Annotated in this window: 38 protein-coding genes (2 of these 38 running past the window's edge); 13 read left to right on the forward strand and 25 right to left on the reverse strand. The window is 74.1% G+C overall.

The annotated features are described in order from the left end of the window. Positions 1-70 carry the 5' end (the start) of a malto-oligosyltrehalose trehalohydrolase gene (gene treZ / locus KUM39_RS07755; protein ID WP_217784678.1) on the reverse strand. Its footprint begins 1676 nt before the window's first position, so 70 of the gene's 1746 nt are visible here — the first part of the coding sequence; it begins with the start codon at positions 68-70; its stop codon lies off the left edge, out of view. 187 nt (positions 71-257) lie between these two features. Here treZ and KUM39_RS07760 point away from each other — a divergent pair, with 187 nt between their 5' ends. Beyond that, positions 258-809, forward strand: coding sequence for an FHA domain-containing protein (locus tag KUM39_RS07760; protein WP_217784679.1), 552 nt, complete (start codon positions 258-260; stop codon positions 807-809). A gap of 134 nt (positions 810-943) precedes the next feature. Beyond that, positions 944-1399 (forward strand): SSI family serine proteinase inhibitor, encoded by a 456-nt coding sequence (locus KUM39_RS07765; protein ID WP_217784680.1) that lies wholly within the window; start codon positions 944-946, stop codon positions 1397-1399. Positions 1400-1447: 48 nt separating this feature from the next. Here the strand turns inward: KUM39_RS07765 and KUM39_RS07770 are convergent, their stop codons facing one another. From KUM39_RS07770 to glgX, 3 genes are all read right to left on the reverse strand, one after another. Continuing rightward, entirely contained in the window at positions 1448-2698 is a 1251-nt protein-coding gene (locus KUM39_RS07770) for a M14 family zinc carboxypeptidase (RefSeq protein WP_217784681.1), read from the reverse strand. A gap of 125 nt (positions 2699-2823) precedes the next feature. After that, positions 2824-5196, reverse strand: a complete 2373-nt coding sequence (gene treY / locus KUM39_RS07775; RefSeq protein WP_217784682.1) for a malto-oligosyltrehalose synthase — start codon at positions 5194-5196, stop codon at positions 2824-2826. Between the two features lie 125 nt (positions 5197-5321). Beyond that, positions 5322-7454 (reverse strand): glycogen debranching protein GlgX, encoded by a 2133-nt coding sequence (glgX, locus tag KUM39_RS07780; protein ID WP_217784683.1) that lies wholly within the window; start codon positions 7452-7454, stop codon positions 5322-5324. Between the two features lie 588 nt (positions 7455-8042). Here glgX and KUM39_RS07785 point away from each other — a divergent pair. After that, positions 8043-9284, forward strand: coding sequence for a DUF5919 domain-containing protein (locus tag KUM39_RS07785; protein ID WP_217784726.1), 1242 nt, complete (start codon positions 8043-8045; stop codon positions 9282-9284). Positions 9285-9433: 149 nt separating this feature from the next. Then, a complete protein-coding gene (locus KUM39_RS07790) occupies positions 9434-10156 on the forward strand; it encodes a 3'-5' exonuclease (protein WP_217784684.1) in 723 nt (240 codons plus the stop codon). An 86-nt stretch (positions 10157-10242) separates the two neighbouring features. On the opposite strand, the gene KUM39_RS07795 is transcribed toward KUM39_RS07790, so the two are convergent. Beyond that, positions 10243-11106 (reverse strand): phosphotransferase enzyme family protein, encoded by an 864-nt coding sequence (locus tag KUM39_RS07795; RefSeq protein ID WP_217784685.1) that lies wholly within the window; start codon positions 11104-11106, stop codon positions 10243-10245. A gap of 167 nt (positions 11107-11273) precedes the next feature. On the opposite strand from KUM39_RS07795, the gene KUM39_RS07800 reads away from it, so the two are divergent. From KUM39_RS07800 to KUM39_RS07810, 3 genes are all read left to right on the forward strand, one after another. Next, on the forward strand, positions 11274-11825 hold the full coding sequence (locus KUM39_RS07800) for a DUF1697 domain-containing protein (RefSeq protein ID WP_217784686.1): 552 nt from the start codon (positions 11274-11276) through the stop codon (positions 11823-11825). Positions 11826-11858: 33 nt separating this feature from the next. Continuing rightward, positions 11859-12887, forward strand: a complete 1029-nt coding sequence (locus KUM39_RS07805) for a ketopantoate reductase family protein (RefSeq protein ID WP_217784687.1) — start codon at positions 11859-11861, stop codon at positions 12885-12887. A 76-nt stretch (positions 12888-12963) separates the two neighbouring features. Further along, on the forward strand, positions 12964-13287 hold the full coding sequence (locus tag KUM39_RS07810; RefSeq protein WP_217784688.1) for a hypothetical protein: 324 nt from the start codon (positions 12964-12966) through the stop codon (positions 13285-13287). A gap of 37 nt (positions 13288-13324) precedes the next feature. Here KUM39_RS07810 and KUM39_RS07815 read toward each other — a convergent pair whose 3' ends face one another. From KUM39_RS07815 to KUM39_RS07880, 14 genes are all read right to left on the reverse strand, one after another. Then, positions 13325-14065: a sirohydrochlorin chelatase gene (locus KUM39_RS07815; RefSeq protein ID WP_217784689.1), complete on the reverse strand. Its 741-nt coding sequence runs from the start codon at positions 14063-14065 to the stop codon at positions 13325-13327. Between the two features lie 8 nt (positions 14066-14073). Next, positions 14074-14958 (reverse strand): ABC transporter permease, encoded by an 885-nt coding sequence (locus tag KUM39_RS07820; RefSeq protein WP_217784690.1) that lies wholly within the window; start codon positions 14956-14958, stop codon positions 14074-14076. Continuing rightward, the gene (locus KUM39_RS07825) at positions 14945-15724 is read right to left on the reverse strand and encodes an ABC transporter ATP-binding protein (protein ID WP_217784691.1); all 780 of its coding nucleotides are present in this window, start codon (positions 15722-15724) and stop codon (positions 14945-14947) included. The genes KUM39_RS07820 and KUM39_RS07825 overlap by 14 nt, the downstream gene beginning before the upstream one ends. Positions 15725-15757: 33 nt before the next feature. Beyond that, positions 15758-16903, reverse strand: coding sequence for an aliphatic sulfonate ABC transporter substrate-binding protein (locus tag KUM39_RS07830; protein WP_372455721.1), 1146 nt, complete (start codon positions 16901-16903; stop codon positions 15758-15760). 284 nt (positions 16904-17187) lie between these two features. Continuing rightward, positions 17188-18546, reverse strand: coding sequence for a sulfate adenylyltransferase subunit 1 (locus KUM39_RS07840; RefSeq protein WP_217784693.1), 1359 nt, complete (start codon positions 18544-18546; stop codon positions 17188-17190). A 2-nt stretch (positions 18547-18548) separates the two neighbouring features. Continuing rightward, on the reverse strand, positions 18549-19514 hold the full coding sequence (gene cysD / locus KUM39_RS07845) for a sulfate adenylyltransferase subunit CysD (RefSeq protein WP_246619771.1): 966 nt from the start codon (positions 19512-19514) through the stop codon (positions 18549-18551). Continuing rightward, positions 19511-20125 (reverse strand): adenylyl-sulfate kinase, encoded by a 615-nt coding sequence (gene cysC, locus KUM39_RS07850; protein WP_217784694.1) that lies wholly within the window; start codon positions 20123-20125, stop codon positions 19511-19513. Before cysC ends, cysD begins: the two co-directional genes overlap by 4 nt. Beyond that, on the reverse strand, positions 20122-20832 hold the full coding sequence (locus KUM39_RS07855) for a phosphoadenylyl-sulfate reductase (protein ID WP_217784695.1): 711 nt from the start codon (positions 20830-20832) through the stop codon (positions 20122-20124). The genes cysC and KUM39_RS07855 overlap by 4 nt, the downstream gene beginning before the upstream one ends. Next, entirely contained in the window at positions 20829-21047 is a 219-nt protein-coding gene (locus tag KUM39_RS07860) for a hypothetical protein (RefSeq protein ID WP_217784696.1), read from the reverse strand. Before KUM39_RS07860 ends, KUM39_RS07855 begins: the two co-directional genes overlap by 4 nt. Next, complete coding sequence (locus KUM39_RS07865; RefSeq protein ID WP_217784697.1) at positions 21044-22741, reverse strand: nitrite/sulfite reductase; 1698 nt, start codon at positions 22739-22741, stop codon at positions 21044-21046. The genes KUM39_RS07860 and KUM39_RS07865 overlap by 4 nt, the downstream gene beginning before the upstream one ends. A 136-nt stretch (positions 22742-22877) precedes the next feature. Beyond that, positions 22878-22961 carry a putative leader peptide gene (locus KUM39_RS28765; RefSeq protein WP_372455722.1) on the reverse strand — a complete coding sequence of 28 codons (84 nt, stop codon included), beginning with the start codon at positions 22959-22961 and terminating at the stop codon, positions 22878-22880. 127 nt (positions 22962-23088) lie between these two features. Next, positions 23089-23664 carry a GNAT family N-acetyltransferase gene (locus tag KUM39_RS07870; RefSeq protein ID WP_217784698.1) on the reverse strand — a complete coding sequence of 192 codons (576 nt, stop codon included), beginning with the start codon at positions 23662-23664 and terminating at the stop codon, positions 23089-23091. Between the two features lie 154 nt (positions 23665-23818). Beyond that, the gene (locus tag KUM39_RS07875) at positions 23819-25135 is read right to left on the reverse strand and encodes a hypothetical protein (RefSeq protein WP_217784699.1); all 1317 of its coding nucleotides are present in this window, start codon (positions 25133-25135) and stop codon (positions 23819-23821) included. 124 nt (positions 25136-25259) lie between these two features. Beyond that, positions 25260-26567, reverse strand: coding sequence for a GAF domain-containing protein (locus tag KUM39_RS07880; RefSeq protein WP_308288079.1), 1308 nt, complete (start codon positions 26565-26567; stop codon positions 25260-25262). Positions 26568-27261: 694 nt separating this feature from the next. Here KUM39_RS07880 and KUM39_RS07885 point away from each other — a divergent pair. The 4 genes from KUM39_RS07885 (at position 27262) to KUM39_RS07900 (ending at position 32175) form a co-directional block, all read left to right on the forward strand. After that, on the forward strand, positions 27262-28419 hold the full coding sequence (locus tag KUM39_RS07885; RefSeq protein ID WP_217784701.1) for a YihY/virulence factor BrkB family protein: 1158 nt from the start codon (positions 27262-27264) through the stop codon (positions 28417-28419). A 49-nt stretch (positions 28420-28468) separates the two neighbouring features. Beyond that, the gene (locus KUM39_RS07890) at positions 28469-29143 is read left to right on the forward strand and encodes a ThuA domain-containing protein (RefSeq protein ID WP_217784702.1); all 675 of its coding nucleotides are present in this window, start codon (positions 28469-28471) and stop codon (positions 29141-29143) included. Between the two features lie 164 nt (positions 29144-29307). Further along, on the forward strand, positions 29308-30171 hold the full coding sequence (locus tag KUM39_RS07895; RefSeq protein ID WP_217784703.1) for an isocitrate lyase/PEP mutase family protein: 864 nt from the start codon (positions 29308-29310) through the stop codon (positions 30169-30171). A 417-nt stretch (positions 30172-30588) separates the two neighbouring features. Continuing rightward, entirely contained in the window at positions 30589-32175 is a 1587-nt protein-coding gene (locus KUM39_RS07900) for a carboxylesterase/lipase family protein (protein ID WP_217784704.1), read from the forward strand. Positions 32176-32273: 98 nt separating this feature from the next. On the opposite strand, the gene mmuM is transcribed toward KUM39_RS07900, so the two are convergent. The 4 genes from mmuM to KUM39_RS07920 all read right to left on the reverse strand — a co-directional run bounded on the left by mmuM (position 32274) and on the right by KUM39_RS07920 (position 36657). Next, complete coding sequence (gene mmuM / locus KUM39_RS07905; RefSeq protein ID WP_217784705.1) at positions 32274-33188, reverse strand: homocysteine S-methyltransferase; 915 nt, start codon at positions 33186-33188, stop codon at positions 32274-32276. Positions 33189-33247: 59 nt separating this feature from the next. Further along, positions 33248-33841 carry a TetR/AcrR family transcriptional regulator gene (locus KUM39_RS07910; RefSeq protein WP_217784706.1) on the reverse strand — a complete coding sequence of 198 codons (594 nt, stop codon included), beginning with the start codon at positions 33839-33841 and terminating at the stop codon, positions 33248-33250. A gap of 41 nt (positions 33842-33882) precedes the next feature. Further along, positions 33883-35133, reverse strand: coding sequence for an ROK family transcriptional regulator (locus tag KUM39_RS07915; protein ID WP_217784707.1), 1251 nt, complete (start codon positions 35131-35133; stop codon positions 33883-33885). 273 nt (positions 35134-35406) lie between these two features. Beyond that, positions 35407-36657 (reverse strand): FAD-binding protein, encoded by a 1251-nt coding sequence (locus KUM39_RS07920; RefSeq protein WP_217784708.1) that lies wholly within the window; start codon positions 36655-36657, stop codon positions 35407-35409. Positions 36658-36981: 324 nt separating this feature from the next. Here KUM39_RS07920 and KUM39_RS07925 point away from each other — a divergent pair, with 324 nt between their 5' ends. Then, positions 36982-38382 carry a radical SAM protein gene (locus KUM39_RS07925; RefSeq protein WP_217784709.1) on the forward strand — a complete coding sequence of 467 codons (1401 nt, stop codon included), beginning with the start codon at positions 36982-36984 and terminating at the stop codon, positions 38380-38382. A gap of 208 nt (positions 38383-38590) precedes the next feature. Further along, complete coding sequence (locus KUM39_RS07930; protein WP_217784710.1) at positions 38591-40078, forward strand: cellulose-binding domain-containing protein; 1488 nt, start codon at positions 38591-38593, stop codon at positions 40076-40078. A gap of 151 nt (positions 40079-40229) precedes the next feature. On the opposite strand, the gene KUM39_RS07935 is transcribed toward KUM39_RS07930, so the two are convergent. Together KUM39_RS07935 and KUM39_RS07940 are read right to left on the reverse strand one after the other, a co-directional pair. Further along, positions 40230-47876, reverse strand: a complete 7647-nt coding sequence (locus KUM39_RS07935; protein WP_217784711.1) for a non-ribosomal peptide synthetase — start codon at positions 47874-47876, stop codon at positions 40230-40232. After that, a protein-coding gene (locus KUM39_RS07940; protein WP_217784712.1) for a non-ribosomal peptide synthetase crosses the window boundary here: on the reverse strand, positions 47873-57671 show its 3' portion. 5090 nt of this gene lie beyond the right edge of the window; only the last 9799 of its 14889 coding nucleotides appear in the window; its start codon lies off the right edge, out of view; the stop codon is at positions 47873-47875. Before KUM39_RS07940 ends, KUM39_RS07935 begins: the two co-directional genes overlap by 4 nt.

Here is a 57671-nt window from a genome sequence, read left to right on the forward strand (position 1 = left end):
ACGGCTGTTCGGCGCCGTCGCAATGGAGCGTCACACGGTCTGCCTGCGGTGCCCACACCTCGAACTGCACGGACGGTTCCCCTTCGTCTGCTCAGCGTGATCTCGCCCGTCCATCGTGCCGCGAAAGCGATCAATCCGCCGTCGAATCACGCCCTTTCGCGCCGGGTGTCGCGGAACCGACCGTACAACTCCCCCCGGATTCCCCGGCTTCCCCCGTTTCTGGACACTCCGGGGGTCGCTGTTCGACAATCACAGGTGTGACGTCGTCCTTCGAGTTCCCCGTGCATCCCGCGCGGCTGTCCGACGCGGAGCGGGACAAGGTGCTCCAGGTGCTGCGGGACGGTGTCGCGCTGGGCCGGCTCTCGCACGACACGTTCGTCCACCGCATGGAACTCGCGCTGGCCGCGCGCCGCTCCGACGAACTCGCCGCCCTCGTCGCCGATCTGCCCCGCGAGAACCGGTTCGCCCGCGCGGTGTTCGGCACCGTGGAGGCGGTCTCCGGTTTCACCGTACGGCTGCGCCGGGCCTGGCGGTCCGAGAAGCTGCCCAAGCTGCTGCTGCCGCACGGGGTGCACGGGCATCCGCTGCGCGTCGGCCGTGACCCGGCCAACGGACTCCGCCTCAACCACGAGTCGGTCTCCCGTGTGCACGCCGAACTCCGGCAGCAGGGCGGGATGTGGGTGCTGCGCGACCTCGGCTCGACCAACGGGACCACCGTCAACGGGCGGCGGGTACTGGGGTCCGTCGTGGTGCGGGACGGTGACCAAGTGGCCTTCGGCGAGGCGGCGTTCCGGCTCTCGGGAGGCTGACCGGCCGGACGAGGAGTTCAGGACGCGTCAACTCCGTTCACCAAGCGACCTGTTGCTGTCCCACCGATGACCTCGCGGACCCCGTTCGGGTGAGCCGGGTCGGGTACGTCTGCGCGTGTGCCGATGTACCGCACATGACCTACCTCACCCGAGCCGCCGCCCTCACCGGCGCCCTGCTGCTCTCGGTCGGGCCGCTCACCGCGAGCCCCGCACAGGCGGCACCCGGTGACGCGCCGCCCGGCGACTGGCTCGCCCTGACCGTGACCCGAGGAACCGGACAGCCCGGCGGCACCGGACAGCCCACCGGAGCCGCGCCGATCACCGGTACCCGCGGCGCCCTCCTACTGTGCGACCCACCCCAGGGGCACCCCCACGCCGGTGAGGCGTGTGCCGAACTCGGTTCGGCGGACGGCGACTTCGAGGCGATCCCGCCCCGGACCGGCACCTTCTGCCCGATGATCTTCGCCCCGGTGACCGTGCACGCCCACGGGCGGTGGAGCGGGCGTACCGTCGAGTTCCGCCGGACGTACACCAATCACTGCGTGATGACCCGGATGGCGGGTGCGGTGTTCGCGCTGGACGCGGACTGAGCCGCCGCCGCGACGGCCGGGGCCCGTGGGAGCGGGGGCGGGGGAGACTCAGCCCTCCTGCTCACGGGCGTGCCGGGCCGCCGCCAGCACGGTCCGCGACTGATGCCCGATCTGGTGCTCCACCGGCACCCAGCGTGCGTGGAACCGGTCCGCGAAGGCCGCGCACCAGTCGGCCACCAGCCGCTCCAGGCCCGGTACGGCCGGGTCGCCGCGCTCGCGCAGCACCCGCAGCAGCATGGAGGCGGCGCGCAGCGGGAGCCGCCGCCCGAAGGCGTCCACGCTGCCGACGTACGCCATCGTCGTCGCGGCCGGAGGGGTGTCGGTCCAGTCGCGGGCCAGGCCGGGGGCGAGGCCGACCGCCCAGCGCGCGGCGCGCAGCAGTGGGCCGTCGGCGTCCGCCAGCCGGGGCAGCGCGTCGGTGAGCACCCGCTCGACCGTCAGGGAGTCCCGCAGCAGCCGGGCCGCCAGCCGCCGGATCGCGGCGGCGGGCGCCGGGTGCGGGGCCGGGTCGCCCACCAGGTCGCTCGCCCACATCGGCACCTCCACCACGGCGGTCAGCCCGCCGTACCGGTGCGTGTGGTACCACGTGCTGTGCCGGGCGTCGTCCGGCATGCTCGGATAGGCGGCGGCGCTGTCCGGCCCCGGCATCACGTGCACCCCCGGCCCCGACACGGGCCAGCCCGCCGCGTCCGACGCGCCCATCTCCACCGGGATGTGCCACCGCGCGGCCGACTTGGCGAACGGCTCCGCGAGCCCCGGCACGTCCCGCGTCAACTGCACCCACGTACCGCCCAGTTCGGTCGCGTGCAGGGTCACCTGGAGGTACGGCCGCAGCTCGTCGATGAGCCGGGTGAGGGTCCGCGTCTCGGGTGGCAGCCGGTCCGGTGGCAGGACGGCGGGTGACCACTCGACCTGCTCGGCGCCGGTGGGCCGGTAGAAGCCGAGGTGGTAGTCGTAGAGGCTGCGCGGCGACGGGGTGTGGTGCAGGGCCGCGCCGTCCGGATCGGCGCACAGCAGGAAGTGCCAGGAGACTCCGTCCCGCAACTCCGGCTCCGCCAGCACCCGTTCGGCCAGCACCCGCAGCGTCGCACCGCCCGCCGGTTCGTTGGCGTGCGCCCCGGCCACCACCAGCACCGCCCGCCGGGCCCGCCCCACCGACAGCACCTCCACCGGACGCCCGGCCCGCGAGCGCCCCACCTGCCGGAACACGCAGAGACCCGGCTCCTGAACCGCCAACGCCCTTGCGTGCGCCACCAGTTCGGAAACACTGGGATACCGCAGCTCCGGCAGAGGACTCACCCCCCGAACCCTGTCCGCCCGCCTCCGATCCCCAAGTCCCGCACGCCACGAACCAACTGTCAAGCGCACCGGTCCGGACCGGCGGCCGGATTCCCCGGTTCCGTCCCGTGCCGGTGCGGCTGCGCTTACACGGACTCCGCCACCCGCTCCAGCAGCGCCACCGGCGCCGCCGAGAACAGCTCAGCCAGCGCCACCCGCCCGCTGAACTCCCTTTCCCCGCCCAGGACATCGGTCCAGCGGCCCGGTGGCAGCGGGAGGGTGGTGTCGTGCCAGCCACCGGATTCGGCGAGGCGGAGGGAGAGCCGGGTGACGGCGGTCAGGGTGCGGTCGGTGCGGGTGAAGGCCAGGCAGTGGCCGGCGGCGGGCCCTTCGGCGGTGAGGGGGGTGTAGGAGGCGGAGCGGCCGAAGGCGGACGGCCGACGGGCGCGCAGACGCAGCGCGGCGGACGACAGGGCGTCCTTCTCGCCGGGGTCGGCCGGGGGGAAGGAGACGGCGCGCCGGTTGTCGGGGTCCACCAGCGCGCGGTACTCGCCCTCGGTGCCCTGGTAGACGTCCGGGACGCCCGGCATCGTCAGATGGACCAGGGCGGTGCCGAGGACGTTGGCCCGGATGTGGGGTTCGAGCGCCTTGCGCAGGGCGGCGACGCGCTCACCGGCGGGACCGCACGGACCCTCGGCGACGAACCGCGCCACCGCCTCCTCGTACGGCGGTTCCTGCTCGGTCCAGCTCGTGTACATGCCCGCCTCGCGGACGTGCTTGAGCAGTGCCTGCTGGACGCGGTCCTCGTCGGCCGGGCCGAGCCCGAACACCGTCTGCCAGGCGGCCCAGGCGAGCTGCCCGTCCGGGACACCCCCCTCGGCCCGCGTCAGCTCGGCCAGCAGTTCCGAGTAGCGGTCCGGGCACTCGGTGAGCACCGCGAGCGCCGCCCGCACGTCCGCGCTGCGCTTGGTGTCGTGGGTGGTGACCACCGTGCCGGTGACCGGCCAGTCCCGCTGGACACGGGCGCACCAGGCGTGGAAGTCGTCCGGGGTCACCCCGGGGGAGCCCGGATCGCCGCCCACCTCGGTGGCGGACAGCAGCGGGACGTACCGGTAGAACGCGGTGTCCTCCAGCGACTTGGCGCGCAGCGCCGACGAGGTCTGCGCGAACCGGGTACGGAACTCGGCCCGGTCGGCGTGGTCCGGGGCCGCCGGGTCGCCGGGCGGCTCGACCAGCAGTCGGCGCACGATGTCCACCACCTCGGCCTCCTCCGGCACCACGAACGCCAGCCTGGCTTCCTCGGCGGCCCGTTCGGTGACGACGAGGGAGGCGTCCTGGGAGGCGTAGGGCCGGTACACCTCCATCCGGACGAGCAGTTCCTCCAGCGCGGTGCGCAGCGCCCAGTGCGCGCGGTCGCGCAGCGCGAGATCCGGCGAGGAAGCGCACAGCCGGGCCGCGACCCGCGTCAACCGGTCGGTCTCGGTGGCGAGTTCATGGGTGATCACCTTGTACGCGGCCCGCCGCGCGGTCGCCTCCCAGTTGCCGCCCCGGTCGGTCTGCGGCGCCGCGAACGCCCGGTAGCGGCCCAGGAGTTCGTACGCCCCGGTGCGGTCGGTGAACACGCCGTCCACCTGGCGCAGCGCGTCGTACCCGGTGGTGCCGGCGACCGGCCAGGACGCGGGCAGGTGTTCGCCGTCGGCGAGGATCTTCTCCACCACCGTCCAGCGTCCGCCGGTCGCCCCGTCCAGCCGGGCGAGATAGCCGTCCGGGTCGGCGAGCCCGTCCGGGTGGTCGATGCGCAGCCCGTCCAGCACCCCGTCGGCGAGCAGCTGGAGGATCTTGGCGTGGGTGGCGTCGAACACCTCCGGGTCCTCGACGCGCACCCCGATCAGCTCCGAAATGCTGAAGAAGCGGCGGTAGTTCAGCTCGGTGCGGGCCAGCCGCCACCACGCGGGCCGGTACCACTGGGCGTCCAGCAGCTCCGGCAGCGGCAGATGCGCGGTGCCCTCGCGGAGCGGGAGGACGTGGTCGTGGTGGCGCAGCACGTCGCCGTCCACCACCAGATGCTCCAGCTGGGAGCCGACCGGACCGCCCAGCACGGGCAGCAGCAGCCGCCCGTCCTGCGCCGCCCAGTCGATGTCGAACCAGCGCGCGTACGGCGACTCGGGCCCCTCCCGCAGCACCTCCCACAGCGCCTTGTTGTGCCGGGGCGCCATCGCCATGTGGTTGGGCACGATGTCCGCCACCAGGCCCAGGCCGTGCTCCCGCGCGGTGCGGGCCAGGGCGCGCAGTCCCTCCTCGCCGCCCAGCTCCTCGCGCACCCGGCCGGGGTCCGTGACGTCGTACCCGTGCGTGGAACCGGGCACCGCCTCCAGGACCGGGGACAGGTGCAGATGCGAGACGCCGAGCGACGCCAGATGGGGCACGGCCGCCTCGGCGGCGCCGAACGGGAACGCGGGCTGGAGTTGCAGCCGGTAGGTGGCCGTGGGCACGTCCGGGCCGGGGCGCTCAGAAGTCATGCTGACCTACGTACCCCGCCCGGCGCCGTTCGTGTCATCCCCGCGCGGTCGGACCGCCCGCGTCATCCGGTCGGCCCCCGTCACCGGCCACACTCCCCCCTCCCGCCCCTCCCGGCCCGCGCCGTCTACGCGGGCCGCTGGAGCACCGTCAGACTGCGGTCGGCCAGCGTGAGCCGCTCGCCCGCGCCCACCTTGGGCCCGCTGCCCGGCGGCACCCCGTCCGGCCGGGCGGTGTCCACGACCACCTGCCACTCCGCCCCGTGATCGACGGGCACCGTGAAGTCCAGCGGCTCGTGCGAGGCGTTGAACATCAGCAGGAACGAGTCGTCCCCGATCCGTTCCCCGCGCGGCCCCGGCTCGGAGATCGCGTTGCCGTTGAGGAAGACGGTCAGCGCCGACGCCCCCGCCGAGTCCCAGTCCGCCTGTTCCATCTCGCCGCCGTGCGGGGTGAACCAGGCCACGTCCGACAGCTCGTCGTGCGTGCCCTCCACCGGGCGTCCGTGCAGGAAGCGGCGGCGCCGGAACACCGGGTGGTCGCGGCGCAGCCACACCATCGCCCGCACGAACTCCAGCAGTTGACCGCCGTCCGGGCCGCCGCCCTCCTCCCCGTCCCCCGGCCACTCCACCCACGACAGCTCGTTGTCCTGGCAGTAGGCGTTGTTGTTGCCGTCCTGGGTGCGGCCGAACTCGTCGCCGTGGCTGATCATCGGCACGCCCTGGGACAGCATCAGCGTGGCGAGGAAGTTGCGGGTCTGCCGGGCCCGCAGCTCCCGGATGTCCGGGTCGTCGGTCTCGCCCTCCGCGCCGCAGTTCCAGGACCGGTTGTGGCTCTCGCCGTCCCGGTTCTCCTCGCCGTTGGCCTCGTTGTGCTTGTCGTTGTACGACACGAGGTCGCGCAGCGTGAAACCGTCGTGGCAGGTCACGAAGTTGATGGAGGCCAGCGGACGGCGCCCGTCGTCCTGGTACAGATCGGAGGAGCCGGTCAGCCGGGACGCGAACTCCGCCAGCGCGCGTGACTCGCCGCGCCACACATCGCGCACGGTGTCCCGGTACTTGCCGTTCCACTCCGTCCACAGCGGCGGGAAGTTGCCCACCTGGTAGCCGCCCTCGCCGACGTCCCACGGCTCCGCGATCAGCTTCACCTGCGAGACCACCGGGTCCTGCTGCACCAGGTCGAAGAAGGACGACAGCCGGTCCACCTCGTGGAACTGCCGGGCCAGCGTCGCCGCGAGGTCGAAGCGGAACCCGTCCACGTGCATCTCGGTCACCCAGTACCGCAGCGAGTCCATGATCAGCTGGAGCACGTGCGGGGACCGCATGAGCAGCGAGTTCCCGGTGCCCGTGGTGTCCATGTAGTAGCGCGGGTCGTCGGTCAGCCGGTAGTACGACGGATTGTCGATGCCCTTGAACGACAGCGTCGGGCCCAGGTGGTTGCCCTCGGCGGTGTGGTTGTAGACCACGTCGAGGATGACCTCGATGCCCGCCTCGTGCAGCGCCCGCACCGCCGACTTGAACTCCAGCACCTGCTGGCCCCGGTCGCCCCAGGAGGCGTACGCGTTGTGCGGGGCGAAGAAGCCGATCGTGTTGTAGCCCCAGTAGTTGTTCAGCCCCATGTCCACCAGGCGGTGGTCGTTCACGAACTGGTGGACCGGCATCAACTCCAGTGCGGTCACGCCCAGTTGCTTCAGGTGCTCCAGGATTGCCGGGTGCGCGAGCGCCGCGTACGTGCCGCGCAGCTCGTCGGGGAGGCCGGGGTGGCGCATGGTGAGGCCCTTGACGTGCGCCTCGTAGATCACCGTGCGGTGGAACTCGGTGCGCGGCGGCCGGTCGTCACCCCAGTCGAAGTACGGGTTGATCACCACCGAGGTCATGGTGTGCGGCGCGGAGTCCAGGTCGTTGCGCCGGTCCGGCTCCCCGAAGTGGTAGCCGTACACCTCCTCGCCCCACCGCACCGCCCCGCTGACCGCCTTCGCGTACGGGTCCAGCAGCAGCTTCGCCGAGTTGCAGCGCAGCCCGCGTGCCGGGTCGTGCGGGCCGTGCACCCGGAACCCGTACCGCTGGCCCGGCATCACGCCCGGCACGTACGCGTGCCGTACGAACGCGTCGCTCTCGCGGAGTTCCACCGCCGTCTCCGAGCCGTCGTCGTGCAGCAGACACAGCTCTACTCGGTCCGCGGCCTCGGTGAAGACCGCGAAGTTGGTCCCGGCGCCGTCGTACGTCGCGCCGAGCGGATATGCCTCTCCAGGCCAGACCTGCATGGGTAGGACTCTTCCAGGAGGAGTGCCCCGGCGGGGCCGCGTTGGGTTCGAGTCTGCCCCGAAACCGCGCCGACCCACCGTGTACGGGCCGTTCCCGTGCGCCCGGGCACCCACCGGCGGGCCCGCGCGCCCGGCGGCGCGGTCCGTGGCACCCGCGCCGGGTGGCACGTACGTCCGAGGAGTGGCCGGAACCGGACGTGACCGGTCGCGGCGCGCGCCGGGGGCCCGGCCGGGGGGTGCCCCGGCGCCGGACACGCGGAGTGGGGACGGCGCGCTCCGGGACGCGCGCCGCCCGCCCGGCGGACCGGGCCCCGGGAACCGTCCCTGGTCTGGAGGAACGTACGGCGCGCCGTACGCGGTGCCCCGCGCGGGCGCGCGGCCGTACCGGCGCCGTGCGCCCCCGGCGCTATGACCCCGCTCACTCCCCGTGAGCGCCGGAGCCGGAACGGCCAAGGCATACAGGGAAGTTGGAGGTCACATCCGGGAAACCGACCTGTCCATCGGGCTGCACCGCCCGCCGCTCCCGGAGTACCCTTCCTTGATCGTTGGGACGGGGAAGGCCCTGGGGTGGCGGAAGGCGGTGCGCGGGTGGGCTCGGGTGGGCTGGAGCTGCCCCCTGGTGGCGAGGGCCACGAGGGAGACTCCGCGGACGTCCCGCCCGGCGCGGTGTCCCTGGCCCGGCCGATGGACGCCACCGGCTCCATCGGGCCGGACCTCGAATGGGGCGCCGACGCCTGGCTGGAGGTGCGCACCCGCGCGCAGCGGGCGGGCCGCGCCTACATCTGGCTGAATCTGGTCGAACAGCGGCTGCGCGCCGTCGTCGCCGCCGTGCTCCGCCCGGTCTACGAGCCCGTGCACGGCGACGACTGGGTGGTGGCCGCCGCCGGACCGGCCGGGCAGGAATGGGTGCAGCGGGCCGTCGCCGTCCGCGAAGTCAGCCGCCGCAAGGGCTACTTGCTCGACCCGGCCGACGACAACGTGCTCAGCTTCCTCACCCTCCCGCAACTGCGCGAACTCGTCGTCCAGCACTGGCCCTGCTTCGAGCCGTACGTGGACGAGCGCCGCGATCTCGAACTCGCCCTGGACGAGCTGGAGGTGACGCGCAACGTCGTCTCCCGCAACCGCGCGCTCTCCGAGGCGGTGCTCGGCCAGGCCGAACGCGCCTCCGCGCGGCTGCTGGAGCTGCTCGGCGCGGCCGGTGACGTGCCCTCCGCGCGGCGGCTGCCGGTGGACGCCGTCGAGGACCTCGTCGGCGACCGGTACGCCGACGTGGTCGCCGTGCACCCCGACCGGGTGCGGCTGATGCGCCGGTTCCCCGCCGAGGACATCTTCGGCTCCGCCCGCCGCCTCGACGCCATCGGCATCGGGCTGAACCTGCTGGTGCAGAACTTCTCCGGCCGCCGACTGGTCCGGCTCGCGGAGTCCGGCTGCCGCGTCCGGCTCCTCTTCCTCAACCCCGCCTCCAGCGCGGTCAAGCGCCGTGAGCGCGAACTCGGGATGAAGCGCGGCGAGTTGAGCCGCTCGGTCGAGATGAACATCCTGCACATGCGCCGGGTCCGCTCCCGCCTGCGCGACCCGGGCGCCTTCGAGATCCAGGTGTACGACGAGACCCCCAGGTTCACCGCCTATCTGGTGGACGGCGACGGTGCCGACGGGGTCGCGGTGGTCCAGTCGTATCTGCGCGGGGCACGCGGCATGGAGTCGCCGGTCTTGGTGCTGCGCGGCGGCAGCCGACTCGTCACCTCCCAGGACGTGGTGGAGACCGGCCTCTTCCCGACCTACCGGGAGGAGTTCGAGCAGGCGTGGGCGGATTCGCGGCCCGTGTCCTGAAACGCCGGTGATCGTCGGGAGCCGCTGGAATTCATCCGCCCTGTCCGTCCCGTGCGCCGGTCGGGCGGAACGCGGTCCGCCGGTTGTCGGTGCCGCGTGCGATGGTGGAGGCCACTGGGGGAACGCACCACCGAGAAGGGGGGCCGCACATGAGCTGGCACCAAGAGCTGCTGATCGGCTTCGACCTGGAGACGACCGGGACCGATCCGCGCGAGGCGCGCATCGTCACCGGCGCGGTGATCGAGGTCAGGGCCGGGGAGACGCTGGGCCGCCGCGAATGGCTGGCCGATCCGGGGGTGGAGATACCCGCCGACGCGGTCGCCGTCCACGGCATCAGCAACGAACGCGCGGCGGCCGAGGGCCGTCCCGCCGACGAGGTCGCCGACACCCTGGCCGACGTCCTCACCGGCTACTGGAGCACGGGCGTGCCGGTCGTCGCGTACAACGCGGCCTTCGACCTCACGCTGCTCTCCGCCGAACTCGCCCGCCACGGACTGCCGTCCCTCGCGGACCGGCTCGGCGGGCGGCCACCGGCGCCGGTCATCGACCCCTACACCATCGACCGCCGGGTGGACCGCTACCGCAGGGGCAAGCGGAACCTGGAGGCGGTCTGCGCGGAGTACGGCATCGTCCTCGACGCCGCCCACGACGCCGCGGCCGACGCCCTCGCCGCCGCCCGCCTGGCCTCCGCGATAGCCGACCGCCACCCCAAGGTCGCCGAACTGGGCCCCGCCGCGCTGCACGAGCGGCAGATCGAGTGGTACGCCGACTGGGCGGCCGACTTCCAGGCGTTCCTGCGCCGCAAGGGCGAGACGGACGCGGTGGTGGACGGGGTGTGGCCGGTCCGGGAGCCGGCCGGGTCGCTCACCTGAGGTGCCGGGGCGCCGGGTCCGTTGACCGCCCGGTGCCCGGTGCCCGGTGCCGTGCCGCCGCCGCGTCACGGCCGCCGTCGCACCGGTCAGAACGGGTACCAGCGCACCGACGTGTCCCCGTCGCGCAGGGAGGCCACCCGGCGGCGGAACTCCGCCAGAGCCTTCGGGTTGCCCGGGGCGTGCTGGGCGACCCAGGCGCAGCTGGCCGTCTCACGGGCGCCCCGCAGCACCGCGCAGCCGTCCCACGCGCGCACGTCCCAGCCGTAGGCGTCGGTGAAGGCGTCGTAGGACTCGGCGGGCAGGCCGTAGCGGTCGCGGGACAGCGCCATCACCACGAGGTCGTGCTCGCGGAGGTCGGCGGCGAAGGTCTCCAGGTCCAGCAGGACCGGGCCGTGCGGGCCGATGTGCACATTGCGCGGCAGCGCGTCCCCGTGGATCGCCCCCGGCGCCAGACGCGGGGTCAGCGCGGCGGCGGCCGAGGCGAAACCGTCCCGGCGCTCACGCAGATACGCGGCGTCGGCGGGGTCGATCGCGTCGCCCGCGAGCCGCAGCCAGCGCTCCACCCCGCCCAGCAGATCGCGCGGCGGCAGGGCGAACGCCGGTGCGGGCAGCGCGTGCACCAGCCGCAGCAGCCCGGCCAGATCGCGGGGTCCGGCCGGGCGCACCGGGTCGGGCAGCCGGTGCCACACGGTCACCGGGTGCCCGTGCACCAGCAGCGGTTCCGGCACGGCCGCGCGCACCGCGGGCACCTCCGCCCCGGCCAGCCAGCGGGCGATGTCCAGCTCCCGCCGCGCGCGGGGCAGGAGTTCGGCGTCCCGGCCCACCTTGACGACCAGCTCCCCGGCCGCGAACACCGCGTTCTCGCCCAGCGCGAGCAACCGCGCGTCCTCCGCCGGGCCGGGCAGCACCCCGGCGGCGGCCAGTACCTCCCGCGCGCGTGCCTCGTCCATCCGTCCGCCTCCGTGGTTCCCTCGTCCGTCGCCGTGTCCGGCCCCGTCCCCGACGGGGGCCAGTCTCGCATTCGCACAGGTCCGGGCGGGTACCGAGGGGCATCCGGGAGGGGCAGGGCCGGGCCGTCGTACGCCGCCGGGACTCCGGGCCGCTCTACAGTGACGCGATGACGACCTACGCCGCACTCCTGCGCGGAATCAACGTCGGCGGCGCCCGCAAGCTCCCGATGGCCGACCTGCGCACCCTCATGACCGGCCTCGGGCTCGACGGCGTACGCACCCATCTGCAGAGCGGCCAGGCCGTGTTCGGTGCCGAGCGCGGTGACGAGGCTTCCTGGGCGGCCGAGTTGGCCGAAGCGGTCCGGGAGCGGTTCGGCTTCACCGTGGACGTCCTCGTGCGCGACCACGCGTATCTGCGTTCGGTGGCCGACAACTGTCCTTTTGGCGCAGCGGAGTTGGAGCCGAAACAGCTCCACGTCACCTACTTCGACGCACCCGTCACCGCCGACCGGTTCGCGGGCATCGACCACACCGCGCTGCTCCCCGAGGAGTTCCGCCTCGGGGACCGCTGCCTCTACCTGCTCGCCCCCGACGGACTCGGCCGGTCCAGGCTCGCCGCCGAACTCTCCCGGCCGCGCGTGACCAGGGGGCTCGTCGCCACCACCCGCAACTGGAACACCGTCGTCAAGCTGGTCGAACTCACCTCAGGGCAGGGGTGATCGGCCCGGACCCGCTGTGCCAGGCTCGCTCCCATGCGATACATCATCATCGGGGCGGGAGCGGTTGGCGGCGCGGTCGGCGGACGGCTGGCACAGGCCGGGCACGAGGTCGTGCTCGTCGCCCGGGGCGCCCATCTGGCGGCCCTGCGGGAGCGGGGCCTTCGTCTCCATGTCCCCGAAGGCGAACTGACCTTTCCACTTAAGGCCGTTGACGGTCCCGACGCGCTCGGGGAACTGCGCGCCGACGACGTCCTCCTCCTCGCCGTCAAGACCCAGGACACCGTCACCGCCCTGGAGAAGTGGCGCACGGCACCCGTCGCGGGCGGTGGCACCGCCGCCGAACTGCTGCCCGTGCTCTGCCTCCAGAACGGCGTGGAGGGCCCGCGTCTCGCGCTGCGCGCCTTCCGGCACGTCTACGCCGTCTGCGTGTGGCTGCCCGCCGGACACCTCGAACCCGGCGTGGTCTCCGCCGCCGGGGCCCCGCTCACCGGCATCCTGCACATCGGCCGCCATCCGCACGGCACCGACGACACCGCCCACCGCGTCGCCGCCGACCTCGCGGGCGCCCACTTCGAGGCACCGGTCGTGCCCGACGTGGCCCGCTGGCAGTACGCCAAGCTGCTCGCCAACCTCGGCAACGCCCTGGAGGCCGTCGCCGGGCGCGTGGACGATGACGCCGCCCGTGCGCTGTACGCCAAGGTCCGCGCCGAGGGCGAGACCGTGCTCGACGCGGCCGGGATCGCCTATGCCACCGTGGAGGAACAGCGCGCGGTGCGCGGCCACAAGGTCGATCCCGTGCCGCTGCCGGACGCCCCGCGCGGCGGCTCCTCCACCTGGCAGTCCCTCGCCCGGGGTACCGGCACCATCGAGGCCGACCACCTCAACGGCGAGATCGTGCTCCTCGGCAGGCAGCACGGTGTGCCGACCCCGCTCAACGAGCTGCTCCAGAGCCTCGCCAACCGCTTCGCACACGAGCGCAGGCCCGCCGGATCACTCCCGCCGCGGGAACTGGAGCGGCTCGCGGACAAGGCCGTCACGGGTGCGGTTCACCCGGACGAGTGACGATTTTCCGGGCTTCGGGCACGTACGATCACGGCGCCCCGGAAGACTGTTCCGCCCCAGGAGTCAGGACACGCCAATGAGTACGTACAACTTCCACGGCAACAGCGGCCCCGCAGGGATGGGCGACTTCGGCCGGGTCGCGTTCGACCCCTACCGGCCCGCGTCCGAAGGACTGGTGGGGCTCTCCGACGACCTGCTCGACGCGCTGCACGCCGAGTTCCCCGGTCTCGTCGTGCACGGCGAGGCCATCCGGGGCGCCCTGCTGGAGTCCCTCGGGGACGGCGGGCCGCCGAACCGGGGCCGTATCCGCTCCGCCCTGGAGGCCATCAGCATCGGCGCCCCGGCCGGTACCCAGAGCCTGGTCCACACCCAACAGCTCGCCACCGTGCTCCAGTTGTGAGCGGAAGCCGCACAACGCCCTTGAGGTGTACGGCCGTTCAGGCGCCGAGCGCCGCCCGGAGCGGGTGGCGCGCAGCGTCGTAGCGGCCCAGCAGCACCCGCGCCACCTCCGGTGCCGGACCCAGCACGTCCGCCAGTACGTCCGCCCCGGCCGCACCGCGCGCGATGCGGTCGGGGAGGAAACCCGGCGCCAGGACGTACGGCGCGACGGCGACCCGCGCACAGCCCAGCGCGCGCAGCTCCGCGACGGCGCCCTCGGTGCGGGGCAGCGCGGCCGACGCGTACGCGGGCAGCACCGCGCGCCATCCGGCGGCCCGCCGCCACTCCCGCGCGACCGTGTCGATCACCGCGACGGCCTCCGGGTCGGACGACCCCGCCGACGCCAGCACGACCCCGGTCGAGCCCCGGTCCGCGCCGGTCTGACCGGCCTCCGCCAGCCGCCGCTCCAGCGCCGCGACCAGCAGCGGATCGGGTCCCAGCACCTCCGCCTGCCGCACCCGCAGCCGCGCGGGCGCCGCCCGCAGCACGGCCGGGATGTCGGACTTGGCGTGGAAGGCGCGGGTCAGCAGCAGCGGCAGCGCCACCACGTCCCGTACGCCCTCCCGCGCCAGGGACTCCAGCACGCCCGGCACGGAGGGGAGGGTGAAGTCCAGGAACCCGGTCTCCACCCGCAGTCCCGGCCGCATCGCCCGCACCCGGCGCACCAGGGCGTGCACGGTCGCGGCGTGCCGGGGATCGCGGCTGCCGTGGGCGACGACGAGGAGGACGGGTGCGTTCATGGCTGCCCTCAGTTTTTCACCAGGAGGCCCCGGCCGCGCAGCACGGACCGCTCCAGGGGGCTGAAGATCAGCAGATCGATGGCGATGCCGACGAACAGGATCAGCAGGATCGCCTCGAACACCATCGCCATGTCCTGCGCGTTGCGCCCGTTCTCCAGCAGCTGGCCGAGACCGACGCCGAGGTCGGGGAACGAGGCGATGATCTCCGCCGCCATCAGCGACCGCCAGGAGAACGCCCAGCCCTGCTTCATCCCGGCCACATAGCCGGGCAGCGCCGCGGGGAGCAGCACGTGCCGGACGCCTTGGAGTCCGGTGGCGCCCAGGGTGCGGCCCGCCCGCAGGAACAGCGGCGGCACCTGATCGACACCGGACACCAGCCCGTTGGCGATGGAGGGGACCGCGCCGAGCAGGATCACCGCGTACATCATCGAGTTGTCCAGGCCCAGCCAGATCACGGCGGGCGGCACCCACGCCACCGACGGCAGCGACTGGAGCCCCGACAGGATCGGCCCGATCGCCGCCCGCACGAACCGCACCCGCGCCACCAGCAGCCCCAGCGGGGTGCCGATGAGCAGGGCGAGGGCGAAACCGAGCAGACCGCGCGAGACGCTGGTCCAGATGTAGCCGAGCAGCTTGCCCTGGAACCAGTCCTCGCGGAACCGCGCCCACACGTCACCGGGCGAGGGCAGCTTGCTGGGGTCGTCCACCACGTGGAAGGTGATGAGCGCCTGCCAGGCCACCAGGACCACGACGACCGCGGTGAGCGGCGGCAGGATCTTCTCGCGCAGGGTGCGGGTGAACGGCCTGCGCCCGGCGGGCGTGCTCTCCAGGGCGTCGAGCCCGGCCCCCACGCTCCCGGTGCCGGGGGCCGTCGTCGTGTCAGTGCCTGCCATGTCGGCGGATCTCCCCTCGCAGGACATCGGTGATCTCCACGGACAGCTCGGCGACCGGCGCGTCCTCGATCCGGCGCGGCTGCGGCAGCTCCACCCGCCACTCGCGGGCGATCCGGCCCGGCCGGGACGACAGCAGCACAACCCGCTGGGCGAGCCGCACCGCCTCGCGCACGTTGTGCGTCACGAACAGCACCGACACCCCGGTCTCCGACCAGATGCGGGTCAGCTCGTCGTGCAGCACGTCCCGGGTGATGGCGTCGAGCGCGGCGAACGGCTCGTCCATCAGCAGCAGACTGCTCTCCTGGCCGAGCGCGCGGGCCAGCGCCACCCGCTGCCGCATACCGCCGGACAGCTCGTGCACCCGCTTGCCGTGCGCGCCGCCGAGCCGTACGAGGTCCAGCAGCCGGTCGGCCTCGGTGCGCCGGTCGGCCTTCGCAACACCCCTGAGTTTCAGGGCGAGTTCGATGTTCTTCCCGGCGGTCAGCCAGGGGAACAACGCGTGTTCCTGGAACATGAGCGCCGGTCGGCCGTCGGTGCCGATGGAGCCGGTGGTGGGCCGGTCCAGGCCCGCCACCAGATTCAGCAGCGTGGACTTGCCGCAGCCCGACGCCCCGAGGAGGGTGACGAACTCGCCCGGCGCGACATCGAGGGTGATGTCGTCCAGGACGAGCTGCTGCCCGCCCGGTCCCGCGAAGGACTTCGAGACGTGGTCGAGGCGTGCGGCGTACTCGGCGGACGGGTCGGCCTTGGCGAGAGCGGTGGCCATCTTCGTCACCTCCTGGGGTGCGTCGGGGACCGGTCAGCTCGCGCCGAGACCGGCGGCGGAGACCGGGCTCCCGCCCTCGGACTTCAGGACCTTGTTCAGGATCGTCAGGTCGTAGATCCCCTTGAGGTCCGGCTGCTTGAGCAGGCCCGCCTTCACCGCGTGCGCCGCCTCGGTCTCCAGGGTGGCGGCCAGCGGGTCGTCCGTGACCTGGATGGACTTCCAGGCCGGGTCGAGGACGTCGGCGGGCAGCGCCTTGCCGGAGTCCTCCGCGAGCTGCTTGTTCGCCGCGTCCCGCGCCTTGTCCGAGTCGGCGGCGATCCACTTGTTGGCCTCGACGGAGCCCTTGAGCACCGCCTCGACGGCCGCCGGGTGGGCCTTGAGGAACTTCTGCGACACGATGATGTTGGTGATCACGAACTTCTTGCCGGGCCACAGCGACGACTCGTCCAGCAGCGTCCTGCCGCCCTCGGCGACCAGCTTCGACGCGGTCGGCTCCGGCCCCCAAGCGCCGTCGATGGAACCGGACTTGAAGGCGTCCGGGGTGACCTTGTTGTCGCTGCGGACGACCGTGACATCGCCCTTGCCGCTCTGCGGGTCGATCGTCCAGCCCTGCTCCGCCGCCCAGTTGAGGAACGCGACGTCCTGCGTGTTGCCGAGCTGCGGAGTGGCGATCCGCTTGCCCTTCACGTCCTTCAGGGAGGTGATCTTCTTCGGGTTGACCACCAGCTTGACCCCGCCCGACGCGGAACCGCCGATGATCCTCAGGTCGGTGCCGCCCGACTTGGTGTAGCCGTTGATCGCCGGGGACGGGCCGATCCACCCGATGTCGATGGACCCGGCGTTGAGCGCCTCGATCTCCGAGGGGCCCGCGTTGAACGTGGCGTACTCGGCCTTGGTGGCGCCCAACTGCTTCTGGAAGAAGCCCTGTTGGCGCCCGACCAGTGCGCTGGCGTGGGTCAGGTTCGGGAAGTAGCCGATCTTCACCGAGTCGAGCCCGTCGATCTTCTTCGCCCCGGCGGCGACCTTCTGGTGGGCGTCGTCCTTCTTCGCCTCGGAGCCGTAGCCGCACGCGGCGAGCGCCAGCAGGGGCAGGGCGGCGGCCACGGCGACCGAGCGGCGCAGCAGCGGACCGCGGGCACCCGAGGCGGCACGGCGGAGGCGGAGGGGTATGGCAGGCACGGGAGGGTTTCCTCTCGTTGGCCCGGCGGTCACGCCCGGGGCCCTTCGGGGCCTGTCAGGTCGTGGCCGGGAGATCGGCAGGGTGTCTCCGCCGCCGGGACCTGGGGCCGCCGGGCGGACGGAGTCGTGCGGGTGGGGAGGCGTGGGGGGACGGGGCGCGCAAGCGGTGCGCGTACGTCAGCCCGCACATCGCGCCACCCCGCCCTGCCCGCTGCCGAGGGCGCCGCTTCCGACGCGACCGCCCTCCTTGGCGAACGTGGCGAACACATCCGTGAGCCGCATGGTCAGAAGTCCCACCCGTCCTCGTCGGCGTCGCCACGCACCGGCTCGGGCGCGGCGAACGACTCCCCGACCATCCCGGCGGTCAGCGTGGTGCCGTCGCCCGGGTCGATCAGGATGAACGAACCGGTGCGCCGCGAGTCCGCGTAGGAGTCGGCGGGCAGCGGTTCGGCGGTACGGATCTTCACCCGGCCGATGTCGTTGGCGACGAGCGTTCCCGGATGCGGGTGCAGCGACAGGTCGTCCAGGGTGAGCCGGGACGGGATGTCCTTCACGATCGCCTTGACCGTGCGCGTGCCGTGCTTCAGCAGCACCCGGTGGCCGACCGTCAGCGGCTGGTCCGCGACATGGCAGACGGTCGCCTCCACGTCCTGTGTGGTCGCGGGCGCGTCCTCGGTCGGCACGATCAGGTCGCCGCGCGAGACGTCGATGTCGTCCGCGAGCAGCACCGTCACCGACTGCGCCGTCCACGCCTCGCCCACCGGCGCGCCCAGCAGGTCGATCCCGGCGATGACCGAGGTACGGCCCGACGGCAGCACGGTCACCGCCTCCCCGACCCGGAAGGAACCCGCCGCGATCTGCCCGGCGTACCCCCGGTAGTCGGGGTGCTCGGCGGTCTGCGGGCGGATCACGTACTGCACCGGGAGCCGGGCGTGGCAGTGCGCCAGGTCGTGGCTGACCGGGACCGTCTCCAAGTGCTCCAGCACCGTCGGGCCGCCGTACCAGTCCATGACGGAGCTGGGCTCCACCACGTTGTCCCCGGTGAGCGCCGAGATCGGGATCGCGGTGACCTCCGGGACGCCCAGTTCGGTGGCGTACGCCGTGAACTCCTCGGCGATCGCGGCGAACACGGGCTCCGCGTACCCGACGAGGTCCATCTTGTTGACGGCGAGGACGACGTGCGGGACGCGCAGCAGCGCGGCGATGGCGGCGTGCCTGCGGGTCTGCTCGACCACGCCGTTGCGGGCGTCCACCAGGACCACCGTCAGCTCGGCGGTGGAGGCGCCGGTGACCATGTTCCGGGTGTACTGCACATGGCCCGGCGTGTCCGCGAGGATGAAGCGGCGCCGGGGGGTGGCGAAGTAGCGGTACGCCACGTCGATGGTGATGCCCTGCTCGCGCTCGGCGCGCAGCCCGTCGGTGAGCAGCGCGAGGTCCGGCCCGTCCTGGCCCCGGCCCGCCGACGCCCGCTCCACGGCCTCCAGCTGGTCGGTGAGGACCGACTTGGAGTCGTGCAGCAGCCGTCCGACCAGGGTGGACTTGCCGTCGTCCACCGAACCGGCGGTGGCGAAGCGCAGCAGCGTCGTCTCGCCCAGCGCCCCGGCCGCGCCGGGGGTGGTCGGGTTGGTCTGGGTGCTGGTCATCGCTAGAAGTACCCCTCGCGCTTGCGGTCTTCCATCGCGGCCTCGGACAGCTTGTCGTCGGCGCGGGTCGCGCCGCGCTCGGTCAGCCGGGAGGCGGCGATCTCGGCGATCACGGCGTCCAGCGTGGTGGCGTCGGAGTCCACCGCGCCGGTGCAGGACATGTCCCCGACCGTGCGGTAGCGCACCAGCCGGGTCTCGGGAACCTCGCCGTCCTTCGGGCCGCCCCACTCACCGGCCGTCAGCCACATCCCGGACCGGCCGAACACCTCGCGTTCGTGCGCGAAGTAGATCTCCGGAAGCTCGATGCCCTCGCGGGCGATGTACTGCCACACGTCCAGCTCGGTCCAGTTGGACAGCGGGAACACCCGGACGTGCTCGCCGGGGGCGTGCCGCCCGTTGTACAGGTTCCACAGCTCGGGGCGCTGGCGGCGCGGGTCCCACTGGGAGAACTCGTCCCGCAGCGAGAACACCCGCTCCTTGGCGCGGGCCTTCTCCTCGTCCCGGCGTCCGCCGCCGAACACCGCGTCGAAACGTTCCCGCTGGATCTTCTCGGTCAGCGGCACGGTCTGGAGCGGGTTGCGGGTCCCGTCGGGACGTTCCCTGAGCACACCCCGGTCGATGTAGTCCTGTACGGAGGCCACATGGAGGCGCAGCCCATGTGCGGCCACCACACGGTCCCGGTACTCCAGCACCTCGGGGAAGTTGTGTCCGGTGTCCACGTGCAGCAGCGAGAACGGCACCGCGGCGGGCGCGAACGCCTTCAGCGCCAGGTGCAGCATGACGATGGAGTCCTTGCCCCCGGAGAACAGGATCACCGGGTTCTCGAACTCGCCCGCCACCTCGCGGAAGATGTGCACCGCCTCCGACTCCAGCGCGTCCAGGTGCGTGAGGGCGTACGGGCTTCCCGCGCCCCGGCCGCCGCCGGTGCCCCCGTCGCCGTCCGTGACCTTGGTGACGGTCGTCGTCATGCCAGTCCCCTCTCGCTCAGCAGGGCGAGCACCGCCTCGGCGGACTCCCGCACCGTCTGCGCCTGCGACTCGATCCGCAGGTCCGGTGCCTTCGGCTCCTCGTACGGGTCGTCCACCCCGGTGAGCCCGGTCAGCTCGCCCGCGGCCTGCTTGGCGTACAGCCCCTTCACGTCCCGGACCGAGCACACCTCGACCGGGGTCGCCACATGGATCTCCAGGTACGGCGTGCCGTTCGCCGCGTGCCGAGTCCGCACCGCCTCCCGGCTGTCCGCGTACGGCGCGATGACCGGCACCAGCGCCAGTACGCCGTTGCGGGCGAGGAGTTCGGCGACGAACCCGATCCGCCGCACGTTGGTGTCCCGGTCGGCCCGGTCGAAACCGAGGCCCGCCGAGAGGAACGTGCGGATCTCGTCGCCGTCGAGCAGTTCGGTGCGCCGCCCGGCCGCGCCGAGCAGCGCGGCCAGCTCGCGGGCGATGGTGGTCTTGCCCGCGCTGGGCAGCCCCGTCAGCCACACCGTGGCGCCGCCACCCGTGTGCCGGGGGCCTGTGTGCGGGGCGCCTGTGTGCGGGGCGGCCGTGTGCCGGGTGTCCGGCGTCGCGCCGCCCGTCATCCGTGCAGTCCGCACTCGGTCTTGCCCCGGCCCGCCCAGCGCCCGGCGCGGGCGTCCTCGCCCTCCAGCACACGGCGGGTGCAGGGCGCGCAGCCGATGGAGGCGTAGCCGTCGGAGAGCAGCGGGTTGGTCAGCACGCCGTGCTCCGCGACGTAGGCGTCCACGTCGTCCTGGGTCCAGCGGGCGATGGGGGACACCTTCACCTTGCGGCGCCGGGCGTCCCAGCCGACCACCGGGGTGTTCGCGCGGGTCGGGGACTCGTCGCGGCGCAGCCCGGTCGCCCAGGCCAGATAGCCGGTCAGGCCCTCTTCGAGCGGCCGCACCTTCCGCAGCGCGCAGCACAGGTCGGGGTCCCGGTCGTGCAGCCCCGGCCCGTGCTCGGCGTCCTGCTCGGCGACCGTCCGCCGGGGGGTGAGGGTGATGACGTTGACGTCCATCACCGCGGCCACCGCGTCACGGGTGCCGATGGTCTCCGGGAAGTGGTAGCCGGTGTCCAGGAAGACGACGTCCACACCGGGACGCGCCCGCGAGGCGAGGTGGGCGACCACCGCGTCCTCCATCGAGGAGGTCACGCAGAACCGGTCCCCGAAGGTCTCCACCGCCCAGGACAGGATCTCCGGCGCGGAGGCGTCCTCCAGCTCGCGTCCCGCCCGCTCGGCGGTCTCCCTCAACTCCTCGTCGGCCAGGGTGTTCTGATCGACCGTCATATCGCTTCGTCCCCTCCGTCGTCGGGGTCCGCGGCAGGTGCTCCGGTTCCGGTGTCCCGCCTGGCCGTCAGCCCGCTCGCCAGCAGACCGAGGAACTTCAGCCGGAACGCCCGGTTGCACGCCCGGCACTCCCACGCGCCGTGGCCCTCCTCGTTCGGGCGCAGGTCCTCGTCGCCGCAGTACGGGCAGAAGAACGGTGCCGCGCGCTCGCTCACGACAGGGCCTCCTCGGAGGCGCGGGCCGCCCAGACGGCGAACCGCTCGCCGTCCTCGCGGTCCGCGAGGTAGCGGCGCAGCACCCGCTCCACGTAGTCGTCCAGCTCCGCCGAGGTGACCTTCAGGCCGCGCACCTTGCGGCCGAAGCCCGGCTCCAGGCCGAGCGCGCCGCCCAGGTGCACCTGGAACCCCTCGACCTGCTCGCCCTCGGAGTTCAGCACCAGCTGGCCCTTGAGACCGATGTCCGCGACCTGGATACGGGCGCAGGCGTTCGGGCAGCCGTTGACGTTGATGGTGAGCGGCTCGTCGAACTCCGGCAGGCGGCGCTCCAGTTCGTCGATGAGGGCGCTGCCGCGCGCCTTGGTCTCGACGATGGCCAGCTTGCAGAACTCGATGCCCGTGCAGGCCATCGTGCCGCGCCGGAAGGGCGAGGGGTTGACCCGCAGGTCCAGCGACTCCAGCGCCGCGACCAGGGAGTCCACCCGGTCCTCGGCCACGTCCAGCACGATCATCTTCTGTTCGACGGTGGTCCGCACCCGGCCCGAGCCGTGCTCCTCCGCGAGGTCCGCGACCTTGGCCAGCAGGGTGCCGTCCACCCGGCCGACGCGGGGCGCGAAACCGACGTAGAAGCGGCCGTCGTTCTGCCGGTGCACGCCGACGTGGTCGCGCCAGCGTTCCACGGGCTGCGCGGGTGCCGGGCCGTCGGTCAGCTTCCGCTCGAGGTACTCGTCCTCCAGCACCTGCCGGAACTTCGCCGCGCCCCAGTCCGCGACCAGGAACTTCAGCCGGGCGCGGGTGCGCAGCCGCCGGTAGCCGTAGTCGCGGAAGATCGAGATGACGCCCTCGTGCACGTCCGGGACCTCGTCCAGCGGCACCCACGCGCCGAGCCGTACGCCGATCTTCGGGTTGGTGGACAGTCCGCCGCCCACCCACAGGTCGAAGCCGGGCCCGTGCTCGGGGTGGACCACGCCGACGAACGCCACGTCGTTGATCTCGTGCGCCACGTCCAGCAGCGGCGAGCCGGAGACGGCCGTCTTGAACTTGCGGGGCAGGTTGGAGAAGGCCGGGTTGCCGATGATCCTGCGGTGGATCTCGTCCACGGCCGGGGTGCCGTCCACGATCTCGTCGGAGGCGATACCGGCCACCGGGGAACCGAGGATCACGCGGGGCACGTCACCGCACGCCTCGGTGGTGGACAGGCCGACCCCCTCCAGCCGCTGCCAGATCTCCGGGACGTCCTCGATGCGAATCCAGTGCAGCTGGATGTTCTGCCGGTCGGTGATGTCGGCGGTGCCGCGCGCGAACTCCTGCGAGATCTCGCCGATCACCCGCAGCTGCCCGGTGGTCAGCCGGCCGCCGTCGATCCGCACCCGCAGCATGAAGAACTCGTCGTCCAGCTCCTCCGGCTCCAGCACGGCCGTCTTCCCGCCGTCGATACCGGGACGGCGCTGGGTGTACAGACCCCACCAGCGCATCCGGCCGCGAAGGTCGTTCGGGTCGATCGAGTCGAAGCCCCGCTTGGAGTAGATCGTCTCAATACGTGTCCGTACGTTGAGACCGTCGTCGTCCTTCTTGAACTGCTCGTTTCCGTTGAGCGGGGTGAAGTGGCCCGCGGCCCACTGGCCCTCGCCGCGGTGACGGCTCACCCTGCGGCGGGGCGCGGACGCGGCGGGCTGCTCCGGGCTGGCGGTCATGGCTGTACGTCCTTCAGACAGGCGGAAAGCGGCTCTGACCTGGGCACACGCAAAAATTCCAGACGTGTGTGCGCATCCTTGCGCGGCAGGAGGGAACAGGTGTCGAACGGCGGAGCGCGATGCGGTGGAGCTGTGGTCAGCTCGCCGGACAGATGGCGCTGGACATGCGGCCGAGATCGACGTGACGCCGACTCACCAGGGCGGTTCCCGTTCCAGGCATGACGAAAGCGTGTCACGGCGCTCCGGACAGCGTCCAGCATTATCCGCGATGTGGACACCCGTGTCCCGGTATGCGGGACGCGGATGCCGTGGGCCACCCGGTGGACGGGCGGGGTCCTCCCCGCAGGTCAGGCGGGGTACGCCCCCGGCCAGGGGCCCGGAGTCGGCACCTCCGCCTCTTCGGCCACCTGGGTGTCGAACAGCCGGAAGCCGCGCCGCAGGTAGTTGTCCTTCGCGTACACCCCGTCCTTGCTGCACGTGTGCAGCCACACCCGCTTCGTCGGCGGCCGGTGGTCCGGCCACCGCTCGGCCAGGTCCCAGGCGCGTGCGGCGCCGTACGCCAGCAGATGCCCGCCGATGTGCCGCCCCCGGAACGCGGGCAGCAGCCCGAAGTACGCGATCTCGACCACGCCCTCGTCCTGCGGGTCCAGCTCCGCGTACCCGGCCGGGGTGCCCCGCTCGTACGCCACCCAGGTCTCCACACCGGGCCGCTCCAGATACTCCCGCCACCGCGCGTGGCTCCAGCCGAGCCGGTCCGTCCAGCGGATGTCACCGCCGACCGAGGCGTACAGGAACCGGCTGAACTCGGGGGAGGGCACCTCGGCCCGGACGACCGGCACGTCCTCGTCCGGCGCGACGGCCGGAAGGAGGTCCGTGCGCGCGGTCTGCTCCAGGGACCAGGTGGTGACAGGGAAGCTGCTCATGCGGGCCAGCGAACCATCAGGGCGGGGTCGGTGTCGATGCGCCCCCGGCGACCGGACGGGCAGCCGCGTGCACCGGACCGGTGCGCCAAGCGCCCGCCGCCCTGCCGCGAGGGCTCCCCTCGGACCACCCGGCCCACCGGTTCGCCCGCCCGGTTCAGCCCACCGACCCGTCCAGCGAGGCCAGCGGCACCGCGAACAGCATCCGGTCCGACAGCGACCACACCTCACCGGTCTGCTGCCAGTACGACAACGAGCCCGGCGACGCGGCCCAGCAGTGCCGGGAGCCGTCCGCGCCGCAGTGCGCGCCCTGCGCGCCCCGCGTGTCCTGCCGCCAGAGCCCGCCGTGCCCGTCCCCGTCGTGGGACGCCCGTCCCACGTACAGCGACGGCTCGGCCGCGCCGGGCCGCCGGTACGACAGCACGCCCCGGATGCCGCTGGCCCGCGTCCGGAACGCCGCCACGGCGTCCACCCGGCCGTCCGCACCCGCCGCGAGCGGGCCGCCGCGCGCGGCGGGTGCGCCGAACGCGTACCGCCACAGCCGGGCCCGCCGCTCACTGCCCGGCGCGGTCCACTCGGCCACCGTCAGCGAGCCGGGGTACGTCCCCCGGTCCAGGGACAGGGTGCCCGGGCAGGGCGGCCCCGAGGCACCGCACGGGCCGCCGGTGAAGCGGTACGAGCCGACGGCGGGCATCACGTACCCGGAACCGCCCGCCGACCAGCCGCCCGGCACCCGGCCGACCACCGGGGAGTCCACCGTGGCCCGTTGGATGCGGTCCAGGTCGTACACGTACAGCGCGTCGGCACCGCCCGCGCGGGCGGTGACCAGCAGGGAGTTCCGGTGCCACACCATGCCGGAGACGGAGGAGACCAGGCCCCGGTAGTCGCGCCCGCCGTCCACCGGGACGACCAGCGAGACCCAGCGGTAGCGCGGGCGGCTCGCCCGGTCGGCGTCCACGACGGCGACACGGGCCAGACCCCGCCCGGCCGCCGGACCGAAGGCGCGGGACCACCCGGCCAGGATCACCCGGTGCGTGCCCCACCTGCCGTCGGTGCCGGCGTCCCCGGAGGTGGTCACCGACCCCGCCCGCCAGCCGGACCCGGTGTCGGCGGGGTCCCAGCAGTAGGCGCGGGTCGCGGCGGGGGAGACGGGCAGCGAGTCCCGGTCGTCGTCGGAGCAGGCGGCGCCCCGGCGCAGGGTGCGGTCGGCGTCCCGGAGCACGGCGCCCACGCCCACCGTGCCGCCCATCGCACCGGACAGCCGGTCGAGCGTGGCGGCGGACACCGTGTGTTCACGCAGGGTGAGGGAGGTGGTGGCGGACGACCGCTCCAGCTTGCCGGGGTCGTCGGTCACCGTGGCCTGGGAGGCGCTGATGAGCGTGGCGGTGGCGGTCAGTGCCAGCGCCGTCCCGGCGAGGACCGCGCGCAGGGCGGCGCCCCGTCTGCGTCTGCGGTGTCTGCCGCGGTGCGTCATGTCTCCTCCCGAGCGGACCAACTGCGCCCGAAGGTCGTCGCGTTGACCCAGGGCACGGCGGGACCGACCTCACGGATGCTACGGCAGCGCACGGCCCGTGCGGGCCAGGAACCGCGAACTCGCCTCACGCGTCCGCGCGTCGCACCCCGCCCGCGAGCATCGCCCGGCGCACCGCCACCCCGGGCGCCAGTGAACGGGGCAGCAGGTCAACGGGGTTCGCGGGCAGCACGACCTCCACCTCGGCGCCATCGGAGAAACGATACGGCCGGTGCTGCAGAACTCCCCCCAGATACCGCCTGATCCGCGACAGCTCCGCCCGCACGGTCACCGTGCGTGACGCGTCCCCGAACAGATCGTCGGCCAGCCCGGCCGCGCCCCGCCCGTCCCGGTGCTCGGCCAGCAGATACAGCAACTCCGCGTGCCGCGGGCTCAGTTCCCGGGTCCAGGTGCCCGTCTCGCTGACCACGGTGAGCGTCGTGCGCCCCGGTCGGCTCAGATCCAGCAGCACCCGCGTCACCACCGTACGGCCCGGCTGCTCCGCCACCCGCAGCAGCCAGCCCCCGGCCAGCGGCTCCAGCAGGCACACCCCGAGCCCCGGCAGCCAACGGCGCCCTGGCGCGGCCGACTTGGGCAGCGCGACCCGCCGTATGTACGGCATCCCGGTCACCGCCGCCGACCAGCCGTCCCGGTCCACCACCAGCGCCTGCCCGGACAGCCGGGTCAGCACCGGCACCCCCACCGTGCGCAGCCGGTCCAGCTCCGTCAGATGCATCTCCCGCAGCCGTGCCTCGGCCAGCCGCGCCACCGACTCCACCCAGGCCAGCGTGGCCGGGTGCATCGTCTCCAGCGGACCGCTCACGTCCACCACGCCGATGGGCCGCCCGTTGCGCGGATCGGTCACCGGCGCGCCCGCGCACGTCCACGAGGCGTGCGTCCGTACGAAGTGCTCGGAGGCGAAGACCTGTACCGGGCGCCCCACCACGGCCGGTGTGCCCACCCCGTTGGTGCCGACGGTGCCCTCGCTCCAGTCGGCGCCGGTCTCCAGGCCCAGCGCGTCGGCCCGGCGCAGCACCGGCGCGGCGCCCTCCCGCCACAGCACCCGGCCGTCGGCCTCCGCGACCAGCATGATGTGCTGCGCGCCGTCCGCCACCGTCAGCAGACCCCGGCGCAGTTCCTCCAGCACCGGCCGCAGCGGGGACGCCTCGCGCCGGTTGCCCAGGTCGTGCGCCGACAGCGGCTCGGGGCTCAGCCCCCGGTCGGGATCGACCCCGCCGCGCAGCACCCGTCCCCACGACTGCTCGATCACCGGGCGGGGCGGCAGCGGAGCGCGCCGCCCCGCGAGGGTCGCCTCGCGCACCTCGGTCAGCACCCGTGCCGCGCGTGCCGTGTCCACGGCCGTGAGCCGTGCCACGTCCACCGGCGCATTCACCACAGAGGTCCTCCGGAACGGGGAAACCGACAGACACCTGGACCGAGTCGGCCGCAGGGGGATTCCGGGCCGGACTCCTGCGCCCATTTTGCCGTTCCCCCCGGCCCCTCGGAAGCGCACAGTCCACGCACAGTGACCGGCAAGTTGCAACCCCCTGCAACCCTGGTGAACTCCCTGGTGCTGGCTGAGACTTTCTCCGTGGCCGCCCCGAGGCGGCCCGTCACGGCCCCCCGAGGGCCCGTGAGGCGGGGGTGGTGCCGTGTCGGCGCAGCACCACCCCCCCGAAAGCCCGCCCGGCGCAAGGGAGTTGGTCTCCCCGGCCGGGTTCGCGCCCGCTCCGATCTCCACGCGGCTCTCCACGCGGGCCCGCTCCACCCCGGCGCGGGGCCCCAGCACCGGCCGGACCGCCGCGACCAGACCCGAGGGCGTGCGCGCCCCGGCACCCTCCGCACCCACCCGGTGCGCCCGAGTCACCGCGAACTCCGCCCCGGCGGTCGCGCCCGACCGACTGCCCGGTGTCTCCTTCGGCAACTCGTGTCCGGCCCGCGGTGGCGGCCGGTTCGCCACGGTGTGGGGGGAGTTGCCGCCCCACGGCGAAGCCGCCCGCGACCGCCCCCGCGACCGCCCCCGGTACCGGCCGCGCGGCCCGGTGCCCCGCGAGGTGAGGGGCGCCCGCCGGGGCGGATACCGTTGGGTCGTGCAGCCAGGAAGCGAATCCCCCGAACGGCCCACCGGCCGCCTCCACCGGGCCAGGGCCCTCTACCGGAACGTGTCCAAGCGCAGGACCGCCTGGCTGCTGCTGAAGGACACCGTCAACTCCTGCATGGAGTACCGAATCCTCGGCCTCGCCGCCGAGGCCGCGTTCTTCACCCTGCTGTCCGTCCCGCCCCTGCTGCTCAGCCTGATCGGCCTGCTCGCCTACGTGGACGCCTGGACCGGCGCCGACAGCATCCAGAGCCTCCAGACCAACATCCTCGACGCCTCCCGCACCGTCCTGTCCGACCGGGGCGTGGCGGAGATCGCCCGGCCCATCCTGGACGACGTGCTGCGCGGCGGGCGGCCGGACGTGATCTCCATCGGGTTCCTGTTCGCCCTGTGGTCCGGTTCCCGTGCGGTGAACGTCTTCATCGACACCATCACCGTGATGTACGGCCTCGACGGCGTCCGGGGCATCGTCAAGACCCGGCTGATGGCGTTCCTGCTGTTCGTCGTGGGGCTGCTGATCGGCTCGGTGGCGCTGCCCCTGATGGTCGCCGGGCCGGACGCGGTGGTCCGGGTGGTGCCCTGGTCGGAGACGGTCGTGCAGGTCCTGTACTGGCCGGTCGTCATCCTGCTGTCCATCGTCTTCCTGACCACGCTGTACCACGTGTCGGTGCCCGTCCGCTCGCCGTGGATCGAGGACGTGCCCGGCGCGCTGGTAGCCCTCGCCATGTGGGTGCTGGGCAGCTTCCTGCTGCGCATCTACCTCACCCACACCATCGAGGGCGCCACCATCTACGGCTCGCTGGCCGCCGCCGTGGCCGTGCTGCTGTGGATCGGCGTGTCCGCGTTCGCCGTGCTGGTCGGCGCCGCCGTCAACGCGGCCATCGACCGGGTCTGGCCCGCCGCCGCCACGGCCGCCGCCCGCGAGGCCAACGACCGCGTCCGCGAGGTGCAGGTCGCGGAGTACGTCGCCCGGGCCGCCGCCCAGCGCGACACCGACCCCGACCCCGACGACCCCGACATGCCCTCCGAGTTCCCCGAGCGCTGGTCCCGCTTCCTCCCCCCGGAGGACGTCACCGCCCGGCTGCGCACCCACGCCCGCGGCGCGCAGAGCGCCCGGAACGGGGAGAAGGGGCGCGGTCAGGACGCGTAGCGCCGGGTCCGGGTGACGTGGCCCCGCTCCGGGCCCGAGACTCGCGGGCATGACAACCCCACCGGCACGGCTCCTGCTCTGCACCCGCACCACCGACTACCGCCACGACTCCATCCCGGACGCGGTCGCCGCACTCCGTGACTCCGGCGCGTTCACGGTCGAACACACCGAGGACCCCGCCGACCTCGAACGCCCCCTCGACGCGTTCGACACCGTCGTCTTCCTCTCCACCAGCGGCGACATCCTGACCCCCGCCGGACGCCGCCGCCTCACCGAGCACCTCGGCGCGGGCGGCGGGTTCGCGGGCGTGCACGCCGCCGCCTGCACCGAGTACGGCTGGCCGTTCTACGGCGAACTCCTCGGCGCCCGCTTCGACCGGCACCCCGCCCACCAGCCCGGCAGGGTCCTGGTGACGGACCCCGACCACCCCGCCACCCGGCATCTGCCGTCGGTGTGGGACTTCACCGACGAGTGGTACGACTTCCGCTCCGACCCGCGCGAGCACGGCGCCCGGGTGCTGCTGCGCGCCGACGAGTCGTCGTACGAGGGCGGCCGGACCGGCACCGATCACCCGCTCGCCTGGTGCCGTACGCAGGGGGAGGCCCGCGTCTTCTACACCGCGCTCGGCCACGCGGCCGACGCCTACCGCGACCCGGCGTTCCTCGCCCACCTCACCGGCGGCATCGCCTGGACCGCGCGGCGGCCGGACGTCCGGGCCGCGTGACGTTTCTGCGGTGAACCCGCTCGGCCGACGGGGTGACCGGACCCCCACGGGGCGAAAGGTCACGCGCGGATCAGGAGATGCTGATGAATTGGTAAAGGGCGTCGAGACGCGGCGGCCGGCACCCCGCCCCCGCCGCGTCACCCACCCAGAGAAGGAGCCGGACCTTGAACCACGGAACAAAGCTGCGCGAGCGCATCGCCGGGCCCGGAACCACCCCGCTGATCGGTGTGTACGACATGTACTCCGCCTCGATCGCGGCCAAGCACTACGACGGCATGTTCGTCTCCGGCTTCGGCTTCGCGGCCTCGTACTACGGGTTGCCGGACATCGGGTTCATCGCCTGGCCCGACATGATCGCCTTCGTCCAGCGGCTGCGCGGCGCCTTCCCGCACCACCACCTGCTGGTGGACATCGACGACGGCTACGTGGACCCCGAGGTCGCCTGCCACGTGGTGGAGGCCCTGGAGCGGATCGGCGCCTCCGGGGTGATCCTGGAGGACCAGAAGCGCCCGCGCCGCTGCGGCCACGCCGACGGCAAGCAGGTGCTGCCGCTGGAGGAGTACCTGGAGAAGCTGGAACAGGTCCTCGCCACCCGCCGGGACCTCCTGGTCGTCGCCCGCACCGACGCCACGGACGAGCACGACATCCTGCACCGGGCCGAGCGGCTCGCCGCCACCGACGCCGACGTGGTCCTGGTGGACGGGGTGCGCAGCGTCGAGTGGATCAAGCGCATCCGCGAGGTCGTCGGCGGCAAGCCGCTGCTGTTCAACCAGATCGCGGGCGGCAAGTCCCCCCGCCTCTCCCTCGGCGAGCTCTCCGACCTCGGCGTGGACGTCGCCATCTACAGCACCCCCTGTCTCTTCGCCGCCCACGAGGCCATGAACTCCGCGCTGGCCGACCTGAAGTCCGCCGACGGCCGCCTCCCGCAGTTCGACCCGGCCGCCGGGGTCGGCGTGCACGCCTCCACCACCCTGCTGGAGCGCAACATCGCCCGCGAACGCCTCCTGCCGGAGGGCGCGGGCGTCTGACACGGCTCTCCCCCGGGGGAGCGGAGCGGGGGAGGCCGGGGCCAACTCGGCTTCCCCACCCGGTCGTTCGGGCGGACGCCCGGGCCCCCTTGCGCGGGGTCGCCGTGGCCACCTCGCCCGCCGCGGCCCGGCCGTGGGCCCCAGCTCGTGACGACGGCCACCGCGCCGGGCACCGTCGTCGGCCACCGGTGTGGGGCGTGCTGTGGCGCGGTGGCGGCGGGCGTCACGGACGGGTCCGTGACCTTGGTACGGTCAACCGCTCGGGCACGCCCCGCTCACCCGCCGTGCACGGTCCGTCGCGGGGGTACGCCGAACGGCGCAACGGGGTCTCTGTGCACGGGAATACATCCGGGTGATGTGCTGCTCTGAAATGAACACCGCACAACCCCGCGCAGTGTGGCGAAGGGCAGGTGGGCGATGACGGAGGAACGGACGGACCCCGAGGTCACCACGGAGTACGGAGCCGTGAGCGGCAGGTGGGAACGCGGGGTCGCCGTGTTCCGGGGCATCCCCTACGCCGCTCCGCCCGTCGGACCCCGGCGCTTCAGGCCCCCCGAGCCGCCCGCACCCTGGGACGGCGTCCGGGACGCGGGCGCCTTCGGGCCGACCGCGCCGAAACCCCCGTACTCCGAGGCGTTCGCCCAGTACCTCGCGGACCCGGTGATCCCCGGCGACGACTGCCTCAACCTGAACATATGGACGACCGAGCCCGGCCCCGGCGGGCGGCTCCCGGTCCTGGTGTGGCTGCACGGCGGGGCGCTGACCCGTGGCTCCTCCGCTGTCCCCGTCTACGACGGACGCGCCTTCGCACGGGACGGCGTCGTCTGCGTCTCCCTCAACTACCGCCTCGGCGTGGAGGGTTACGGCCTCTTCCCGGACGCTCCCGCCAACCCCGGCCTGCGCGACCAGCTCGCCGCGCTGCGCTGGGTGCACGAGAACATCGCCGCGTTCGGCGGCGACCCGGACAACGTCACCGTGTGCGGACAGTCGGCGGGCGCGATCAGCACCGGCGCGCTGATCGCCGCACCGCAGGCCCAGGGGCTGTTCCGGCGGGCGGTCCTGCAGAGCGGGGCGCCCGAGGTCACCGACCGGGACAAGGTGCGCCGGATGGTCCGCAGGATGGCCGCCCGGCTCAAGGTCCCGGCCACCGCCGAGGCGTTCGCCGCCGTGGACCGCGACCTGCTGCTCCGCACCCAGGCCGAGGTGGGCCGCCTCAGCAGCCCGGTGCTCGGCGGCCCCGCCTTCGGCATCGTCATCGACAGCGACCTCGTACCCCGCGATCCGCTCCAGGCCCTGCTGGACGGCGAGGCGGCGCGCGGCGCCGACCTCCTCATGGGCTGGACCCGCGACGAGTACCGGCTCTGGCTGGTCCCCGGCGGTCTCGTCGAACACGTGGACCGGCTCGGCCCGGTCGCGCTGGCCGGTGCGATGGCCCGCTGCCACGTCGGCCACGAGGTCCCGCGCGGCTACCGCGCCCTGCACCCCGGCGCCGGTGCCGCCGAGACCGTCGGCCAGATGGTCACCGACCACCTGCTGCGCGTCCCACTGCACCGCCTCGCGGACTCCCGCCCCGGCAGCTCCTGGGTCTACGAGTTCGCCTGGCCGTCCAACATCCCCGGCCTCGGCGCCTGCCACGCCCTCGAACTCGGCTTCGTCTTCGACACCCGCGATGTTCCGGAGTCCGCCCAACTCGCGGGCGAGGGAGCCCCGTTGGCGCTGTGCGACGCGATGCACGAGTCCTGGGTCCGGTTCGCCGCCACCGGTGACCCCGGCTGGCCCGCCTGGGACCCCACCCACCCCGTCCGCCTCTTCGCCGACGGCGGCCCCACCCTCACCCACGGCCCCCACGACGACGCGGTCGCCCTCTGGTCCTCCACCGCCCCGAGGCCCCGCGCATCGACTCCGCCGACGGCGGTACGCGCACCGGGCGCTGTACGCGCCGCGACGGGACGGGCTTCCGCCGTACGGCGGTTGCGGTGGCCGGTGGGGGTGCGGCGGAAGTAGCGGTGGCGGGGGCGCTCATCGCGTGCGGCGTGCGGCGTGCGGCGTGCGGTGTGCGCCGCGCCGTACGCAGTGGGCCGTCGAGGACGTCCGGGGCGCTCTCAGGACGTGCCCCGTGCCACCGCCCCCGTCATGCTCCTGATCGTCTCCGGTCCCACCCGGCAGCACCCCCCGATCAGCCGCGCGCCCGCCTCCCGCCACCCCGGCACCAGCTCGGGCCGCAACGTCATACCGCCCGTCCAGGCGCGGGCCGCCGGGTCCCAGGTCTCGCCGCTGTTCGGGTAGGCCACGGCGGGCCTGCCCGTGACGCGGACCGCGACCTCCACCGCGTGCCGTACGTCCGCCGGGGCACAGCAGTTGACGCCCACCGCGATGATCTCGTCCGCGTCGGCGGCCACCGCGAAGGCGTCCTCCAGGGGCTGACCGGCACGGGTGCGGTCGCCGGTGATCGTGTACGACAGCCAGGCGGGCACCCCGGACCCGCGTACCGCGCGGACCAGCGCCGCCGCTTCCAGGGCGTCCGGCACGGTCTCCAGGGCCAGCACGTCCGGCCCGGCGGCGACCAGCGCCTCGACGCGCGGCCGGTGGAAGCGCTCCAGCTCGGCCACGCTCAGCCCGTACCGCCCCCCGTACTCGGAGCCGTCGGCGAGCATCGCCCCGTACGGGCCGACCGACCCGGCCACCCACAGCGGCCGTGCCGTCTCCGCGCGGCGGGCCGCCGCGCGGGCCAGGTCCACACTGGACGCGATCAGCCGGGCCGCCTCCGCGCGGCCGGTGCCGCGCCGGGCGAAGCCCTCGAAGGTGGCCTGGTAGCTGCCGGTGATCGCCACGTCGGCGCCCGCCGTGAAGTACGCGAGATGCGCCTCCACCAGCGCCTCGGGCCGCTCCGCCAGCAGCCGCGCCGACCACAACTCGTCCCCCAGCTCGTGCCCGGCCGCCGCGAGCTGGTTCGACAGCCCGCCGTCCAGCACGAGCGTCCCGGCGGCGAGGGTGTCGGTGAATCCGGTACCGCTCATGCCCCTGACGTTAACCGCCCGCCGGAGACTCCGGCCACGGCTCCGGGCCGCTCGGGGCGTCAGGCGCCGCCGGTGTCCTCCGTGGACTCGCGGGGCCAGTGGGTGAGGGTCAGGTGGAGGGCCTCGACCGCCCTGTCCCAGGACGCCTGGACGGGCCGGGCCGCGCCGAAGCCGCCCGCTGCCTCCAGGACGCAGTAGCCGTGGAAGGTGCTGCGCAACAGCCGTACGGCGTCGGTGAGATCGGGCTCGGTGAGGTCGTAGGCGCGGAGCATGCCGTAGGTGATCTCGGTGGTGCGGCGCAGGGCGGGGGAGTCCGCGGTCAGTGTCCGGTCGAGGCGGATCTGGGTGGCCGCGTACCGGCCGGGGTGTTCCAGGGCGTAGGAGCGGTAGGCGCCCGCGAAGGCGGTCAGCGCGTCCCGGCCCGCGCGACCGGCGACCGCCTCCGCGATGCGGTCGATCAGCTCGGCGCCCGCGCACAGGGCGAGCCGGGTGCGCAGCTCGCCCAGGTTCCGGACGTGCGAGTACAGGCTCGCGTCCTTCACCCCGAACCGCCGGGCCAGCGCCGACAGGCCCACGCTCTCGAACCCCGCCTCGTCCGCCAGCTCGGCCGCCGCCTCCACCAGCCGCTCCACGGTGATACCTGCTCGCGCCACCAGCCACCTCCCTTGTCCGACCAGGAAAAATCCTAGCCGTCCTAGGAGTGGCCTTGCTGGGGCAGTGACAGCGGCAGCGAGCGCCGTGCCCCCGCCCGGCGGGCGCACGCGGAGCGCAGCGCGCCCTCCAGCGCGAAGGTCGCCGCGCCCAGGGACACCGGGTCGGTCGGGATGGGGGAGAGCACGATGTCGGTGGCGGCCAGCGGCCGGGCCAGCGCGTGCCGGGCCACCGCGTCGCGTACCTCGATGAGCAGCGGCTCGCCCAGCCGGGTCGCCACCCAGCTGCTCAGCACCACGATCTCGGGGTTGAGCAGATTGACCAGATCGGCCACGCCCGCGCCGAGATAGCGGGCGGTCTCGCGGAGCACGGCGAGCGCCTGCGGATCACGCGCGGCGCTCGCGGCGGCCAGCGCGTCGATGGTGGCGGTCTGGTCACCGGGCCGCAACAGCGGTGAATCCGGGACGAGTTCTACGAGGTTGCGCATGATGCCCGGCGCGCCGACGTACGTCTCCACACAGCCCCGGTTGCCGCAGCGGCAGCGCCGCCCGTCCAGCACGAGCGTGGTGTGCCCCCATTCGCCCGCGCTGTTGGTCACCCCCCGGTGCAGATCGCCGCCGAGCGCGAGTCCGGCGCCGACGCCCGTGCCGAGGTTGACCACCACCGCGTCCCGCCTGCCCCGCGCCGCCCCGAACCACAGCTCGGCCACCACACAGGCTCGTAAGGGATTGTCCAAGTACAGCGGATACGGCAGGAGTTCGGCCAGCAGATCGAGCAACGGGACCTCGTGCCAGCTCCAGTTGGGTGCGTAGGCGGCCGAACCGGTGTCCCGGTCCACCTGCCCGGGCACGCTCACCCCGACCCCGAGCACCCGGTCCGGTGCGAGCCCGGCGCGGGCCACCGCGGTGCGTACGGCGGCGGCGACCCGCGCGGCCACCCGCTCGGGCAGACTCTCGCCGGGCCGCATCTCCTCGTCGGCGCGGGCCAGTGTGTTCAGCGCCAGATCGAACAGCTCCACGTGCACGTACGTCTCCGCCACGTCCACGCCGACCAGCGCGCCCGCCGACGCGTCCACCGCGACCAGTCCGCGTGGCCGCCCGCCCGCCGAGTCCTCGTGACCGACCTCGGTGATCATCCCGAGGTCCTGCAACTCCGCGACCAGAGTGGCGACCGTGGCCAGACTCAGCCCGGTCGCGTGCGCCAATTCCTGCCGGGAGGTGGGGGAACCGGCGATGAGCTGACGCAGTACGTCGTACCGGTTGGCGGTGCGGATGTCCCGTGACGTGCGCCTCATCCGGCTGCCCTCCCAGACCGTCCCGTCGGCAACCGTGCCGCCCGGCCGGACGGCACCCGTGTCGGCGGGGCGCCAGGGTATGGGGGTGCGGGGGCTTCCATCAAGGCATGAGAAAGGGGATGAACGAAGTCCCGTACCGCGTCTCACCCTGCGGACGCCGACGCCGTCCGGGCAACTCCCCGAGGCGTGAACGGGGTTCGAGCCGGTGCGGTACGGAGCCGTCGGCCCCCGGCGCCTCGGGCACACCGGCGCGTCCGCCTCCGCACCCGCCCGTCAGTCCTCCAGCACCGCCCGTACGAACCCGTTGGCGAACTTCCCCGCCGGGTCGAGCGTCCTCGCCAGCGCGCGGAAATCGGCCAGGCGCGGGTACCGGCCGCGCAAGCCCGGTGCCGGAACGGAGTACACCTTCCCCCAGTGCGGGCGTGGGCCGAACGGGTCGAGCACCGACTCCAGTCGGCGCACCACGGGCCGTACCGCCTCGGCGTCGGCGGTCCAGGTGAAGTGCAGGGCCACCGAGTCCCGCCCGTACGCCGGACTGAGCCACTGCCGGTCCGCGGCGACCGTGCGCACCTCACAGGTCTGGAGTACGGGGGCGACCGCCGACCGCACCGCGTCGATCGCGTGCAGCGCCTCGACCGCCGTGTGCCTCGGCAGCAGGTACTCCGACTGGAGCTCGTCCCCGCTGCTCGGGGTGAACTCGGCCCGGAAATGCGGCAGTCGCTCGTGCCACGGCCCCGGCACCCCGAACTGCTCCGTGCAGTTGACCGCCGACATGCCCGGCACCGGATGCAGTGCCTCCGTCGCGGGCGCGGCCCACGGGAACGTCAACTCCCCTTGATCGGTGCGGTGTTTGACCCACACCTGGCGGAACCCCGGCTCCCGCCAGTCGGTGAACAGACTCACGCTGTACGCGCACCCCGCCACCGCCGCGAAGTCCAGCCCCTCCAGCGGAAGTTCGGTGAACACGTGCTGCTCGACCCCGTATGACGGCTCCAGGTCGAGGGTGAGGGCGGTGACCACGCCGAGCGCGCCCAGCGCGGTGACCGCGCCGTCGAAGCGGGAGTCGCCCCGGCCCACGGTCAGTGCCGTGCCGTCCGCCGTCACGATCTCCACCTCGCGCACCGCCGACGCCAGCGGGCCGTTCGTCACGCCCGAGCCGTGCGTGCCGGTGGCGACCGAACCGGCGACCGAGATGTGCGGCAGCGAGGCCATGTTGCCGAGCGCCAGCCCGTGCGCGTGCACCGCGCGGGCCAGCTCCGCGTAGCGCACCCCGCCCGCCACCCGGACCGTCCGCGCTGCCGTGTCCACGTCGAGCACCGGCGGCAGTCCGGCCACCGACAGCAGCAGGCCGTCCGCGCCGGGGTCCGCGATCCGGTTGAAGGAGTGCCCGCTGCCCAGCACCCGCACCCGCGCGGCCCCCGCCACCAGCGCCCGCAGCGCGTCGAGCGTCTCCGGGCGCCGGTACTCCCGCGCCTCGTACGTGATGTTCCGCGCCCAGTTCGTGACCGCCGCCGCCCGCGTCATCGCCGCCGTCCCTCCCGCCGATAAGCCCCCAGGGGCACAGGGACACCAGCGTAGAGACCGCCGCCCGGAGCCCTCGCGGGGGCACCCGGCGCGGCCCGCGGGTCCGGTACGCCTCGTACGGCGCTCCACCACATGGGGCGACCCACCACCCGCGCGGGGCCCGCCATGTGCGGGGACCACATGGGGGAAGCCACCACCTCCGCACGCCCGCCACCTGCGGCGACCACATGTGCCCACCCGCCATCCACAGGGACCCGCCACGCCCTCCGCCCGCCGGGGGGCATACGGTGAGAGATGTACGCGAAAGCCGGGAGGAGATTACGGATGGGCAGCCGCACCGCGCTGGTCGAGGATCTGATGGAGCGCTTCCCGCATGTGCCACGGGAAGCGGTCTTCAAGGAGGACCTGCTCCGCGGCGGTGTCGCCTTCGACCCGTCCGCGCTGAGCGACAACGAGAACGGCGAGGTCAAGCCGAAGTCGTACTTCATCTTCTCCTTCGACCACGGCACCCTGCCGGAGCTGGGCGAGGCCGCGCTGCGCCGCCCGCCGGAGGAGATCATCCTCACCGGCGGACCGTACGACCTGCGCCGTACGGTCGTCTCCGTCCGGGTGAATCCGTCCTCGCCCTACCGGGTCGCCGCCGACGCCGAGGGGCAGCTCGGTCTCTACCTGGACGGCCGCCGGATCTCCGACGTGGGCGTCCCGCCGATGCCCGAGTACTACCGGCACACCCTCTCCAACGGGAAGTCCGTGATGGAGGTGGCCCCCACCATTCAGTGGGGCTACCTCATCTACCTCACCGTCTTCCGGGTCTGCCAGTACTTCGGCGCCAAGGAGGAGTGCCAGTACTGCGACATCAACCACAACTGGCGCCAGCACAAGGCGGCCGGGCGGCCGTACACCGGGGTCAAGGACGTCGAGGAGGTCCTCGAAGCCCTGGAGATCATCGACCGGTACGACACCCAGAAGGCGTCCACCGCCTACACGCTGACCGGCGGCGCCATCACCAAGACCGTCTCCGGGCGCGACGAGGCCGACTTCTACGGCCACTACGCCAAGGCCATCGAGGAGCGTTTCCCCGGCCGCTGGATCGGCAAGGTCGTCGCCCAGGCGCTGCCCAAGGCGGACGTGCAGCGCTTCAAGGACTACGGCGTGCAGATCTACCACCCCAACTTCGAGGTGTGGGACGAATATCTGTTCAAGATGTTCTGCCCCGGCAAGGAGCGCTACGTCGGCCGCGACGAGTGGCACCGGCGCATCCTGGACTCCGCCGACGTGTTCGGGGCGCGCAACGTGATCCCCAACTTCGTGGCGGGCGTGGAGATGGCCGAGCCGTTCGGGTTCAAGACCGTGGACGAGGCCATCGCGTCCACCACTGAGGGCCTGCGCTTCTTCATGTCGAACGGGATCACCCCCCGGTTCACCACGTGGTGCCCCGAGCCCACCACCCCGCTCGGCAAGGCCAACCCGCAGGGCGCGCCGCTGGAGTACCACATCCGGCTGCTGGAGGCGTACCGGCAGACGATGGACGACTTCGGTCTCGCCTCGCCCCCCGGCTATGGCCTGCCCGGCCCCGGCCGCGCGGTGTTCTCCGTCAGCTCGTTCATGGACAGCCTGCCGCCGGTGGACTCCGACGGGACGGCGGCCGACGGCAGCCCGGCGGCGGATTCGGCAGGGACCACGACCGGGTGCACGGCCGGGAGTTCGGCGCCCGCCACGGCGTGAACGGCCTGCTCGGCGGCGTGACCGCGGGCCGGGCGGGGGAGGGCGCGCGGGTGGCCGACGGTCACACCGCGCGACGCTTCCCTCACCCGATCCGCATCGGTCGCTTGTCAGTTGTGTCGGAGACGTGAAAAGCTCCTGCCCCTGCGAGGTCCCGCCAACTCCACCGTCCCCGTGGTGAGTTGACCTCGTCCGTGGATGCAGGAGTTCCATGCCCGACCTGCCGGCGCCCCAGGGTGCCACCGAGGCCGCGCTGTTCGCCGAGTGCTGGGACGCGGTCCTCTCGTACGCCGATCTGTGCACCGCCGACTCGCTGACCACGCACCGGCTCGCGGGTGAGGCGTTCGCCGCCGGGATGCGCACGGTGCGCGGCGCCGAGGCCGCGTCCGCACGCGGCCCCGGACGGCTGCCGGTCATCGTGGAGTTACTGGGCGCCGTACGCGCCACCGCCGCGCTCTGGGAGGCCGGAGGCCGGGGCCACGCCCTCGATCCCGGCCTGCGCCAGTGGCTCCGCTCCGCCGAGGGCGCCCGGCACACCGGCCCGCCACCGGGCCGCCCGGTCGCCCTGCGCGGCCTGCGGGACCTCAGGGAACCCGACGCCTCGCTGCTCTGGCTGGCCGAGGTGGAGGCGCTGCCGCTGCCCGCCGTGGCCCGTCGGCTCGGCCTCGACGCGGCCGGTGCACCCGCCGAACTCGACCGCGCACGGGGCGTGTTCCGTGACCGCTGCCGCCGTGCCCACCTGGACGGCAGCACGGACCCGGCCTGCCGGGGGTACGCCCGTCTGCTGGACGCGGTGACCCGCTCGCCCGCCGCCGAGGTCCCGCTCGACCTCTCCGACCACCTCGCCGACTGCCTGCGCTGCGCCGAGGCGGCGGCCTGTCTGCGCCCCTACGGCCACGGGCTGCCGGGCGCGCTCGCCGGGGGCGTCGTCGGCTGGGGCGGCCTCGCCTACCTGGAGCGGCGCCGCCGGGCCGCCGAATCCCGCTTCGGCCACGCGCCGGACACCGGCGCGCCGGTGACGGGCCCGGCCACCGGCACCCGTCACCGCCTCCCGCGCGGCAGCCTGCTGGCCGGTGCCGTGGTCGTCCTGTCCGCGCTGGCCCTGGGCGCGTCGATGATGCCGTTCGGCGGCCAGGCCGCGGAACACACCGAGGCGACCACGACCACCGCCGACCCGTTCCCCCTCACCGCGCCGACCGTCTCGCACACCGCGCGTCCGCACCCGGCGACCACCCGTCCCGCCGCGCCCGCGCCCGCGTCCCGTACCCCCCGCTCACCCCACTCACAGCCTCCCGCCCACCACCGCACCCCCGCGTCCACCCCGCCGCGCGCCACCGCGTCCCGTACGGACCGCGGCCGTACCGCGCCCCGCCCGGCCACCTGCCACGTCGTCTACCACCTGGACAGCCAGTGGGAGACGGGATTCCAGGCGACGGTCTCCCTCACCACCACCCACCCGGTGAACGCCTGGCGCCTGACCTGGACCTTCCCGGACGCCCAGCACACGACCCAGATGTGGGACGCCACCCCCGACCAGTCCGGCCCCCGCATCACCGTCACCTCCCCGTCCTACGCTCCCGACCTCACCCCCGGCACCCCGGCGGCCTTCGGCTTCACCGGCACCTGGCAGGGCGCCAACCGGTCTCCGTCGGACTTCGTGCTGAACGGGGCGGGGTGCGGTGTGGAGATCACGAACTGAGGAGCGACGCCGGGACTGCCCGGCGGGCCGGGCACGACGGGGACGGGTTCCACCAGGACCGGGCGACGAGGAGCGGTACGACGACGAGGACTCCGGCTGGGTGCGGAGCCGAGGGCGACGGCGGGACGGGGGTCCCGCCGTCACCGTGCGGCTACTCGGACGCGGTCGGAGGCGTCGGCCGGTGCGGGACTTGGCCGTCCCGCACCGGCTCGGGCAGGAACCCGGTGCGCCGGAAGTGGTCCAGGTAGCGGGTGAGCACCGTGTCGGTCAGCCTGGGCAGGTGGACGCCGAGGGCGCCCACCGCCTTGGCGGTCCGGCCCGACTCGAACCGCCGCACGTCCGCCGCGTGCCCCTCCTGGGCCCCGCCGCCCAGGAAGAGCTGCGCCGCGTTGTCGTGCCGTGCGGCGACGCGCTCCCGCCATTGCGGCGCGGGCACGGTCGCCAGGTCGTACCCGAGGCGGGCCGCCACCGCGAAGACCCGGTCGAGACCCGGCGCGTCCGGGTTGGTGAAGTGGTACGTCTCCCCGTCCGCCCCACCGGCGTGGACCAGCGCCACGATGCCCCGGCTGACGTACTCCACCGGCACCCAGTCGGTGGAACCCCACGGCAGGTCCGGTACCGCCCCGGCCTGGAGGCAGCCCTTGATGAGCTGCCACAGCAGGTCACGGTCCTGGCAGGCGCCGGTCGTGGTGTCCCCGCCGATCCGGCCGGGCCGGTGCACGGTCACCGGCAGCCCGCGGTCGCGCGCGAGCCCCACCAGGCCCTCCGCGACCCACTTGCTGCGGGCGTACCCGTCGGGCAGCCGGTCGGCGGGCCCGGTCGAGGTGGCCTCGGTGATGATGACCGGCCCCGGACCGGAGGCGGGGGCGAACACCCCGGTGGTCGAGACATGGTGCAGACCCGGCGACCCCGAATCCGCGAGCAGCCGCAGCAGTTCCTCCGTGCCCGCGACATTGGGCGCCCGCAACTCGCCGTATCCGGCGGCGAAGTTGACGCGGGCGCCGTTGTGCACCACGGGCCCCAGAGTGCGGGCCAGACGCGCGCGGTCCTCGTGCGAGAGACCCAGGCCGGGAGCGGCCAGATCGCCCGGCACCGGGCGGATCAGCGGCTCGTAGCGCGGCTGCCAGAGGCCGTAGTGCTCCAGGTTGGCGCGCAGCCGTTCCGCCGCCCGGTGCGGGTCCTCGGCCCGGACCAGGCAGGCGACCGGTTCGCCGGTGCTCTCGATCAGGTCCCGCAGCAGGAACGCGCCGAGGAAGCCGGACGCGCCGGTCAGCAGAGGGCGCGTGGACGCTCCACCGGCCGCGGTGAGAGCCGCGGCGCGGGACGCCGCCGTGATCTCCGGCGCGAGTCGGACCTCGGCCGCGAGATCGGCCCCGGCCGTGGCCCCGGCCCCGGCCGTGGCCCCGGTCGCGGCCGTGGCACCGGGTCCGGCCTCCGCGCCGCCCGCGGCCCCCGTGCCGTCCTCCCGCGCCGCGTCGTCCAGCAGCCGGGCGAGACCCGCGACGGTGGGCGCCGCGAACACCTCGCGCAGCGACAGCCGCCGACCGCAACGGTCCTCGATCCGCTGGGCGAGGGTCACCGCGAGCAGGGAGTGCCCGCCGAGCGCGAAGAAGTCCTCGTGGACACCGACTCTCGGCACGCCCAGCGTCTCCGCGAACGCCGCGCGGACCGCCCGCTCCCGCTCGGTGCGGGGTGCGGTGCTCCCGCCGGACACGGTCGCGGCGGGCGCGGGCAGGGCGGCCCGGTCCGTCTTTCCGTTCGGGGTGACCGGCAGGGCGTCGAGCCCCATGAACACGGTCGGCACCATGTGCTCGGGCAACACCTCCGCGAGCGCCGCGCGCGATTCCGCCGCCTCCGGAACCGTACGGCCCGCCTCCGCGACGGTGTACGCGACCAGACGCGGACCGCCCGGCCCGTCCTCACGGACCGTCACGCACGCCGAGGCGATGCCGGGCAGTGCGCACAACGCGGCCTCGATCTCGCCCAACTCGATGCGGAAACCGCGCAGTTTCACCTGGTCGTCGGCGCGGGAGACGTGCACGAGGTTGCCGTCCGCCGTCCAGCGGGCCAGGTCGCCCGTGCGGTACATCCGACCGCCCGCGCGGTCGAACGGGTCGGCCGTGAACCGGGTCGCGGTCAGCGCGGCACGCCCGTGGTAGCCGCGCGCCAGCCCCGGCCCGGACACGTACAGCTCGCCGGTCACTCCGGGCGGCACGGGCGACAGCCGGTCGTCCAGGACATGGACGCGCGTGCCGTTCACGGGGGCCCCGATGGGCACCGTACGGTCCGGGGCGAGCGGACCCTCGGCGCACTGGACGCCGCTCATGGTGGCGCACACCGTGGTTTCGGTCGGACCATAGGCGTTGACCACATGGCGCCGATGCGCCCAGGCACGCACCAGGTGGGGCGGGCACGTCTCACCGGCCAGGACGAGCGTGATCCCCTCCGGCAGCGAACCGGGCGGCATCACCGCGAGCGCGGCGGGCGGCAGGGTGAGGTGGGTGGTGCCGCGCTCGCGCACCGCGGACGCCAGGGCGGCGCCGGGCAGCAGCGCGTCGCGTTCCCCGACGTCCAGACAGGCGCCGGAGAGCAGCGCCATGCACAGCTCCCAGAACGCGGCGTCGAAACTGACGGACGCCAGTTGCAGCACCCTGCTGCCGGGACCCACGCGCAGCCGCTCGCGCTGCGTCCGCACCAGCGCGCCCACGCCCTCATGAGTGACCAGCACACCCTTGGGCCGTCCGGTGGAACCGGAGGTGTGGATGACGTACGCCGGAAGCCGCGGGTCGGCGGACCGGGCCGACGCCACGGGCGGCGCGGACGCCGCCTCCGCGACGAGGTCGCCCAGGAACACGCGCTCCACGGGCAGACCGGGCAGCCCGCCGCCCGCCTCGGGCGTGGTCAGCAGCAGGAGCGGCCGGGAGTCCTCCACCATGTGGGCGAGCCGCCGGGCCGGGTACGTCGGGTCCAACGGCACATACGCCGCACCGGACTTGAGCACGCCCAGCAGGGCGACCGGCAGCTCTCGGGTACGGGGCAGCGCGACGGCGACCCGGTCCTCCGGGCCGATGCCCCGAGCCGCCAGCGCGGCGGCCACCGTGTCGGACAGGGCGTCCAGTTCGCCGTAGCCGAGCATGCCGCGGGCGTCCCGCACGGCCGGGGCGTCCGGGGTGCGCCGCGCCCACGCGGCGAACAGCTCCGGCACCGTGGCGGGCCGTTCCTCCACGGCCGGACCCGTGCCCCAACCGGCCAGTCGCACCCGGTCGGCGTCGGTGAGCACGTCGTAGGCGCGCAGCGGGCGGTCGGGGTCGGCGGTGACGGCGGCGAGCAGCCGCACCAGCCGCGCCCCGAGCCCCTCGACGGTGGCCGCGTCGAACAGCTCGGTCGCGTAGTCCACGGTCACCTCCATCGCGCCCGGCGCGCCCCCGGCGCCGCGGGTCTCGGTGAAGGTGAACGACAGGTCGAACTTGCTGACCCCCAGCTCGACCGGCACCGGGGTCACGGCGAGTCCGGGCAGCTCCACCGCGTCCGCGGGGGTGTGGTTCTGGAGCACCAGCATCGTCTGGAACAGCGGATGATGGCTCTGTGAGCGCGCCGGGTTGAGGAGTTCCACCAGCCGCTCGAACGGGATGTCCTGATGGGTGTACGCGGACAGGTCGAACTCCTTGACCCGGTCCAGGAGTTCGCGGAACGTGGGGTCGCCCGACAGATCGGTGCGCACGACCAGGGTGTTCACGAAGAAGCCGACCAGGTCGGCGGCGGCCTCGTCGGTGCGTCCGGCGACAGCGGTGCCCAGGGGGATGTCGTCGCCCGCGCCGTGCCGGGACAACAGCAGGGACAGCGCGGCCTGGAGCACCATGAAGACACTGCTCCCGCCCGCGCGGGCCAGGTCCGCGATGCCCCCGGCGGTCGCGGCGTCCACCCGGAAGGTGCGCGTGGCGCCGGTGTGCCGGGGCACGGCGGGCCGGGGCCGGTCCCAGGGCAGCTCGACCAGCTCCGGGAGGCCGTCCAACGCCCCCTTCCAGAAGTCGAGTTGACGCGCCATGACGCTGTCCGGATCGTGCTCCTCGCCGAGCACGTCCCGCTGCCACAGGGTGTGGTCGATGTGGTCCACGGCGAGCGGCGCCCAGCCGGGGGCCGTCCCGCGCACCCGCGCCCCGTAGGCGTCGGCCAGATCCCGGACGAGCGGGGCGAGCGAGGACCCGTCGGCGGCGATGTGGTGCACCACGACCACCAGCACGTGCGACGTGGAGGTCAGCCGCAACAGGGTTGCCCTGACGGGGAGTTCACTCTCGATGTCGATGCACTCGGCGGCGGCCCCCGCCACCGCGTCGGTCAGCCGCGCCTCCGTGGTGTCCCGGACGGTGAACGGCGCCGACCGCGCGCCCGGCTCCACGACGTGCTGGCGGGGCGTGGGCCCGTCCGCGGGGAAGAGCGTGCGCAGCGCGGAGTGCCGGGCCACCACGTCGGCCAGCGCCGCGCGCAGCACCCCGTGGTCGAGCGGCCCGTCCAGCCGTACGGCGAACGGGATGTTGTAGGTCGCGGACGGCCCGTCCAGCCGGTGCAGGAACCACAGTCGCCGCTGCGCGTACGACAGCGGCAGCACCGCCGGGCGCTCGCGGCGGGCCAGCGGCGCACGGGCTGGCTCACCCCCCGCCGCCAGGACGGCGGCCAGGGATGCCACCGTGGGGTGCTCGAACAGGGTGCGGATGTCGGTCTCCGTGCCCAGCGCGGTACGCACCCGGCCCGCCAGCTTCGTGGCCAGCAGTGAATGCCCGCCCAGCGCGAAGAAGCTGTCGTCCACACCGACCCGGTCCACACCCAGCACGTCCGCGAACAGCCCGGCGAGGATCTCCTCGTGCGCACCGCGCGGCAACCGTCCCGGCGCACCGGTCCGGACGGCGGGGGCGGGCAGGGCCGCCCGGTCGGTCTTGCCGTTGGAGGTCAGCGGCAGCGCGTCCAGCGGCACGATCACCGAGGGCACCAGGTAGGCGGGCAGCCGCCGCCCCAGGTGCGCGGCCAGCCGCTCGGGGTCGGCGGTGCGCCCCGGCGCGGGGACCACATAGGCGGTCAGCACACGATCGCCCGGCAGATCCTCACGCACCAGCACACAGGCCGCCCGCACCGAGGCGTCGGCGCACAGCGCCGCCTCGATCTCGGCCGGTTCGATGCGGTGACCGCGCAGCTTGATCTGCTGGTCGGCGCGGCCCACATGGTGCAGCAGCCCGTCCGCGTCCCGGCGCACGACGTCACCCGTGCGGTACATCCGCGTGCCGTCCCCCTCGAACGGGTCGGCGACGAACCGGACGGCCGTCAGTCCGGGCCGCCCCGGATAGCCGCGTGCCACCCCGGGCCCCGCGAGGTACAACTCGCCCTCGGCGCCCGCCGGGACCGGGCGCAGCGCCCCGTCCAGCACATGGGCGCGCACACCGTCCAGGGGGCGGCCGATCGGCGGCGCGCCCCCGTCCGGCGCGTCCGACGGGACCCGGTACAGGGTGGCGAACGTCGTCGTCTCGGTCGGCCCGTAGACGTTGACGACCGTCGTGCCGGGGTGGGCGGCGGCCAGCCGCTGGAGGACGCCGGGCGCGGCGGCCTCGCCGCCGCAGGCGGCCAGCCGCAGCAGGCCGAGGGCGCCCGGATCGGTCTCGGCCACGACGTTGAACAGCGCGGTGGTCAGGAACGCCGCCGTCACCCCGTACCGCGCGACGAGGTCGCGCAGTGTCGCGGGCTGGAGGGTGCCCTCCGGGGCGACGACGATCCGGCCGCCGCCCAGCAGGGGAGCCCAGATCTCGAAGGTGGACGCGTCGAAGACGTATGCGGAGTGCAGCAGGACCGCCTCCACCGCGCCGCCGGACCAGGCGCGGTGCGCGGCGAGAGCGGTGATGTCCCCGTGCGTGACGCCCACGGGCTTGGGAACACCGGTCGAGCCGGAGGTGAACATCACGTAGGCGAGCCGGTCACCCCCCGGCACGGCGGGCAGCGCACCGGGGCGGCGCGGCGCGCCACGCAGCAGCCGTCCGGCCGAATCCACGGTCAACACCGTTATGCGGGAGTCGAGTTCACGCACCCAGGGCAGCTCCGCGGTCTCCTCGTCCACGATCACCGCGCGCGGAGCGCAGACCCCGGTCACCACGGTGAGACGGCCCGTGGGCCAGCGCGGATCGAGCGGAAGATACGCGGCCCCCGCCCGCAACACCCCCAGTGACGCGGTGACATGGGCGGTGGAACGGCCGAGCAGTACGGCCACCGGGTCCTCGGGGCCGATGCCGTGCCCGGTGAGGGCCGTGGCTAGGTCGGCGGCGAGTTCCTGGAGCCGTCCGTAGGTGAGTTCCTCGCCCGCGCCGGTCACGGCCACGGCGTCCGGGCGCCGCGCGGCCTGCCGGGCGACCGCGTCGGGAACACTCAAGGCGGGTTCGGCGAGGACGAGTTCGTCACCGCGTCCCAGCGTGATCAGCGCCTCGCGCTCCCCGTCCAGCAGCAGCGGCACCGCGTCGGCGCGCACGTCGAGACCGTCCGCCATCGCGGTGAGCAGACCGCGCAGCCGGGCCACCGTACGGGCCACCTCCGCCCGGTCCAGCGCGCCGGGGCGGTGGCCGAAGGTGATGCGCAGCGCGTCCTCGCCCGGCGCGATGGTGAGGGTCAGCGGATAGTGGGCCGCGTCCGTGCCGTCGATGCCGGTGACGTCCAGACCGGGCAGGCCCTGCCGCGCGGTGCGCAACGCCTCCGCGTCCAGCGGGTAGTTCTCGAACACGGCCAGGGTGTCGAAGAGTTGATCCAGACCGGTCGTGCCCGCGATCTCCGTCAGCCCCACGAACTGGCTGCCCAGCAGCCGCCCCTGCTCCTCCTGGAGCCGGGTGAGCAGCGTCCGCAGCGTCTCGCCCGGCACCGGACGCACCCGCACCGGAACGGTGTTGATGAACAGGCCGACCATCGACTCCACACCGGGGATCTCCGGCGGACGGCCGGAGACGGTCGTACCGAACACCACGTCCGCACGCCCGGTGAGCCGGGCCAGCACCAGCCCCCAGGCGCCCTGCACCAGCGTGTTCAGGGTGAGCCGGGCCTCGCGTGCCGTCTCGCGCAGCCGCAGCGCGGTCGCCCGGTCCAGCTCCAGCACCAGCGACTCCGGCAGCTCCGAGGCCCCGCGCGGCTCCACCGGCTCCCGCCCCGCCAGCAGCGTCGGCGCCTCCAGCCCGGCCAGCGCCTCCCGCCAGGCGTCCAGCGCGGCGGCCCGGTCCTGTCCGGCCAGCCAGGCGAGATACGTGCGGTACGGGGTGACGCGGGGCAGCGCACTGTCGTCGCCCTCGCGGGCGTACAGCTCGAACAGCTCGCGGACCAGCAGCGGCAGGGACCAGCCGTCGAACAGCAGGTGGTGGCTGGTCATCACCAGCCGGTACCGGCCGGGCGCGGTGCGGACCAGGGTGAACCGCATCAGCGGCGGGGTGTCCAGAGCGAACCGGCGCACCCGGTCGGCCGCCAGGAACGCGGTGAACCCCTCCTCCGGATCGGCCGCCGACGACAGATCCAACTCCGTCACCGGCAAGGGCACTTCCGCCGCGACCGCCTGCACCGGCTGGTCCAGGTCCTCGTGCAGGAACCCGACCCGCAGGTTGGCGTGGCGGCGCAGCAGGGTGCGCACGGCGGCGTGCAGCGCGGGCACCCGCACGGTCCCCTCGACGCGGAACACGAACTGCGTGGTGTACACGTCCACGGCGGCGGAGTCGTAGAGCGAATGGAAGAGCATGCCCGCCTGCAACGGCGTCAGTGGCAGCACGTCCTCCAGCTGGAACCCGGTCACTTGCGTCCACCCCACCTGTTCTGCAGTCGGTCGATCTGGGCCTGGTCCAGGGAGACCAGGGGAAGGTCGGACGGCGTGTAACCGCCCGCGTCGGGCTGTTCGGCGTGTTCGGCGACGGCCCGCAGCGCACGGCTGAAGAACCCGGCGAGGATCTCCACGTCCGCGGCCTCCAGGAGCCCGGCGGGCCAGGTCCAGCGGGCCACGAGGACGGGACCGTCGGCGTGGTCCTCCGTGTGCGCGTTGATGTCCAGGACGTGGTGGACGGGCATGTCCGGGTCCTGCCCGCGCGGTTGACCGCCGTCGAGCAGCACCTCCCAGTCCGGCCCGTCCACCCCCTGGTCCGACGTCGCGTACCTGCCGAGGTAGTTGAAGCCGATCTGCGGATGCGGGGCCGGACCCAGCCGGGCGCCCGTGTCCGGGGCAAGGTGCCGCAGCACACCGTGGCCGACACCGTGGTCGGGGATCGCCCGGAGCTGCTCCTTGACCAGCTTCACCGCGCGGTCGATCAGCGTGACGTCGTACCGCCCCGTGTCCCGCAGGTCACCGGGTCCGGGATCGAGCCGTACCGGGTACATGCTGGTGAACCAGCCGACCGTCCGGGACAGGTCGAGGTGGTCCGCGAGCTGTTCCCGGCCGTGCCCCTCCAGGTCCAGGAGGACGGCGGTGCCCTCCGGCCGGGCCGCACCGCCCGTCGCGGCGCGCTGCTCCCGCCACGAGGTCACGGCCAGCGCGAGCGCCGTGAGCAGTACGTCGTCCACGCCCGCGTGGAACGCGGTCGGCGCGGTGGTCAGCAGCGGGCCCGTCCACCGGGCCGCCAGCCGGGTCGTCACCGTACGGGTGCGACCCGCCGTGTCCAGCTCCGGGTCGAGCGGCCGGTCCCCGAGCAGCGGATCGGGAGTCGCCAGGATGCCTTCCCACAGCGGCAGTTCGCGGTCCCGGCGCGGACCCTCCGCCTCGGCGGCCAGGAACGTGGCCCAGCTCCGGTAGGACGTGGGGACGGCGGGCAGCGCGGCCCCGGAACCGGTGGTCACCGACGCCCAGGCGGTGGCCAGATCCTCCGCGAGCACCCGCCAGGACACCGCGTCCACCGCCAAGTGGTGCACCACGAGCAGGAGTCGGCCCGGCGTGTGCGGTCCCGCGTCGGCCCACACCGCCTCGACCACCCGGCCCGCTCCGGGCCGCAGCCGCTCGCGCGCCCGCTCGCCCGCCTCGACGAGCGCGGCCCGCACGGCGTCCGCGTCCAGCCCCGAGGTGTCGATCCGGGTGAGGCGCTCCCGTGCCACCACCGCTCCGGGCGGCAGCACCCGCAAAGCGGGCGTCCCGTCCGCGCGGACCACCCGCATCCGGAGCATGTCGTGCTGGTCCAGCATGAGTTGGAGGACCGCGGCGAGAGCGGGTTCGTCCGCGCCGACCGGAGTGCGCAGCACCGCCGACTGGTTGTAGCCGTCGCCCGGCCCCGGCCGGCCGAGGAACCACGCGGCGATGGGCGTGGCCGGAAGATCGCCGGTGCCCTGCTCCGCCGGGTCCGCCGTCCGCTCCGCCACCTCCCGCGCCACGGCCGCGATGCCCTCCGGCGTACGGTGCGCGAACACGTCGCGGGGTGTGACGGTGAGCCCGGCCCGCCGCAGCCTGCCGACCAGTTGGATGGAGAGGATGCTGTCGCCGCCCAGCGCGAAGAAGTCGTCGTCCGCGCGGACCTCCTCGGCCCGGAGCACGGAGGCGAACACGTCGCACAGCACGCGCTCGCGCGCGGTACGCGGCTCGCCGCCCGCCGCCCTGCCCTCTGCACGCGCGGGCTCCGGCAGGGCACGCCGGTCGGTCTTCCCGTTGGGCAGCAGCGGCAGGGCGTCCAGCCGCACGAACGCGGCGGGCGTCATGTACGGCGGCAGGGTCTCGGCGAGGTGCCGGAGCAGGGCCGCGTCGGAGAGGCCGGGGGCCCGGTCGGCGGGGCCGCCGCCGAGCGGGTCGCCGTCCGTCCGGCCGCCCTCCACCACGTACGCCACCAGCCGCCGTTCCCCCGGCCGGTCCTCGCGGACGACCGCGCACGCGGCGGTGACGCCGGTCAGCGCCGTGAGCGCCGCCTCGATCTCGCCCGGCTCGATCCGCAGGCCGTTCAGCTTGACCTGGTCGTCGGCACGGGCGACATAGCCGAGCAGCCCGTCCGCGTCCCGCCTGACGAGGTCGCCGGTGCGGTACATCCGGCTCCCCGCGGGGCCGTGGGGGTCGGCCACGAAGCGGGTGGCGGTCAGCCCGGACCGCCCGAGGTACCCGCGCGCGAGCCCGTCGCCCGCGAGGTACAACTCGCCGGTCACGCCCGGCGGTACGGGCCGCAGCCGCGCGTCCAGGACGTACGACCGGGTGTTGTCGATCGGCCGGCCCAACGGCACGGTGCCCTCGGCCGCCGGGGTGTCGTCGGCGCGGTGGGCGGTGGCGTCGATGGTCGCCTCGGTCGGGCCGTACAGATTGTGCGTCCCAGCCCGCCACTGGCGGCCGATCTGCCCGGCCAGGGCCGCCGACAGGGGCTCGCCGCCGCACAGCACCGCCCGCAGCGCGCCGGGCGGCGGCTCGGCCGTCGTCTCGGCGAGCACCACCGCGAGGTGCGACGGCACGAACTGGGCGACGGTGACCGCCAGTTCCCGCATCCGGGCGACCAGCGCGGCCGGGTCGTGGTTCAGCGCGGGCGGCACCGGGCAGGTCGCGCCGCCGTGCAGCAGCGGCAGCCAGGTCTCCCACACCGAAGCGTCGAAACTCGGCGACGTGCGCGCCAGGACACGGTCGTCACCGGTGAGCCGGAGGTGACCGGCCAGCCACGCCATGTGGTTGGTGAGCGCGGCGTGGGTGACGACGACGCCCTTGGGACGCCCGGTGGAGCCCGATGTGTAGATGACGTACGCCGCGTCCCGCGGGTCCGGCCCGGCACCGGGAGGCAGTTCGGGGCCGTCCCACCCGGCCGGGTCGTCCAGGGTGAGACACGGCACCGGCAACTGCCGCGCCCGGGTGCGGTGCGCGTGGGTGAGCAGGAGTGCCGGACGGGCGTCGTCCAGCATGTGCCGTACCCGCGCCTCCGGGTGGTCCAGGTCCACCGGCAGATACGCGGCACCCGCCTTGGCCACCGCCAGCACGGCCACCGCCTGGTCCGGGGTGCCCTCCAGAGCGAGCGCCACCAGATCGCCCCGGCCGACGCCCCGGCCGCGCAGATGCCGGGCGAGGGCGTCGGAGAGCCGGTCCAGCTCGGCGAAGGTCAGATCGCCGCGTACAACCGGTCCGCGCACGGCAGCGTCGCTGTGTGACCCCGCCCCATGTGCTCCGGCCCCATGTGCTCCCGCTCCATGTGCTCCGGCCTCATGCGGCTCTGCCCCCTGTGTGGCCGTCCCCGGAGTCCCCGTCCCGCCGTCGCCGTACACCGCGACCGCGTCCGGCGTACGGGCGCACTGCGCGCGGAACGACTCGGGCGCCGTCCGTGCGGCGACCGTGCGCACCGGGCCGTGCGCCGCCCGGTCCAGCCGCTCCCGTTCGGCCGCGCTCAGCACGTCCGTGTCATGGACGCGCCGCCCCGGTTCGGCGGCCAGCGCGGCGAGCAGCCGGGTCAGCCGCTCCGCGAGCGCGTGCGCCGTCGCGGGCTCGAACAGCTCGGTGGAGAACTCCAGCACACCACGCAGCCCGGCCGGGGACCCCGCGTCGTCCTGGGTCTCGGTGAAGGTGAACGTCAGGTCGAACTTGCTGATCCCGGTCCGTACGGGCTGCTCCGTGACGGTGAGACCGGGCAGTCCGAGGTCGGCGCCGCCCTGGTTCTGGAGCACCAGCATGGTCTGGAACAGCGGATGATGGCCCTGGACCCGCTCCGGGGCGAGCGCGTCCACCAGCCGCTCGAACGGCAGGTCCTGGTGGTCGTAGGCCGCGAGGTCGAACTCCCGCACGCGGTCCAGGACTTCGGCGAACGTCGGGTCACCGGCCAGGTCGGCGCGCAGCACCAGCGTGTTGACGAAGAAGCCCACCAGATCGTCCAGGGCCTCGTCGGTGCGGCCCGCGACGGCGGTGCCGAGCGGAATGTCGTCGCCCGCGCCGTGCCGGGACAGCAGCACCGCGAGGGCCGCCTGGAGCACCATGAACAGGCTGGCGCCCCGCTCACGGGCGAGGGCGGCCAGCGCCCGGTGCGTACCGGCCGGGACCGGGAAGGCGAACGCCTCGCCCCGGTGCCCGGACACGGCGGGCCGGGGCCGGTCGCACGGCAGCTCCAGCAGGGCGGGCGCGCCGGTCAGCGCGGTGCGCCAGAACTCCAGCTGGCGCGCCGCCCGACTGCCGGGGTCCGCCTCGTCGCCGAGCAGCGCCCGCTGCCACAGGGTGTAGTCGGCGTACTGCACGGCCAGAGCGGTCCAGCCCGGCTCCTCGCCCATGAGGCGGGCCCGGTAGGCGGTGCCCAGGTCGCGGGCGAGCGGCGCCAGGGACCAGCCGTCGCCCGCTATGTGGTGCACCACCATGACCAGCACGTGCGAGGTGGTGCCCAGGCGCAGCAGGCGGGCCCGCACCGGCGGCTCGGCGGCCACGTCGAACGTGTGCGCCACCTCGGCGGCCAGAACCGCGTCCCGTTCCGCCGGGCGGACGTCACGCGGGGTGAGATCGAGGTCGGCGCCGCCCTCCAACACCGCCTGGCGCGGCACCCCGTCGCTGTCCGGGAACACGGTGCGCAGACTCTCGTGCCGCCCCACCACGTCCGCGAGCGCCTCCTCCAGCGCTCCCGTGTCCAGCTCACCGTCCAGACGCAGCACCAGCGGCACGTTGTACGTGGCGCTCGGACCCTCGAACCGCCCCAGGAACCAGAGCCGTTGCTGCGCGAACGACAACGGCAGCGGATCGGGCCGCGCACCGGCCCGCTCCAGCGGCGGACGGCTCTCCCCGGCACGGTCGAGCACGGAGGCCAGCGCCGCCGGAGAGGGATGCGCGAACAACTCCTTGACCGGCACCTCCACCCCGAGCGCGGTGCGCAGCCGGGCGACCAGCCGGGTGGCGAGCAGGGAGTGCCCGCCCAGCGCGAAGAAGTCGTCGTCCGCGCCCACCGCGTCCCGGCCGAGCACCCCGGCGAACAGCCCGCACAGGATCTCCTCGCGGGCCGTGCGCGCGGCCCGGCCGCCCGCCGCGGCCTGCTCCGGCGCGGGCAGCGCCCGCCGGTCCACCTTCCCGTTGGGGTTGAGCGGCAGCGCGTCCAGGACCACCACGGCCGAGGGCACCATGTAGGCGGGCAGCACCAGGCCCACGGCGCGGGCCAGCGCGCCGGGGTCCGGCCGGACCCCGGCCCCCGCAACGACGTACGCCACCAGACGGCGGTCGCCGGGGGTGTCCTCACGGATCACCGCGAAGGCGTCCGCGACCCCCTCGCAGCAGGCGAGGGTGTTCTCCACCTCGCTCAACTCGATGCGATGACCGCGCAGTTTGACCTGGCCGTCCGACCGGCCCACATAGGCGATCTGCCCGTCGCCGGTCCAGCGGACCAAGTCACCCGTGCGGTACATGCGTTCACCCGCCGCCCCGGACGGGTCGGCCACGAAGCGGACGGCCGTCGCCCCCGGCCGCCCCGCGTAGCCGCGCGCCACACCGTGCCCCGCGAGGTACAACTCGCCCACCACGCCCGGCGGTACGGGCCGCAGCGAGCCGTCCAGGACGGACAGGCGCATGCCGTCCAGCGGGCGCCCCACCGGCGGCGGTCCGGTCGGCAGTTCCGCCGTCACCCGGTGGCGGGTGGCGAAGGTGGTCGTCTCCGTCGGCCCGTAGACGTGCAGGACCCGGGTGGCCGGGGCGAGCGCCGCGACCCGCTGCATGGCGTCCGGGGACGCCGCCTCACCGCCCGCGCACACCAGCCGCAGCCCGGTGAAGGCACCGGGATCGGTCTCCGCGATCACGTTGAACAGCGCCGTCGTCATGAAAACGGCGGTCACCCCGTGGGTGTGCACCGCGTCGTCGAGACCGGGGGCGTCCAGCACGCCGTCGCGCGCCACCACGATCCGCCCGCCGTTCAGCAGCGGCGCCCAGATCTCGAACGTGGACGCGTCGAAGACGTACGCCGAGTGCATCAGGACGGCGTCGGCGGCACCGTCGTGCCACGCGGAGTCCGCGGCGAGCGCCGCCACGTCCCCGTGTGTCACCGCCACACCCTTGGGCAGACCGGTCGAGCCGGAGGTGAACATCACGTACGCCGACGACGCGCCACCGGGCACCGGCAGCGGCCGGGCCGAGGCCGCGGGCGCGCCCCGCAGGACCCGCCCGGTACGGTCCACCACGACGACCGGTATCCGCCCGGCCGCCGCCTCGGCCCATGCCGTGCCGCGCGACTCCTCGTCGGTCACCAGGACACCGACCCCGGCCGCCGAGGCGACCCGGTCCAGCCGTTCCACCGGCCAGCGGCCGTCCAGCGGCACATAGGCACCGGCGGCGCGGACCACGCCCAGCGACGCCGTCACGACCGCGGCCGAACGCCCCAGCAGGACACCGACACCGGCCTCCGGACCCACCCCCAGCGCCGCGAGAGCACCGGCCAACTCCGATGACAGCACGTCGAGTTCGGCGTACGTGAGGGTGGCGCCCGCGTCGGTCACGGCGACCGCGTCCGGTGTGCGGGCCGCCCGGACGGCGAACAGCTCCGGCAGGGTCGCGTCCGCGACCCCGGCCGACAGCGGGCGCCCCGTCCCCCACCGGGTCACCCGCGCCCGCTCCTCGGACGTGAGCAGCGGCAGCTCGGCCACCGGCCGCTCCGGGTCGGCGGCGACCTGCTCCAGCAGCCGCAGCAGCCGCTCCGCGAACGCGCCGACGGTCGCACCGTCGAAGAGCGCCGTCGCGTACTCGACACCGGCGCCGAGGCCGCCGTCGCGGTTCCCGGTGAACGCGAACGTGAGATCGAACTTGCTCAGCCCGTTGTGGACCAGCCGGTCCTCCACGACGAGTCCGGGCAGGTCCGGCCGGACCCCTTCCTGGTTCTGGAGCACCACCATCACCTGGAACAGCGGATGGTGGTCACGGGCCCGGACCGGGTTCAGCTCCTCCACCAGACGCTCGAACGGCACATCCTGGTGCGCGTACGCGGCAAGGTCGAACTCCCGTACCCGCGCCAGCAGTTCGCGGAAGGTCGGACGGCCGGACAGGTCGGTCCGCAGCACGAGGGTGTTGACGAAGAACCCGACCAGGTCCTCCAGCGCCTCGTCGGTGCGGCCCGCGACGGGCGAGCCGAGCGGGATGTCGTCGCCCGCGCCGTGCCGGTGCAGCAGGGTGGCCACCGCCGCCTGGAGCACCATGAACAGACTGGTCCCCGACTCCCTCGCCAGCCGCAGCAGCCGGGCGTGCAGTTCGGCGGGCACCTCGAAGGCGTGCACCCCGCCCCTCGGGTCCGCGGTCGCCGGGCGGGGCCGGTCCAGCGGCAGGTCCAGCAGCTCGGGCAGCCCGGACAACGCGGCCCGCCAGTGGGCGAGTTGGGTGTGCAGGGGGTTGTCGGTCGCGCGGCTCCGGTCGGGGGTGCCGTCCGGGGTGCCGCCCTGGTCGGCCTCGCTGTCGCTGTCGCTGTCGCTGTCGCTGTCGCTGTCGTCCTCGCCGAGCAGCGCCCGCTGCCAGAGGGTGTAGTCGGCGTACTGGAGCGGTGTTCCCGGCCCCCACCGCGGCGGTGTCCCGTCGAGTCGTGCCCGGTAGGCGACGCCCAGGTGACGGGCGAGCGGGGCCAGCGACCAGCCGTCGCCTGCTATGTGGTGCAGGACCAGGACGAGCACATGGCGGCCGGGCGCGGAACGCAGCAGCAGCGTCCGCAGCGGCAGGTCCGCGGTGATGTCGAACGGCTCGCGCACGGCGTCCAGCACCGCCGCCTCCAGCCCGGCGGGCGCCACGCTCACGACCGGCAGGGCGGGCGCGGCCTCCGACAGCGGTACGACCCGCTGGCACGGCACGCCGTCCCGCTCGGGGAACACCGTGCGCAGCGCCTCGTGGCGGTCCACCACGTCCCGCAGGGCCCCCCGCAGCGCGTCCGGGTCGAGCGCGCCGTCGAGTTCGAGGACGAGCGGGATGTGGTACGCCGAGGACGGCCCCTCCAGCCGGTCCAGGAACCACAGCCGCCGCTGGGCGTACGACAGCGGCAGCGGACCGGCGCCGCGCGGCGCGGGCCGTACGGCGGGCCGGGTCCGCGCGGCCGGGTCCAGCGACCGGGCCAGGCCCGCCGGGGTGGGGTGCTCGAACAGCGTGCGCACGGACACCTCGGCGCCGAGCACCGCACGGACGCGGCTCACCACGCGCATCGCGAGGAGGGAGTGGCCGCCGAGGTCGAAGAAACCGTCGTCCGGGCCGACCGAGGGACGGTCGAGGACGTCCGCGAAGATCCCGGCGAGGATCTCCTCCTGCGGGGTGCCACGGCCCGGCCCGGCCGACGCGGGCGCTCCGTCCGCCGGTGCGGGCAGTGCCCGCCGGTCCACCTTGCCGTTGGGCAGCAGCGGCAGCGCGTCCAGCAGCACTATGGCGCCGGGCACCATGTGCTGCGGCACCATGTCGGCCAGCGCGTCCCGCAGTGCGGCGGTACGCGGGGGCGCCTCCCCGGCGACGACGTACGCCACCAGTTCCTGCCGTCCCGGTGTGTCCTCGCGCACCACGGCGCGGGCCGCCGAGACTCCGGGCAGGGTGAGCAGCGCGGCCTCCACCTCTCCCGGTTCGACGCGGAACCCGCGCAGCTTGACCTGGTCGTCGGCCCGTGCCACGTACTCCAGCAGCCCTTGGATGTTCCACCGCACCAGGTCACCCGTGCGGTACATCCGGGCCCCCGCGGCGCCGTACGGATCGGCGACGAAACGCTCCGCCGTCGTACCCGGCCGACGCAGGTAACCACGTGCCAGGTTCGGGCCCGCCAGGTACAGCTCCCCGGTGACCCCGGCCGGTACGGGACGCAGCCGCCCGTCGAGGACGTAGGCGCACATGGTGTCCACGGGGCGCCCGATGGGCACGGACCCGGCGAGCACGGCGGGGCCGCCCTCGGTGCCGCCCTCGGTGCCGGTGGAGCCCCCGGTGTCCTCGCCGCGCGGGACCCGGTGGGCGGTCGCGTCGATGGTCGCCTCGGTCGGGCCGTACAGGTTGTGCGCCTCCGCCCGCCAGACGCGCGCGATCTCGTCGGTGAGGGCACGCGGCAGCGGCTCACCGCCGCACAGGACGGCCCGCAGCGCGGGCAACGGCGCGGCGTCGGCCGCCTCCGCGAGCACCACCGCCAGGTGCGACGGCACGAACTGCGCGACGGTGACGGCGAATTCACGCATCCAGCCGACGAGGGCACGAGGATCGTGGTTCGCCCCGTCCGGCAGTACGCACACCTCCGCGCCGCTCATCAGCGGCAGCCACAGCTCCCACACCGAGGCGTCGAAACTCGTGGAGGTGCGGGCCAGCACCCGGTCGCCCGGAGCGAGGTCCAGGTGCCGGCCCAGCCACGCCATGTGCCCCGCGAGCGCGCCGTGGGGCACGACCACACCCTTGGGCCGCCCGGTGGAGCCGGAGGTGTAGATGACGTACGCGGGGTCGGCGGGGTCCGGGGTGTCGCCGTCGGGGGCGGTGACGCGGGTGCCCTCGGCCGAGACCGCGTGAGCCATGTGGGCTACGTCCGTGCGGTCGGCGCCCATGTGGTCCGCGTCCGTGTGCTCCGCACCCATGTGGTCAGCACCCACGTGGGCCGGTGGGGCCGCTGCGTCGGCGGGCCGGGTGGGCGCGGTCAGGTCCAGCCACGGTGTGCCGGTGTCCGGCATCGCCGCACTCACCTCGCCGGTCGTCAGCAGCAGCGCGGGCCGGGCGTCC

The sequence above is a fragment of the Streptomyces corallincola genome (genome assembly GCF_019104725.1).
GTDB lineage: Bacteria > Actinomycetota > Actinomycetes > Streptomycetales > Streptomycetaceae > Streptomyces > Streptomyces corallincola.

What these genes read in the sequence shown, in the direction of transcription:
- mmuM (WP_217784705.1), bottom strand. Translation starts at nt 33,188, where the DNA reads ATGAGCGGTACCGGATTCACCGACACCCTCGCCGCCGGGACGCTCGTG.
- treY (WP_217784682.1), bottom strand. Translation starts at nt 5,196, where the DNA reads ATGACTTCTGAGCGCCCCGGCCCGGACGTGCCCACGGCCACCTACCGG.
- KUM39_RS07925 (WP_217784709.1), top strand. Translation starts at nt 36,982, where the DNA reads ATGGGCAGCCGCACCGCGCTGGTCGAGGATCTGATGGAGCGCTTCCCG.
- cysC (WP_217784694.1), bottom strand. Translation starts at nt 20,125, where the DNA reads ATGACGGGCGGCGCGACGCCGGACACCCGGCACACGGCCGCCCCGCAC.
- KUM39_RS07825 (WP_217784691.1), bottom strand. Translation starts at nt 15,724, where the DNA reads ATGGCCACCGCTCTCGCCAAGGCCGACCCGTCCGCCGAGTACGCCGCA.
- KUM39_RS28765 (WP_372455722.1), bottom strand. Translation starts at nt 22,961, where the DNA reads ATGCCTGGAACGGGAACCGCCCTGGTGAGTCGGCGTCACGTCGATCTC.
- KUM39_RS07765 (WP_217784680.1), top strand. Translation starts at nt 944, where the DNA reads ATGACCTACCTCACCCGAGCCGCCGCCCTCACCGGCGCCCTGCTGCTC.
- KUM39_RS07865 (WP_217784697.1), bottom strand. Translation starts at nt 22,741, where the DNA reads ATGACCGCCAGCCCGGAGCAGCCCGCCGCGTCCGCGCCCCGCCGCAGG.
- KUM39_RS07900 (WP_217784704.1), top strand. Translation starts at nt 30,589, where the DNA reads ATGACGGAGGAACGGACGGACCCCGAGGTCACCACGGAGTACGGAGCC.
- KUM39_RS07810 (WP_217784688.1), top strand. Translation starts at nt 12,964, where the DNA reads ATGAGTACGTACAACTTCCACGGCAACAGCGGCCCCGCAGGGATGGGC.
- KUM39_RS07855 (WP_217784695.1), bottom strand. Translation starts at nt 20,832, where the DNA reads ATGACGGTCGATCAGAACACCCTGGCCGACGAGGAGTTGAGGGAGACC.
- KUM39_RS07890 (WP_217784702.1), top strand. Translation starts at nt 28,469, where the DNA reads ATGACAACCCCACCGGCACGGCTCCTGCTCTGCACCCGCACCACCGAC.
- KUM39_RS07800 (WP_217784686.1), top strand. Translation starts at nt 11,274, where the DNA reads ATGACGACCTACGCCGCACTCCTGCGCGGAATCAACGTCGGCGGCGCC.
- KUM39_RS07840 (WP_217784693.1), bottom strand. Translation starts at nt 18,546, where the DNA reads ATGACCAGCACCCAGACCAACCCGACCACCCCCGGCGCGGCCGGGGCG.
- KUM39_RS07815 (WP_217784689.1), bottom strand. Translation starts at nt 14,065, where the DNA reads ATGAACGCACCCGTCCTCCTCGTCGTCGCCCACGGCAGCCGCGATCCC.
- KUM39_RS07875 (WP_217784699.1), bottom strand. Translation starts at nt 25,135, where the DNA reads ATGACGCACCGCGGCAGACACCGCAGACGCAGACGGGGCGCCGCCCTG.
- KUM39_RS07805 (WP_217784687.1), top strand. Translation starts at nt 11,859, where the DNA reads ATGCGATACATCATCATCGGGGCGGGAGCGGTTGGCGGCGCGGTCGGC.
- KUM39_RS07790 (WP_217784684.1), top strand. Translation starts at nt 9,434, where the DNA reads ATGAGCTGGCACCAAGAGCTGCTGATCGGCTTCGACCTGGAGACGACC.
- glgX (WP_217784683.1), bottom strand. Translation starts at nt 7,454, where the DNA reads ATGCAGGTCTGGCCTGGAGAGGCATATCCGCTCGGCGCGACGTACGAC.
- cysD (WP_246619771.1), bottom strand. Translation starts at nt 19,514, where the DNA reads ATGACGACGACCGTCACCAAGGTCACGGACGGCGACGGGGGCACCGGC.
- KUM39_RS07915 (WP_217784707.1), bottom strand. Translation starts at nt 35,133, where the DNA reads ATGAGGCGCACGTCACGGGACATCCGCACCGCCAACCGGTACGACGTA.
- KUM39_RS07870 (WP_217784698.1), bottom strand. Translation starts at nt 23,664, where the DNA reads ATGAGCAGCTTCCCTGTCACCACCTGGTCCCTGGAGCAGACCGCGCGC.
- KUM39_RS07820 (WP_217784690.1), bottom strand. Translation starts at nt 14,958, where the DNA reads ATGGCAGGCACTGACACGACGACGGCCCCCGGCACCGGGAGCGTGGGG.
- KUM39_RS07930 (WP_217784710.1), top strand. Translation starts at nt 38,591, where the DNA reads ATGCCCGACCTGCCGGCGCCCCAGGGTGCCACCGAGGCCGCGCTGTTC.
- KUM39_RS07795 (WP_217784685.1), bottom strand. Translation starts at nt 11,106, where the DNA reads ATGGACGAGGCACGCGCGCGGGAGGTACTGGCCGCCGCCGGGGTGCTG.
- KUM39_RS07920 (WP_217784708.1), bottom strand. Translation starts at nt 36,657, where the DNA reads ATGACGCGGGCGGCGGCGGTCACGAACTGGGCGCGGAACATCACGTAC.